The sequence below is a fragment of the Streptomyces sp. NPDC050121 genome, assembly GCF_044460385.1.
Classification (GTDB): domain Bacteria; phylum Actinomycetota; class Actinomycetes; order Streptomycetales; family Streptomycetaceae; genus Streptomyces; species Streptomyces soliscabiei.
Genome location: NZ_JBITJV010000045.1, coordinates 1 through 57,671, shown reverse-complemented (window position 1 = coordinate 57,671; position 57,671 = coordinate 1). Strand labels below are relative to the sequence as shown.

The window sequence follows — 57,671 nt, the reverse complement described above, 5'->3', positions numbered from 1 at the left end:
GCCCGACATCGCCTGCGCCGCGGGCCTCGACCACCATTCAGTCGGAGTCGTCGCCGTCGCCCCGGCCGGAATCTTCCGGCGCCGGGTGCTGCGACCAGTGCGCCCGGGCAGCTGCTACGAGGCGCCAGAAGGCGTCGACAGCCTCGACGACATCGAGGTCGTCCCGGTATCGCCGCTGGAGCTGCAGTCCATCCTGCACAGCGATTCCCAGGGTGGCGATCACCTCCGGGCTGACCAGGGCGTGCTCGGAAGTCTCGGGACCGGGATCGAGCGTCTGCGTCTGCGCCAAGCGGTAATGCTCGACGAAGTAGGTGTGCGCCGGGTGGTCGCGATCGATCGCCTCAGCGGAGAGGATGATGAACAGGGACGTCAGCCCCTCGTGCTCCGCGGAATGGCGCGCGACCTCCCGCGACCGGGTCGCGACATCGGTGGCATCGAGCTCCGACAGGTAGTCGGCGACCGACGAGTCGCGCAGACCGAGTACTTCTACAAGGAGTTCTTCCTTGTCGGCGAAGTGGTGAAGGACCCCTGTCTGCGTGAGGCGCATGCGCCTGGCGAGCTCGCGCATCGACGAGTGCGCGTATCCAGATTCAGCAAAGAGCTCGGCTGCAGCGGCGATGATCTCTCGGCGGCGCTGAAGCCCCTTGCGATAGGGCCCCCGAGGCCCGGTGCGTTCCGCCATGTCCTCAACATACAGCGAGGTGGTGTCGCGCTTGGCCTGGGTGCGGGCGTGACGATGAAACCTGAGCGAATACTTGTCACGTGAACTGTGTTACGTGATACTGGCCGCCACCGCGACATCCGAGACGACACCTCAGCTGGGGACGCAGCGGCTTGTGCGACCTTCGGGCGACAGGGTTCGGGCATGACGCAGGAGCGCGCAGCGGCCCAGGGCGGCCGCCTTGTCGCCGCGGAATCTAGGCACACCGCCTGAGACAAAAGGACTACAGATGCGATCCACCCAAAGAGCCATCGCTGTGCTTGCAGCGGCCTCGCTGACCGTCCTCGCTGCCGGTTGCGGATCCAGCGACAAGGGCGACGCTGACGGCAAGATCACCCTCAAGGTGTCGACGTTCAGCGAGTGGGGGTACGGCGACCTGCTGAAGGAGTACCAGAAGCTTCACCCCGAGATCACGATCAAGCACAACCGCTTCGCCACGAGCGATGCGGCCAAGGAACAGTTCCAGACCGCCCTCGGCGCGGGCTCGGGGCTCGCCGATGTGGTCGGTGTCGACAACAGCTGGCTCCCGCAGGTCTTGCAGCACCCGGACAACTTCGTGGACCTCTCCTCTTCGAAGGTCACGGGCCGCTGGAAGGACTGGACCACCAAGCTCGCATCCACCAACAACGGCAAGCTGCTCGGCTACGCGACGGACATAGGCCCGCAGTCCATCGCGTACCGCAGCGACCTGTTCAAGGCGGCCGGCCTGCCATCGGATCGCGAAGCGGTGGCCAAGCTGTTCGGGGGTGACAAGGCGACATGGGACGACTTCTTCGCCGTCGGCGAGAAGTTCAAGGCCGCCAAGACGGGCCCGGCGTTCTATGACGCATCAGCCTCGGTCGCGACCAGTTGGGGCGACCAGTACAAGGTGCTCTGGGAGGATCCCAAGACCGGCGACATCGTCGCAGGCCATAACAAGGATCTTCGGAACATCTACGACACGGTGACGTCGCACGAGAACCTCTCGGCTCACCTGGCGCGGTGGAGCGAGGACTGGGTGAGCGCGTTCCAGAAGGACAAGTTCGCGGTCATGCTCGCACCGTCGTGGATGCTGGGCGTGATCAAGGGCAACGCGGCCGGGGTCAAGGGATGGGATATCGCCGACGTCTTCCCCGGCGGCGGTGTCAACAGCGGCGGGTCGTACCTCACCGTGCCGACGCAGTCGGAGCACCCCAAGGAAGCGCAGGCGCTCGCGGAGTGGCTCACCGCCCCTGAGCAGCAGCTGAAGGCGTTCAAGGCGACGGGTAACTTCCCCAGCCAGGTCGAGGCCCAGAGCAGCGACCAGTTGCAGAAGGTGACCGATCCCTTCTTCAGCGATGCGCCCGTGGGGAAGATCCTCACCAACCGCGCGTCGGCGATCACCACGATTCCGTACAAGGGTGACAACTACTTCGCGATCACGGCGGCGTTCAACAACGCGATCAACCGTGTCTCGGTCGACAAGACCGACTCTCCGAAGAAGTCGTGGGACACGTTCGTCGACGAGCTGGACGCGCTGAAGTGACCGGTTCGTCCGCGCACTCGGGGAGGCCCGCCACGGCGGGCGTCCCCGAGTCACCACCGAAGGAAAGGCGCATGGTCCATTCGGCAGCGAGCGCGTCAACCCGCACAGGCGCCTCCCCTCCACGACTGCCCTCCTCCTGGCGTCAGCGTCTCGGCCGCTGGGACATGAAGGCGTCGCCGTACGCCTACATCTCACCGTTCTTCATCCTGTTCGGGCTCGTCGGCCTGTTCCCGCTCCTGTACACCGCGTACGTCTCGCTGCACGACTGGGACCTCATCGGCGGCCAGGGCGACTTCGTCGGGCTCGACAACTTCACCTTCGTCCTCGATCAGCCGGTCTTCTGGGACTCACTGGGCAACACTGTCAGTATCTTCCTGCTGTCGACGGTCCCTCAGATCGCGATCGCGATCGCACTCGCCAGTCTCCTGCATGCGAACATCCGCGCGCGGACCTTCTGGCGGATGGGGGTGTTGCTGCCGTACGTCATCGCCCCGGTCGCCGTGTCGCTGATCTTCTCGCGCATGTTCGCGGATCAGTCCGGCCTGGTCAACGCACTGCTTGAGCAACTGGGAATGGACCCGATCGGCTGGCACCGGGACAGCATGCCGGCGCACGTCGTCATCGCCAACATGGTCAACTTCCGGTGGACCGGCTTCAACACGCTCGTGCTGCTGGCCGCCATGCAGGCGATCTCCCGTGACCTGTACGAAGCGGCAATCCTCGACGGCGCGGGCCGGTTGCGGCAGTTCTTCTCCGTCACAGTGCCGTCCGTACGTCCGACGATCATCTTCGTCGTGATCACGTCCACGATCGGCGGCCTGCAGATCTTCGACGAGCCGCGGCTGTACGACACGCAGGGGCTCGGCGGGAGCTCGGGGCAGTGGAAGACGATCACTCTGTACCTGTACGAGCTCGGCTGGAATCAGCAAAGGCTGGGCCGTGCCGCAGCCGTCGCTTGGCTGCTCTTTCTGCTGATCGTCGTGTTCGCGCTGGTCAGCAACTGGCTGTCGCGCCGCATCGCCTCCGGCGACGATCCAGTCGCCGTCCCCCGAAAGGCGCGCCGCGCCGCCCGGCGAGACATGAGCGGGGCAGCAGCTGTCACGCCCGTCTCCTCCGCATCATCCGGTGACACTCCCGGGAGCAGCACGTGACCAGGCCCTCTATCCCGTACATCGAGCAGACATCCGGCCGCGGTGCCGCCCGGGCGGCACGCCGCCGTCGCGGGCGGGATCACGGTGCTGCGCGCCGCCCCGGATTGATGACCTACGTCGTCCTCACCGTGGTCGCGCTCATTTCGATCTTCCCGCTCTACTACACGCTCCTGCTTGCGTCGTCGACATCGGCGGAGGTCGCGCAGAACCCGATCCCCTCGCCGATCCCGGGCGGGCATCTGGGCGACAACCTCGTACGCGTCTTCGAGTCCGACATCGATCTGCCGCGCGCGGTCTGGAATTCCGTCTTCGTCTCGGTGACGACGGCGCTCGCGGTCGTGTTCCTGTCCACGCTGGCGGGCTTCGCCTTCGCGAAGCTTCGGTTCAAAGGGCGGGCAGGTCTTCTCGCGTTCGTCGTGGCCACCATGGCGGTCCCGACGCAGCTGGGCGTGGTGCCGCTGTTCATCGTCATGCGCGAGCTGGGACTGACGGGGAGCCTGTGGGCAGTGATCATCCCTGGTGTCGCATCCGCCTTCGGGGTTTTCTGGATGACGCAGTACCTTCAGGCGGCGCTGCCCTATGAGCTCATCGAAGCCGCACGTATCGACGGGGCATCGACGTTCCGGATCTTCCGATCCATTGTGCTGCCGGCCGCCAGGCCCGCGTTGGCGATGCTCGGACTGTTCACTTTCATCGGGGCGTGGACCAACTTCTTCTGGCCGTCGATCGTGCTCGGAACGACCAACCCGACGCTGCCCGTTGCGCTGCAGCTGCTGCAATCCGGGTTCTTCAAGGACATCCCCCTGATCATGACCGGTGTGCTCGTGTCGGTGGTGCCGCTGCTGGCGCTGTTCGTCCTTCTCGGCAAGCAGCTCGTCGCCGGCGTCATGCAGGGAGCCATCAAGGGGTGACGCTGGCGGCCGCAGCGCCCGACCGGATCGGAGTGCGCCATGGTGCGCTGCCGCTGAGTCCGAGCCCCCACCTTGCCGAGGCCGCCCCGAGGCCCCGGAGACGAAATTGAGAGGACCGACCGACCCCCCATGCACGACACGACCGCACCGGACCGCATCGAATTCCGCGACCTCAACGGCAACGGCCGCATGGACCCGTACGAGGACCCGCGGCTCAGCGCCGAGGACCGCACGGAGGACCTGTTGTCCCGGCTCTCGCTCGAAGAGAAGGTCGGTCTCCTCTTCCACACGGTCATCGAGATCGGCCCGCAGGGCACTGTCCTCGAAGAGCCCGGCGCGATCAGCAAGTCGCCCACCAGCGAGGTGATCCTCGACAGGGCGATGAACCACTTCAACGTGCACCGCATCGAAGACGCCCGGACAGCCGCACGATGGAACAACGCGATCCAGCGGCTGGCCGAGAAGACGCCGCACGGCATCCCGGTGACGATATCCACCGACCCGCGACACGGGTTCCTGGAGAACGTCGGGGCGTCGTTCACGGCGGGCCCGTTCTCGCAGTGGCCCGACGGGCTCGGGCTCGCGGCGCTGCGCGACCCGGATGTGGTGCGCGAGTTCGCGCGACGGGCACGCGACGAGTACCGCGCGGTGGGAATCCGCATGGCGCTGCATCCCCAGGTCGACCTTGCCAGCGAGCCCAGGTGGGCACGTCAGCTCCAGACCTTCGGCGCTGACACCGATCTTGTGGTGGCGTACACGCGCGCGTACCTCGAAGGCTTCCAGGGCGACATTCTGGACTCGACGAGCGTCGCCTGCGTCACCAAGCACTTCCCCGGTGCCGGCGCGCAGCTGGACGGCGAGGACGCGCACTTCCCGTACGGCCGCGAGCAGGTCTACCCGGGCGGGGCGTTCGATGAGCACCTGCGTCCGTTCACCGCCGCCATCGAACACGGCACCGCCGCGATCATGCCGTACTACGGGATGCCCGTCGGGCTCGAGATCGACGGCGTACCGATCGAGGAAGTCGGGTTCGGGTACAACAAGCAGATCCTCACCGGACTGCTGCGCGACAAGCTCGGCTACGACGGGCTGATCATCACGGACTGGGAACTGGTGAACGACAACCCCGTCGGGGACCAGGTACTGCCTGCCCGCGCGTGGGGCGTCGAGGAGCTCGACGCCCGCAGGCGCCTGGTCAAGATCCTCGACGCAGGCGCGGACCAGTTCGGCGGCGAGCAGTGCACGGACCTGCTGCTCGAGCTCGTGCGGGACGGCGTCGTCGCGGAGAGCAGAATCGACGAGTCGGCGCGCCGCGTCCTCCTGGTCAAGTTCCGGCTCGGCCTTTTCGATGACCCCTTCGTCGACGAGGAGACTGCCGCGGCCATCGTGGGTAACGCTGAGACCCGTCGCGCCGGCTTGGAGGCGCAGTCCCGATCGGTCACCGTTCTCAAGAACTCCGTCGTCCACGGCTCGCCGCTGCTCCCCCTCTCTCGAGACGCGAGAGTGTACGCAGAAGGCATCGAACCGGAGGCCCTCGCACGGGCCGTCACTCCGGCGGCCATGCCACAGGAGGCGGACCTCGCCATCGTGCGCATCGACGCGCCCTTCGAGCCACGGGACGACCTGTTCCTGGAGTCGTACTTCCACCAGGGGTCTCTCGAACTGCCGCCCGGCCTCGTGCACCGACTGCGCATGATCGCCCAGCAGACCCCGCTTATCGTGGATGTCGCCCTGGACCGCCCCGCCATTCTCGCGCCGCTGATCGACGCCCTCGCCGGTCTCACGGTGACCTTCGGCGTCTCGGACGACGCCTTGCTCGCCGCCCTCACCGGGCGCATCGCCCCCCAGGGCAGGCTTCCCGTCGAGCTGCCACGATCGATGCAGGCCGTGCGAGAGTCCGCGCCTGACGCGCCGGCGAACACCCCCGACCCGCTGTTTCCCCTGGGATCCGGGCTGGAGATCTGATGTCCACTCGCGCGTGTGTATACAGAAGGAGCACATCATGACCGACGCACGGTCCCGGGCCCTCGAGTTGCTCGGTCGGATGACCATGCATGAGAAGGTCGCCCAGCTGACATCGCTCATACCGACGGTGCTCTTCGACGCGAAGGGCATCCGCCCGGAGGTCGCCGCGGCCAAGCTTGCGAACGGCATCGGCTACATCGAACCGCACATGGGCGGGTTCCCGGTGAACGCGGCTGAACTTGCCCGGCTGAACAACGCGGTGCAGCGCCATCTCGTGCAGGAGACCCGTCTGGGCATTCCGGCGATCATGCATATCGAGGCGCTCAACGGCGTGAACGCGCCCACCTTCACCTCGTTTCCCACCGCTATCGCTCTCGCCGCCACCTGGGACGCGGCCGGAGTCGGCGAGATGGCCGCCCTGACCCGCCGGCAAATGCGATCCGTGGGCCTGCACCACGCCCTGTCCCCGCTGCTCGACGTCGCCCGCGACGCGCGATGGGGCCGCGTACACGAGACCTACGGCGAGGATCCGTACCTGGTCAGTGCGCTCGGCGTGTCCTTCGTGCGCCACCTGCAGGGCGAGTCGTTCCAGGACGGCGTCATCGCCACCGGCAAGCACTTCCTCGGGTACGCCATGAGCGAGGCCGGTCTCAACATGGCGACCGTGCCGGTGGGAGCGCGCGAACTGCGGGAGGTGTACGCGCGGCCCTTCGCCGCCGCGATCCAGCTCGCCGGTCTCGGATCGATGATGAACTCGCTCGCCGACTGGGACGGAGTGCCCGCGGCCGCCGACCCTCGCGTCTTCCGCGAGATGCTGCGCGACGAGCTCGGCTTCGACGGCACCGTGGTGTCGGACTGGTCCTCGATCGAAAACCTCGTGACGCATCATCGCGCCGCGCGCGACGCACGCGAAGCCGGCGTACTGGGTCTACGGGCCGGCATCGACGTGGAGCTGCCCGAGCCGTTCGGCTACGGCGACAGCCTCGTCGAGGCCGTCCGCGCCGGCGAGATCCCCGAAACGACCGTCGACGAGTCGGTGGTGCGCGTACTGACGCACAAGTTCCAGCTGGGCCTGTTCGAGAACCCGTACGTGGAGAGCGACCCGGTCGAGATCATGTCCGTGGCTCAGGAAGGACGTGACCTCTCCCTGCGACTCGCGCGCGAGTCGGTCACCCTGCTCAAGAACGCCGGCGGAGTGCTTCCGCTGAGCGGCTCTCCCCGTATCGCCCTCATCGGGCCGCACGCCGACCGGATCGGCGCGGCCTTCGCGCCGTACACCTTCCCCTCCTTCATCGCGCTCACCCGTGCAATGCAGAACGGCGCGACGAGCTCCATGGTCGGTGTCGACGACATGGACTCCTTCGGCCCCGACGACGCCTACGTGCACCAGGAGATCGGCGACCTTCTCGCGATGGACGAGGACGAGTTCGCCCAGACGCAATACGGAGCGGTCTCCCTCGCAGATGCGCTGCGCGCCGCGCTCCCTGATGCGGACATAGTCGTTGCCGCAGGATGCGGCATCACCGATGGCGCCGAGAGGATCGAGGCCGCCGTCGAGGCCGCGCGTGAAGCCGACGTCGTGGTCCTGGCACTCGGCGGCCTGGCTCGGTGGTTCTTCAGCGAACGGACGGAGGGCGAAGGCGCGGACACAGCCGATGTGGGGCTGCCGGACGTGCAGCGCCGGCTCGTACGCGAGGTCGCCGCGCTCGGCCGGGCGACCGTCGGCGTGATCTTCTCCGGCCGTCCCGTCGCCCTCGGTGACGTCGAGCCGCAACTCGACGCGATCCTCCTCGGATACTACGGCTCGCAGTTCGGCACACGCGCCGTCGCGGACATCCTGACCGGCGCAGCCGAGCCGCAAGGACGACTGCCCTACACGATCCCCCGCTCCAGCGGACAGGTTCCCATCCACGCCGCCCAGCGGTTCGGCAGCGGATACCGTCGCCGCGAAGGCGACCCGCACGGCGGATACGTGGACGAGACGGCGGCACCGCTCTACCCGTTCGGCCACGGCCTCACGTACACACACTTCGCCTACTCCGACCTCAAGCTCAGCAGCACAGCGATCACGCCCGACGGCACCGTCGACGTCACCGTCACCGTCGAGAACAGGGGCGACCGCCCGGGTGTGGAGCTCGTCCAGCTCTACGTCGAAGACGACGCCCCCGGCATCGCGCGACCGGCACTCCAACTCACAGGGTTCCATCAGCTCGAACTGCAGCCAGGCGAGGAGGCAACGGTGACGTTCGCACTGGAGCTTCCTCTCCTGGCCTACCTGTCCCTGGACGACAGGTGGGTCGTGGACTCCGGACCAATGTGGATCTCTGTCGGCTCGTCGTCGAGCGACCTCCCCCTGCGGAGCCGCTTGGACGTCGTCGGTGACACCGCCGACGTCACCGAACGGAGGGTCTACCTGACCCGCTCCACCAAGGCCTCACGCCGCACGACCGGGACGTGACGCGCAGGGCCGTCGCCCGAAGCACCGCCGCATAGCCGGCCTACAGCAGCCCGTGGGGAGCGGCCCTGACACCGTTCCCCACGGGCCCTTGCGCACAGCGTGCGGGGCTGCGGCCAACCATCATCAAGGACAGTTGATGAGGCGCCAGACAGGGTCCCCGGGCCTGCCCACGACAGAGGATCTGACAGACGTCACGAGGTCTCCGTCCGCCTTTCGGGCGCGGCGCGCAGCAGGTCTCGGCCGTGTGTCTCGGACCGGCCGATGTCGGTCGGCCACTGAGGCGCAGTCCGCTTGGGCCGGTCGGCCAGAACACAACAAGTCAGGGCGACCGATCAACCTCGGTGGCGCACTGCTCGTAAAGCTCGGCCCAGGACTGGCTACTGTCGGGCTCCAGCACCGGCCGCTGTCGTCGCTGCTCGGGCACTGGCTGGTGCGGGTCTGCTGCTCGGGTGCGACTTGTCCTGCGGATCAGCCGAAGAGGCCACAACCTGGGGCTGATGCGAGAGCCGCTTTCATAAGCCCCAGGTATGCCGTTGCATCAGCTCCAGGGATGACGCCCCTGGTGAGACCCTTGGGAAACCGGGCCTGGCGTGGGCGCTGCCGTCCCCTCACCGCCCAGACGACCTCGTGCCAACACAACCCACCCGGTCGCTGTATCGGCCATACGGCCGAGGCACAGCCAAGCCCAGCGATGCGATCCTCGTCCACGAGGCGAGCGAAGCGTGGTCCGCACGGCCCGCTGTCCTGTATCTCCTGCGCCACCGGCAGCCGGTCGGCACCCAGTGGTGTGGGCCTACCTAGCTGTTGTCGACACTGGCGGCCGCCCAACACCCCCCGCGGCCACTGTCTCACGTCGGCAAATCCCTGCTCCTCCCTCGCCCGCTACGGCCGAACACTCCTCACAGCCCGCTCGACTGACCCACAAGGGACCGATACTTGATCATCTTTGCTCCCGCGGGTGTCTTCTTCCTGGTGTTCGCCTGCAGCTTCCTGTACGACCGACGACTCGTACGCAACGGCGTCTACCTGTTCTTCTCACTCCTCTTCCTGGCCTTGGGGCTGCTGTACAAGCTGGCGTCAGTATCCGAGACCGCGACCCTGATATTGGTGTGGTCTCTCCACTTCCTCCTCGTCCTGCTGCCTTTCGTGCTCGCGGTCTTCCTGATCACGAACGGAATAACGATGCTCCGCCATGAGGGCAGGAGCCTGGCCAATCTGCTGTCGCTAGCGGCCGGCTTCGGCATCCTCATGTTTGTCATGCTGAAGGCGCTGGCCGACCGCACCCGATGGACGCTGCTGGACACCCCGATGGATGCGGTGGAGTTCGTCTTCGGTTACGTGTCACTGCTCTTCGTGTGCTTTCTGCTCTACTCGTTCGTCTACGGCAGGATCCGGCACCGCCGCGCTGTCGATTTCATCGTGGTTCTCGGCTCCGGGTTGATCGGAGGCTCGCGGGTCCCACCACTGCTCGCCAGCCGACTGGACCGGGGACGCGTCGCATTTGACGCCGAACGGGCCAAGAGTCCGGAGACGATGCTTCTGATGTCCGGTGGCCAGGGGCCGGACGAGGACCTTCCCGAAGCGCGTGCGATGGCCGACTACCTCATCGCGGCCGGCGTCCCGGCCGACCGGATCCTCATTGAGGACAAGTCCCGCACCACCCAGGAGAACCTGCGATACAGCAAAGCGCTGATGCAGGACCGCAAGTCCGACTACCGGGCCCTGGTGGTGACCAACAACTTCCATGTCATGCGTGCCGCGCAGATCGCGCGGAAGGAGAAAGTCACGGCACAGGTCATCGGCTCGCCGACGGCCCCCTACTTCTGGCCGAGCGCGACGATCCGCGAATTCGTGGCCATCTTCCTGTCCCACCGGTTCCTGAATTTCTGCATCTGCGCGCTACTGGCCGTCATCGGCTTGCTGGGCCCTTACTGATCCCACTTCTTTTGTGTGCCGTCGCTGGCATAAGGCCGCGACGCTGAGAGGAATCCGCTCGTGAGTACAAGGGTGGAGCCGGCCGTCTGGGCCGCCCTGTTGATGTCCGTGGCCGCGTTCGTACTGTTCGTGCCCTATATCGCCGTACGGTACCGGCGACGCGGCGAACTGGGCCTGGGCAACATGGCATTGGCGTTCGCCGGGCCTCTCTACGGCCTTGCTCTGTTCTTTTACGTGTTCGCCCCCTTCCCGCCCGTGGGGTCCGATTTCTGTGACGCCATCGGCGTTCGCCGACCGCAGATGATTCCCTTCAATTTTCTGCACGACATGGGGAAGTCGGCCACCGGCAGCGGCCCTATGGCCATGCTGCACAACCCAGCCCTGACGCAAGTGCTGCTGAACGTGGCGCTCTTCATACCGTTGGGCATGTTCGTCCGGTACATGTTCAGGCGCAGAGTGCCCGTCACCGCGGCCATCGGCCTGGGTGTGTCCCTGCTGATCGAGACGACACAACTGACCGGAGACTGGTTCATCTACCCGTGCCCGTACCGGCTGTTCGACGTGGATGACCTGATCGCGAACGGTCTGGGAGGTCTGATCGGCGCGCTGGCCGCCCCGTTGCTCAGTGCCGTGCCCGGTCAGCGGATGCACGCCGAACCGGGAGCACCGCGCACGATCACCTGGCGCAGGCGGCTGCTGGCCTCCGTGTGCGACCTGATGAGCTTCGGGTTCCTCTATCTGCAGACGGTCGCCGCCTGCGCGGCGATGGCGTGGGTATGGCACGGGGGCCTGTCCGCCGGGGGTACTTCTGCGTACTCGCATTTCCTCTTCGACGGGACCGTCGAACGTGTCGGATTCTGGGTGCCGTGGCTGATGCTCACAGTCGGAATCCCTCTGGCTGGCAGCGGGGCCAGTCTCGGGCAGCGCATCGTCAAGTTGCAGGCAGCCACCGCTGACGGCCGCCGGCCGGGCATGAAGGCGAGACTGGTACGCGGCCTGACGGGCGTCGGCGGTTTCCTGCTCCTCAACCACTTCGACTCGTTGACCGGTCCTGTCATCGTCCTGGCTGTGGTCTCGCTCATCGCGCTGTTCAAAACCTCTCAGCACCGCGGCTTCTCCTACCTCTGCGCGAGACTGACGATGACGGATTCCCGCAGGCCGAGCGGGCAAGCGGCATCGACCGACCTGGTGCATTGACTCGACCTTCCGAGTGAGGTACGTCGTCCAATGGCATCAATCGCTCGCGGCCTGCGCGCCTTGTCGGCGACCCGCCTGGCAGGCATCCACGCGAGGAGTCGAGTGCCACCCTGCCGGGATTCCCTCTGCTCACGGGCCTACATCTTCAGACGTATTCAACGCTCGCTGCTCGGCGACCGCCCGGCCTTCGACGAGCTGACCTTGTGCGGTACCGCGCGGTGCAAGCAACACCGCTTGCAAGGAGCACCACAGTTGCCCAAGCTAGGTCGCCGCGCGCGGCACCCTCTGGACATCGATGGAGGGGGAGGTGGTTAGCCGTCGGCTCCCGGCCCTCCCAGACGCCGTCCTGGTAGACGGCCATGTGATCGTGGAGGCTGACGGAGAGGCAGAGGGCCGCGTTGAGGGTGTGGTCCGGGTGGTGGCTGAAGATCGCGTCGGTGATTTACAAGGGCTCGACGCCGCACTCTATGAGGGGGTCGAGGATGAGCCTTCGGTTGGAGACCATGTCGGCCCAACGACGGCCATGGTGTCGCCCTCGCCGCGGCCGCCCCGCTCACGGTGATGGCCGGCGTTCCAACCATGCCGTTACCAGGTTGCAGGGACCGCTGACGATGGGGTCCCTGCATGTGTCGTCGGCCTAGCTGGCCGGCCGAGGCGCGGCTGACCAGTCCTTTTACAGTTATCGATGTGAACCTCCTGCTGGCGACAGACGCCCTCAACACGACGCGGACCCGACGGTTGGGCTGCCTGCGTGGGGTGGGCATCACCGCGCTGGTCCTGCTGGCCGTCGCGGACATGCTCATCGCCGTCGCCAACGGCACCCTCTGGCCGGTGCTCCTGCTCCTGTCGCTCGGCCTCGCGGCCGTCCTCTGGCCCTCCGCCCTACGGCCCGCGTGGCTCACTCCCAAACTGCGGGCCGCCGTACCAGCGGGCGCTTCCCTGGTCTTGACCGTCGTGGCCACGCTGACCGAGCACATGCGGACACTCGGCCCCGGTGAGGTGGCGGTGCTGCTCTGCCTGTTGTTGATCGGCGTCCGTGCCTGCCCACCACGGTGGGCGTTACTGTGCGCCGTCCTCGCAGGCGGGGCGATCGTCGCGGCGCCGCTGCGCTTCCACGATGCCATCGCCAAGGAAGACGCGCTGCTGTTCATGCTGCCGTTGGCCCTGATGACCGGGATCACCGCCGGCGTTGGCGGATATCTGCGCACCCTGGACCTCAGGCGCGGCGTCGCGGTCGCAGAAACCCGCCGCTCAGAACGCCTCGCCATGGCGGCCGACCTGCACGACTTCGTCGCCCACCACGTCACCGGCATCCTGGTCCAGACACAGATGGCCCGCATGATGGCCACCACCGAACACGACCGCCTGGACCCCGTCCTGGCCGGTATCGAGCATGCCGCGGCGGAAGCGCTCAACTCCATGCGGCTGACCGTCGGCATTCTGCGCGAAGGACCACAGGGGACGCCCCGCCTGGACGCGGACGCGAACCGCCCGATGGACGACCTGACAGCCCTCGCGGACCTGGTCGACCGATTCGGCGGTCCAACCGGTCCGACGGTGGAACTGCGCCGCGACAACTCGGTGCCCCGCGACCTCCCCCATCCCGTGCAGGCTGCCGCCTACCGCGTCGTCCAGGAAGCCCTCACGAACGTACGCCGCCACGCCGCCGACGCGACCGAAGTCGCCGTCGCCCTTGCTCTTCGCGACGGCAACCTGCACGTGACGGTTCGCGACGACGGCCGCGGAGGCACGCCGATGCCGTACGCCGCCCGCGGTGGAGGCTTCGGCATCGTCGGCCTCACCGAACGCGTCACCGCCCTCGGCGGCACACTGCACAGCGGCCCGCGCAAGGATCACGGCTGGGAAGTCCTGGCACTCCTCCCCGCCAGGGGACGCACGGAGTGATCCGAGGGCATGCCTTAGGAGCATCGACCGGGGCCTGCCGCACCGTTCGTCGAGACGCCGGACCACTCCCCCGCTGGACCGCAACCTCAGGCACCGGGCTCCCTCGACGACGGGACAGACTCCCGTATGGCCCGGCGGGAGAGCGCCCGCCGGGCCATACGCCCGTACATCGAGGAAGGTCACGGCCGCTCGGACCAAAGCCGGTGTCTGTGTACATGCCGAAACGGCCTTCCCCGGGCAACCGCCCTCGCCGGCTTAGTTCGCCGACCCGCGCGGGACCGCAAGCACGGTATGCCTGCGGTCCCGAGGCGCCCCGCTCCGCCTATTCGGTCTTGATGGCGGTGAGCAGGTTCAGCCTTGCCGCGCTGCGGGCGGGCCACATGGCGGCCAGCAGGCCGACCAGCGCCGCCAGTAGCAGGAAGAGCCCGAATCGGCCCCACGGCAGCACCAGCGCGTATGCGGGGATGTCCGTCTTCATGCTCTCGCCGACGGCCCAGCCCAGAAAGGCACCGAGCCCGAGTCCGATCACCGCGCCGAAGAGGGAGATGACCACGGCCTCCAGCTGGATCATCCGTGTCACGCCCTGCCGGTCGAGCCCGACGGCTCGCAGCATTCCCACCTCCCGCTGCCGCTCAAAGACGGACATCGCGAGAGTGTTCACAACCCCCAGCACTGCGATGACCAAGGAGATCGCGAGCAGCCCGTACATGACGTTCAGCAGGGTGTCGAGGTACCCACTGAACTCGTCGCGGATGTCCTGCCGGTCGCCGATCTTGACCCCCGGGTCGCCGGCGAGGACGGCGGCGAGTGTGTCCTTGTTCGTGCTGCCATCCGCCTTGACGTAGATCTTTGTGATGGACGTCTTGTCCGCGTGCAGTCCGGTCACGTCCGTGGAAGCGACGACCGGCATGACGATGGTGTTGCTCTCGAAGACGGCCCCGACGGTCAGTTTGCCGCGCTTGGAGTCTTCGTACTCCACGGGCAGGGTGTCCCCCGCCTTCCAGCCGTGGGATCGCGCGACGTCATCGGCGACGGCGATCTGCCCCTTCGCGAGCGTGTCCAGCGAGCCGGAGACAACCGGGAGGTGGAGAGCCTTGTTGAAGTCCGCGGGAGTGACGCTGGTGACATCCTGCTGGCTCTGGTCGATCTGCATCCATGCCTGTTGCTCCTGCGACACGGCCCTGACGCCTGGGGTCTTCCGCAAGGCGGCGACCGCCGAGTCGTCCAAGCCCGCGCCGCTGTCCGTGACCATGTAGTCGGCCTTGACGACGTCCGTGGTCACCTTGTCCACAGCCTGACCAAGCGTGGCAGCGAGCACCGTCAGAGCGCTGACCAGCGTGAGCCCGATGGCCAGCGCCGATGCGGTGGCACCGGTACGGCGCGGGCTGCGTACCGCGTTCCGGCCCGCGAGCTTGCCGGAGACCCCGAAGCCGGCCCGCAGCAACGGCTGTACGCCCGCGATCACGGGCCGGGACAGCAACGGGATCAGCACGAGGACACCCATCACCGCGAGGAACGCACCGGCCCCGACGATCACCGCGCCCTCGGAGTCACCGACCCCGGCGCCCGCGACGACGACCGTTCCGCCGAGCAGCGCGATGATGGCGCCAAGCACGTTCCGTAGCACCAGGGACCTGGTGGTGGCCGGCAGGTGCGCGCTGCCGATCGCCGCGACCGGCGGGATCTTCGCGGCGCGACGCGCGGGCAGCCAGGCGGCCACCATGGTGACCAGAACACCGACGACGACCGCGACCAAGAGGGTCGTCGACGTGATGATCAGCGCCCCGTCCGGGTTCTTCGCTCCGAAGACACCGACCGTGGAACGTGCTACGGCAGCGATGGCGGCGCCGAGCCCGAGCCCGGCGGCGGAGGCGACCGTGCCGACCACCATCGCCTCGATCAGTACGGACCGGGTGACCTGCCGACGGGAGGCGCCGACCGCGCGCAGCAGAGCGAGCTCGCGGGTGCGCTGGGCGGCCAGCATGGTGAAGGTGTTGGCGATCAGGAAGACACTGACGAAGAGCGCGACGCCGGCGAACGCGAGCAGGATCGCGCTGAGCGTCGACGCGTCACCTGCACCCCCCTTGGCCCTCTCCTCGGCAAGTTGCCGACCCGTCTTGACCTCCGCGTCGTCCGGAAGCAGCTTCCTGACGGAGGCGGCAAGCTCGGCGCTCGACGTGCCCGTGGCCGCGGTGACGGTGACGTACTCATAGAAGCCGGGCTGGAGGAAGAGCCGCTGAGCGACCGGCGTGTCGAAGAGCACCAGGCTGTCGCCCAGGGCCACCCAGGTGTCCTCGGTGGTGAAGATGCCGGAGAGCCTGTACGTCTTCGCCGGACCCTTGAGAGCGACGCGCACGGCGTCGCCGACATCGTAGCCGCCCTTCTCCGCGGTGTTCTTGTCGAGCGCGACCTGGCCGGGCTCGGCGGGTCCGCTGCCCTTGGCGAACACGTAAAGGGGGTCCTTGCCGTCCATCACCGGCGCGAAGTTGGCGCCCATGCCGGACGAGCCACTGCCGATGAGCCCGCCGTCCTTGTCTGCGACGCCGGCGATCCCGTTGACCCGCCCGGCAGCTGCAGCGACCCCATCAATTCGGGCGATCTCACCCAGCGCCTTCGCACTGATGCCGGGGACCTTGCCGGAGGGGTCGTAGGACCTGGCCTCGACGTCCACGTGGGCGTAACTCTTGGCCGTCTGCTCGCGGTAACCGTCGCTGAGGGTGTCGTTGAAGATCAGGGTGCCGGAGACGAATGCGACGCCGAGCATGACGGCGAGCACGGTCATCAGCAGTCTGGCCTTGTGCGCGAGGACATTGCGCAGGGCTGTGCGGAACATGATGGTGTGATCCTGGTGGGGTGAGGGGGGACGGAGCCGATCAGGGGCGGGTGTCGGTTCGACTCGGTTCGGCCGAGCCCGACTCAGCTCGTACGGAACTTGGGGGTGTCGAAGGACTTCATGAGGTCGAGGACCCCGTCCGCGGTGGGCTCGTACATCTCGTCGACGATCCGCCCGTCCGCGAGGAAGACGACCCGATCCGCATAGGAGGCGGCGACCGGGTCATGGGTGACCATGACGACGGTCTGACCCAACGTCCGTACGGAGTCACGCAGGAACCCCAGGACCTCCGCACCCGCACGCGAGTCCAGGTTCCCGGTCGGCTCGTCCCCGAAGACGATGTCCGGCTTGGACGCGAGCGCCCGGGCGACGGCCACACGCTGTTGCTGGCCGCCCGAGAGCTGGGCGGGGCGGTGAGTGAGCCGGCCCGACAGGCCGACCATCTGGATGACGCTGTCCAGCCACTCCTTGTCCGGCGCCCGGCCCGCGATGTCCATCGGGAGCGTGATGTTCTCGAGCGCGGTGAGGGTCGGCAGCAGATTGAACGCCTGGAAGATGAAACCGACCTTGTCCCGGCGGAGTCTGGTGAGCTGCCTGTCCGTCAAGGCTCCCAGCTCGGTGCCGCCGACGCGGACGGAGCCGGAGGAGAAGCTGTCCAGCCCTGCCACGCAGTGCATCAGCGTGGACTTGCCGGATCCGGAGGGCCCCATGATCGCGGTGAACTGGGACTGCCCGAAGCCGACACTGACCCGGTCGAGGGCGATCACCTGGGTATCGCCCTGCCCGTAGACCTTGGACAGGTCAGTGGCGTGGGCGGCCAGGGTGGGAGTGCGGGAAGCGGGCGGCAAGGTGGTCACGAGGTCGTGCTCCGATCGAGGCGCGGACAGCCCGGTGCGCGCGTACGGCGCGCACCGGGCTGGGGAGTCCTTCAATCGTCCGGTCCGCACCTCTCCCTCCGGATCGGCCGAACTACTGACCACCTCAAGCTGATGTCGGAACGGGCCTGGTCGTCCTCAGGTATGGCGCTGCGTCAGCTCCGAGGATGACTCACAGGAGAAGCCGCCTGAAGGTGGAGGACCAAGAGCCTCAAACCGTCAAACTCGTCCCGTCGCCGTCTCAGCCATTCGGCCGATGCAGAGCCAAGCCAGAACGATCCGTCGGCCCGCGCGATCAGCAGCGTCACCGAACGGACCCCACCCCGCCTCGGCAGGGCATAGATACCTTTTCTGTTGGCGTGATTTTGCGGCGGTCTGATGGATCAACGAGCTTCTTCAGCGTTGCTGCTCCAGGGTGAGGACCGCAGCTAGCTAGAGGCCGCCGCCCTGGTAGGCGAGGTCTGCCAGGATGGGGATGCCCTGGCGCTCGCAGATGCGGATGATCCATCGGGTGTCGGCAGAGCTCAGGTCGTGAGTGGGGTCGGCCAGTGCGGGTGAGATCCACAGCAGCCAGCCGCCCGGATCGGTGACCACCTGCACGTTCACGCAGTGCTGGCGGTGCTTGTGGGAATAGTCGGCCCGTCCGTCGCCGCCCCGGTCGCACTTGGCGACGGTGCCGTCCAGCAGGACGAAGTCCGCCTCGGTCTCGCGCAGCCCCTTCAGCAGACCCGGCGAACGTTCGGCGAGCAGGTGGATGACCGTGCTCGTGTAGGCATGGGCGGTGGACTTGCTGATCCCGAACCTGGCAGCGATCTTCGCCAGGATGGTGTGTTCGCGCAGGCGCAGTCGCACCGGTGCGGCGTGCCTGTGCCGCGTAGCGCGTGTCGGTGCTCTCGACTATGCGGTGGGCGGCTGCGGCTACGGGTGGTGCTGGGGAGCGGCTGGCTGTTCATGGCCTGGAGGCTTCACTCGCCCTGGTGGGCCGCGCCGGCCGCCTGGCCGGCGGCTGGCAGCAGCGCGCGGACGGACTTGCCCGGTGTGCTTCCTTGGTCTCTAACGGGGCGGGGTGCCGTCGGGGTGGTCGTGGATCCAGGACAGCCCGCCCAGGTCGAGGCGCTGACGGGTGCGGGTGACGGCCACGTAGGCCAGGCGGGCTTCGGCGTCATCGATGGGGTCAGGTGGTGGTGTGTTGTCTGCCTGGTCGCTGGCGTTGTTGTCGTGGGCGCGCGCGAAGTCGTCCGCGATGAGCACGCGGGGCCATTCGCGCCCTTTGGCCTTGTGGGCGGTTGAGACGGTGACCTGGGCGTGCGGTTCGGGGGTGAGGTGGGCGACTGCTGTGAGGATGGCGTCGGTGCCGTGGGTGTCGACGAGGTGGACGAGCGGCTGCACGTCGCGGCCGGCCGGATCGTGTGCGGCGTAGTCCTGCAAGTCTCCCCAGCAGGGGAAGAGGATCAGTTCGGGGTGATGGGTGCGGCGGCCTTCTTTCAGGTCGCGGGCCGCGAGAGCCAGGGCCTGGAGGCTGTCTCCTCCCCCTGCCAGGGCGACCCGTTTGCCCGCCGCCATGAGGGTCATGACCTGGGCCATGGCGCCGACGTTGGTGCGGCACAGCACGGCGTCCGGCTGGGTGACGGGGCCGAGTTCGGTGGGCACGGTGGGGGTGCCGGTGAGGCGGATGGGGGCGTCGGCGAGGCGCAGCCAGCGGTTTGCCTCCGCGGCAAGGTCGGGGCCGAAGCGGAAGGACTGGGACAGGGCCAGCTGGGTGCCGTCGAAGCCGGTCATGACGTCTTTGGCGCCCCGCCACTGGTAGATGGCCTGGGCGGAGTCGCCGACCATGACCAGCTGGGTGTGGTCGCGCTGGGCGAGGAAGATCTGTTCGACGACGGGGTTGGTGTCCTGTGCCTCGTCCAGGAGCAGGAAGTGGGCGTCGATGCGAGGCCGGGTGAGTGCCCACATTTTCAGGTAGTGGTCGTGGTCGAATCGGACCGAACCGTCGTCGGGGTGCTGCAGGTCGGCCCAGGCTTTTTGAGCGAACGGCACGATGTGGCTGACGAGTTCGGCGTGGAGGTCTGTGTCTTCCAGGCCACGTAGACGGGGCACGTGGTGGCGGGTGATGGCCTCGTCCGCAGTGTGGCAGAAGCGGGTGACGGTGCGCAGGGTGGCATTGGCGAGGGCTTTCTGTGTCACGTCGCGTTCGCCGATGCGGATGTTCTTGGTGAGGCCGAGTGCTTGGCCGGTCTGCCACGCCGGGCGGCGGGGAGCGTTCAGGCGGCGGCTGTATTGGTGGCCGACGGCGGCGTAGGCGAGGGCGTGGGCGGTCTTGCACTGGACGGTGGCAGGGAAGCGTGCGCGTGCGTCCTGGGCGATGGCCCGGTTGTAGGCGAAGTAGCGGCCGCGGCGGGTGGTGCTGTGGGCGAGCAGGGCCAGGGTGGTGGTCTTGCCGGTGCCGGCGCCCGCCTGCAGGGCGAGGTGGTCCCCGGCATGGAAGGCGTCGGCGGCTGCGGTTTGTTCGTCGGTGGGTTTCATGGGGCGGGGCTTTCGGGGAGTCGGGTGAGCGCCTGGCCGACGGCGGACAGCAAGTAGGCGGGGTTGGTGTGGGCGAGGAGCCGGCGTACGGCGCGGTCGAGGCGGTCGGTCTCCTGGTCGGCGTGTTGGGCCAGGTCGCGGCGGACGGCCAGTTCCAGGAAGCGCTCGGGTGTCTGGGCTGCGTGTTGGGCCTGGGTCTTGAGGGCGGCGTGGACGGCCGGGGGGAAGGCCACGTTGAGCAGCACGGTGTGGTCGGTGTCCGGGTAGTGCGTGGTGATCACGTCGATGGGCAGCCGTGCCTCGAGGCGGTGGCGCAGCCGGTGCAGGGCCCGGCTGGGGGTCTTGGCGGGCATGAGGGCCATGAGGCGGGTGGCGTCGTGGTTGGCCGCGAGCGGGAGGACGCGGGCGGCGCGGTGCAGGGCTGTCGGGGAGAGGGGGCGGGTGAGGGTGATCTCCAGGGCGTGGTGCGGCATGGTCATCCCTGCCGGCGCCGGCTGGCCGTGGGGTGGGGCAGGCGGGCGTGGATGTGGACGGTGTGCCGGAGCGGGTCGAAGATCTGCCAGGTGGTCACGGTGAGGTCGGCGGCTGCGGTGAGGGCGGCATGGGCGGGGCAGTGTTGGGTGCGCCAGCGTCGCTGTTCGGTGTGGGGCAGGGAGCCGAGGTCGTAGACGGCCATCAGGGTGGCGGTAAGGGGCAGTTGGCGACGGTGCGGGCCGGTGGGCAGCAGTCTCCAGGTTCCGGCCGGGCTGGCGGGGTTCAGGACGGGCTGGGGGCATCGCTGCCGGTGGCGGGTCTGGGCCACGCAGCGGATGTGCTGGAGTGGGCCGTCGGCGAGGTAGCGGCCCAGCAGCATGTTCACGACCGGCCGGGGGGTGGGGTGGTCGGTGGCGGCGGGCAGGGTGTCGGGGGCCAGTGTGGTGGGGGTGAGGTGGCCGGTGTCGATCAGGCGACGGGTGCGGACGGCGAGGTGGCGGCGCAGCGCGTCGAGGTGTGGGCTGGCCTGGCAGTGGGGGGTGCGGGCCGGGCAGAGGGCGGCGTGGGGGATGCGGCACCAGTCGCTGCCGTCGTCGTGGGGGTGGGCGATGCCGCTGCTCAGGTGCCAGCGAGAGGCCGCCGGGACGCTCTGGGTGGTGAGTTCGGCGGGGTGCAGGGCGATGGGCCGCTGGTCGGGCCGCGGGTAGATGTCGATGCGGTGGCCGCATCTGCGACAGATGCCGCTTTGGCCGTGCCGCAGCAGGCGGCTGGGGCTGTGCGGGGCCACATGGAGGGAGCGGCGCGGAGGGATGGTGTGGGGGCTGCCGTCCCAGTGGCGGCTGGTGGGGGTGTGGTTGGGGCACATGGCAGGCACCGTGCCAGGCGGCATTCACCGGCGGGGCCTGTGGTGGCTGTGGTGTCCCCCGGACGGCCCCACTTGCTCGAACAGGTGAACTGACATGCTGTCACGCGTTCTAGCACGGTTCGCCGTTCGGGTGATTTTACGGTGCCCTGGTCGGTGAGGGGCGCGGGGTCAGGCGTCCTGCGTGCCAGGCGGGGTGTGGTTGTCGCAGAGGGCGCCGAGGAGTTCCCCGATGGGGACGTCGAAGGCGTGCGCGAGGGCGTGCCAGGTGGTGATGTTGCCGGCGCCGCGGCCGTGTTCGAGGTCGATGACGGTGCGCCGGGCCAGGCCGGTGCGGGCGGCGAGTTCGTCGAAGGTCCAGCCGCGGTCGTTCCTCAGACGCGCCAGTGTGACGCGCAGGGCGGTGAGGTCGGGCTCGGGCTGCAAGATCGGCACCCGACTATCCGACGGTCCCGTCCCCCGCGATGTCAGTGCGAATTTCTGCACTTTCGGTTTGTGCGAGAGGGTGCCGTTTACGATTTGGGAATCTGCCCGTCCGTGTGTCCGTCCAGGTGCCCTTCGCCGGCACGCACCGACCACGGCGGCAGTGAACGACAGGAGGGCAACCCGCCGATGAGGCTTGCCGGTGGGCACGTCGCGGTGCGGCGTATCTGGACGGTGCAACTGCACTCCCGGACAGGTGCGCCACGTCTTGTCTGTACGCGCTGTACCCAACAAGCGGCGCCTGTGGGGACGGTGTCCGCGCGGTCCGCCGCCCTGTCGCATCTGGCCTGCCATGCCAGCACCGATGTGCTGCCGGGACACCTGCGGATCTGCCAGTGCCGGGAGCGCGGGTGCTCGTGGCATCCGCGTCACCGCGGCTGCGCCGGCCCCGTTCTGCTCGCTCTCACCCGCGACCGCAGCGGCCGCACCTGGCGGCTGGCCGACGCCTGCGCCGCCTGCGCGGCCGCCACCAGCCACACCGCCATCGTGCCGGACACGACCCTCCTCCCCCGCCGGCCGCGGCCTTCCAGCTGCCCGCCGGCCCCCACACCCTCGAGGAGGCCCCCTGCATCCGATGAGCGGCTGCGCGTACGGGAGATGCTCACCTACCTGGCCACCGCACTGCCCAGGTTCTCCTCCCCCGGCGCCCGCCTTCTCGCCCTGCAATGCGCCCTGCGCGCCGACGCCCACGGTCGCCTGCTAGTGCCGCACGGCCTCCTGCGGGCCATGCGGCTGCGCGGGCACACAGAACTGTGGCAGGAGCTGGCCCAGGCCCACTGGCTTCATCTGCCCGACCTCAGATCGGCGCCGGTTCAGGTGCACCTGCGGGATGCCACACTCCTGGACCACGCTCCCGGCCGCCGCACACGCTGCCACGCCGCCCACTGGGCCCTGCACCCCGCCCCGATGGCGGCGCCGGCCACCGCACCGCCGGCCGTGCGCCTGACCGCGCTCGTGCTGGCTGCTCACACCCCCGTCCGGGACCGCCACAGCGCCGACTTGGACGTCCTTGCCCGCCTGTGTGGACACTCTCCCCAGCAGACCACAGAACTTCTCGACCGGCTGGTCGCCGGCCGCACCCTGTCGGCCTGGCACCATCAGCGGGACACCGACGAAGTGCACTGGCAGCCGGCATCACATCACCACCCGCCCCTCGGCTCCGCCAGGACCTCTGCGCACTGAGGACTGAGGACTGAGTCTGCTCCGTCCCAGCAGACAACCGAGAACGGTGCAGGTGCCGTGCGTAGTATCACTGCGCAGACTGTGCGGCAGTAACTGCTACTGCACACGTTGGATTCGCAGACGCCGCGCACTCATCTGACCGCGGCGCCCAGAAAGGGTGTGAGCGCCATGTCCGAAACCACCGAACTGACCTCGCAGTACAGCGCGCAGGTGGCCGGCGACCTTGACCGCAACCTCAAGGAGCAAGACCGCCTCGACGGTGAAATCGAAGCGCTGCAGGCGCAGTTGGCCGCCCTGCGGCACGACCACACCGTCCTGGTGAACATCCAGCAGGCCCTCGGCATCCCCGCGACGACCGCCGCCCCTGAACCCGTCGCGACCGTGCCGAAGACCCGCAAGAAGGCAGCAGACGCAGCGGGCACGGCCAAGAAAGCGCCCGCGGCCGGGAAGCGGACCGGCAAGAGGGCCGCGAAGACGGCGGCCGCACCGTCAACATCGTCCACGCTCGTCGACCTCGTGCGCGAACACCTGGCGGGCCAGAGCGAACCCCGATCCGCTGCCGAGATCACCACCGCACTGGGACAGCAACACCCCCAGCGCACCGTCAAGACCACCGTCGTGCGCACCACGCTCGAAGGGCTCGTGGCCAAGAGCCAGGCCCAGCGCACCAAACAGGGTTCCTCCGTCTTCTACACGGCGCCCGACACGGCGCAGTCGGCACCCGCCGCCCAGAGCGAAAGCCAGCCCGAACCGGCCAACCCTTGAGCCGGGCCATCGATGCCACTCCCCTGCCGCCTGGCCCCTTTTATGCCGCAGTCTCCTGCACGGAATGCAAGGGAAGCCGACGAAGCAGCGATGCGCCGGGGGGCCTGCGAGGAGCGGCTCCCTTGTGTGCAGGCCGACATGATGATGCGCGCGAACGAGCCAGCGTCTGTGGCAACTTGGCAAGACCTTCGTGCCGCCCTCACCGATCCCGTCATCGGACTCGCCGGCGTCCTTGACCAACCCCGCCCACGAAGGGATGGCTCCTGCACTACGGCCGCGCCTGCCACCCGCCCCTGGGGGCGTACAGGCCCTGGAAGTCACGCCGAGGATCGGGCTGTGCCGCGCCGCAGCACCGCGGCCCGCAGTGCCGCCCTCGGGCAGGGGCGGCAGTCACGGCCCGGGGCTCTGCGCGGGCGGGGTCTGGAACCTGCCGAACTGGTAGGGCTGCAGGGCATGACCGATCCCGTACGCCCACGGGATGTCCTGGACCTCTCCCAGCACTGAATTGGTCACGTGGGCGAACAGGCGGGAGACGAGAACGCCCAGGGGCGACTCCGCCCGGTCGGGTGTGCCCTCGATGAGCATGAGCGGCTGTTGCAGGTCCTCGGGACCGAAGAAGGTGGCGACATTGGCTTCGCTGCTGCCCTGGGGGACCCATCCCCAGAGGTAGCAGACTTCGCCCAGGATGCACAGGCAGTGCACCATCTCCAGGCGGTTCAGGCGCCGGTTGACGGCCAGGAAGCGTTCGACGAGGTCGCTCAGCGGTGTGCCGGGGTCGCGCCGGGTGGCAACGATCGCGGAGAACAGGGGGTTGCCGATTCGGTTGCCGCCGCCTCCGAAACTCCGGTTCTCCACCATACGGCCCACCGGCATGAGCGGGCGATCAAGCCTGTGACAGGTGACGAGTTTTCCCAGCGCCTCGTCCAGGGAGCGCTGGGTGAGTGTCTGCTTCACCTCAATGACGGCGTAGGCGCCCTCGATCGGCATGACGTGCTGCCGGTCGTCCGCCGTGGCGCGCTGCTTGACGGTCGGGAACCAGGTGTCATTGAAGACGACAACGTCGCAGTCTCCTGCTGTGTTGCCCGAGCCGTCGGACAAGGTTCCGCAGGTCACCTGGTAGCGCCGGGGCAGGATCCTGCCGAGTTCTTCCCGGAAGATCGCTTCGATGGCCGGTCCCGACGAATAGTTGGCAGCCCTCATCCGGATCTCGGCCTCGGCGCGGACCTGGAGCATGGTCTCGACCCACCGGCAGCGCTCGGCGAAGGCACGTCGCATCACGTCGCTGGTCTGCTTGGGCTGCCAGGATTCCACCAGGGAATCCAGGTCGTCGTCTTCCACCGCTCACTCTCGCTTGCTCAAAGAGACAGCAGCGTAGCCGCCTCAAGCCAGGTCGGCCCTGCTGATGCTGTCGCCTGCATCCGGCGGCCGCCGGATGAGCCGGTGACACGGAAGCCGGGGGAACCAGCGGAGTCTGCGTCAGCGCTGGACAGTGTTTGTGCCGCGCCACTTCAGCGCTGCAACACCGGGGCGCAGTTGTGTCCGGCTGCAGCTGTCATCCGGCGTGGAGCTGGACATGCATCGCTGTGGTGATTTGCCCGCCCACTGGGCCCGTTGGACTGCTGGGGCGGTGGTTCGGGCTCACACGGCGCTGGTTTTGACGATGAGGTCGGCGAGTGGCTGCTGCTCGAGGTAGCGCAGGGCATTGTGCGGGTTGCTGAGGGCCGTTGCGGACGGGTTCGTCGCGGACGGCCGGAGCTACGGCCGCCAGTCCGCTCTGGGCAACAAGGTCACCGGCGGCGTGAAGGTTCCACCAGTCGATGCCGTCGGGCAGTTGAGTTGAAGGGAGCCGTCCTGTCCCAGTGAATGACGGATGGTGGGCCAGGCCAGGGGGGATCCGCAGGTGACGAGGGCGGTCAGGCCGTCGGGGCCGGGGCCGGTGTCGTCGCGGGTGAGCATGTCGAAGGCGATGACGCTGCCCAGGGAGTGCGCGATGACCAGTCGGGGCCCGGGGCGGTGCAGTTCGGTGCGGACCTCGGCGCGGATGCGCTCACCGATGTCGTGGTGCAGGTAGCGGTAGACCTGGCGGACGAAGGCCAGCAGGCGCCGCCCCATGTCACGGCCGATCTTGTGGTCGACGGCGACCACGGCCTGGGCGACGGGGCGGGGGATGTAGGGGATGCCCAGGCCGAGGGTTTCGGTCTCGAGCTGTTGGGGGTCGAGGTCGGGCGGGATGTACAGGGCGAGGGTGTCGAGGCCGGCGCCGGCTGACACGGCGAGGCCGGCGCTCTTGTCGTTGCGCACTGCGGTGATCCTTTTCATGGCCGCGGTCATCGGCGTCGGCGTGGGAGTGATCACCTTCTTCGCCAAGAAGTCGTGCCCCGAGGCTGTTCTTGCTGGTCTGTTCGCCACCGGAGCTTGCATGGTGGGCTGCACAACCTGGTCGGCTGACGCCCAGAGGGCGGTGGGAGGTTCTTGTGCCCGTCTTGTCCCGCGAGCCGCTGCCGAACCCCTGGGGTCGTCTCGTGAGCTGTGCAGGGCATACCGGTGGCGGGCGCTGGTGCTGGTTGCTGGGGCCCGGGCTGAAATGGGCAGGACAGTACAGGCACCGGCACGAGATCCTTGAGTGCATGACGTGGGCACCAGGCAGCAGGGCGGTTCGGGATCGGGAGTATGTGGCGCGGGTACGACGGCACCGACCCAGCGCCCTGCTGCCGCTGATCGCGCAGGCATCGGCGTCCCATTCACTGGAGTCGTCGTGGCTGACCAGCCCGTCCCGCACGTACACGCCCTGGGCGCTGGCCGATGCCGCACGGGTATCGCTGGCGTGCGGGAACGAGTACCGCAAGGACGCGAGCGATGCGGACCTGCGGCAGATCTTGGACATGTACGTGCGGCTGGAGGACCACTTTCTGCACGACACCGACGAGGACGCTCTGGGCCGGTGGCTGCTGCGCGCCTCCGGGGAGCAGATGACCTATCAGGAGCCGGTGTACCAGGACTTGGCGCGGACCGCGGCGATGCTCACGCAGACGGCAGGGACGCGCCAGGCGCAGTGTCTGCGTCCGGGCTGGGAGGAGGAGCTGCTGGGTACGAGCCTGTCGCACTACGCCGGCATCGCCCAGTTGCTGTGGGCATCCGCGATCAGCTGCGGCGGCCGGTTCGACCCGGACTCGCTGGAGGCGCCCGGTGCAGAGCGGATCTGCGCGGAGATCCCGGCCACGACCATCCTGTCGGTGACCGAGGAGCACTTCGTGACCGATGCGGCAGCCTTCCGGCAGGACAACGAGCGGGCCCGGATGACCACCGATCCACTGCTGCGCCGCTATGAGTTCAACCCCCTGCGTGCCAAGCCCCTGGTGAAGGGATACGGCCCGGGTCTCCTCGCACCGGTCGGCCAGCTGATCGCGTCCAAGGCGAGCCCGCTGGGCATCTACTACACCGGCGTCGCCCGCTTCGGCGACGCCTTCGCGCAGGACCTGGGTGATCTGTTCGAGGCCTACGTCGGCCGCCAGCTGGGCCTGCTGCCCGACGCGACGGTCCGGCCGGAGATCGTCTACGGCCGGAACAAGGCCCGCAGCGTCGACTGGATCGTCGTCACCGCCGAGCTCGTGCTGCTGGTGGAGGTGAAGTCCGTGCGGCCCACCTGGCACCTGCGCCTGGCCACGGACAAGCGGGTGAAGGAGGTGAACCGGATGCTCGGCCGGGCCTACGAGCAGATCGACCACACCGCCGGCCTGATCGCGAGCGGGCAGAAGGAATTCGCCGAGGTGCCCACCGACCGGCCCGTGCACGGGCTGGTCGTGACGATGGAGCCGTTCCACATCGTCAACGCCCCCATGCAGCGACCCCAGTTGCCGGACACGACAGTGCCCGTCACGGTGTCCAGCATCAGCGAGCTGGAGAACATGGTCACCATCACCGACGCCCCCGTCGGCCAGCTGCTGCTGGAGCGGGCCGCCGACCCCCAGCGCTCCACCTACGCCCTGCGTGAGGCCCTGCCGGGACACACCCACCACCGCAACACCGTGCTGGACGCCGGCTGGGACAGCTACCCCTGGCGCCATGCCACGGCCGAGCAGGCGCCGTCCGAACCCGCCGCTCCGGCCCTGTAAGGAGGCGGGGTGGGAGCGAACACGGCCAAGGACCACCACCTGGTGCCGAAATACTTGCTGCGGGCCTTCGCCGAGGACGGGCACGTCCTCGGCCGGTGGCGCGGCGGCGCGGAGCATCGCACCCCTGTGCGGCGGGCAGCGGTGGCACGGCACTTCAACACCGACCCCCTCACCGAGGGCGAGCAGGGGACAGCGCTGGAGACGTATCTGGACCGCCACGTCGACAACCCGTCCGCGCCGGTTCTGCGTGCCCTGCGTGAGGGGCAGTGGCCACTGGAGCAGGCAAGGGAGGCGCTGGTCGTGGACTCGCTGGCCTGGCAGGTGGTCCGCACCCAGGCGTTCCGGTCCTTCGATACCCAGGTCGGCCGGCATGTGTTCCCGGCTGCGTGGGCGGCGGAAGCGGTCGACTACTTCGCGGAACGGATAGGGCGGCCGCTGTCGGAGGCAGAACGGATGGAGGTGTTCTGGGCGGCCCTGCGCACGGCTCCCGATCCCTCGGTGGTGGATGACCCGCGTTCGCCACTGCGTGCTTCGATCCGGGCGTTCGAACGCACCCGGGATGTCCTCGCAGCCCCGGGCCGGCGGCTGATGCTGCTGCACTCGGCCGAACCGCTGCTGCTGCTCCCCGACAGCGGCGTCGCTCTGCGCCACAAGGACGGCACCTTCTCCTTCACTCCCCCGCTGCTCCCAGGAGCAGTTGAGGTGTTCGCACCGCTGTCACCGACCTGCCTACTGATCTCCACGCCCCGCGCTCACTACCGCCCCCACCAGGGCCTCACCCGCAAGATCGCCGCCAAGGCCAACGCCGGGGCGGCAGCCTGGTGCCAGGACGCCGTCTACCGGCTGCCTTCCATGCCCTGGCCCGCCCGCCTGCGGCTCGCCCACACCCCGCTGCAGGTCCGGCCACCGCACCTGTCGGCCGCCCCCGCACAGCAGCAGTCCGGCCGCCCACCGTCTCACCCCGAGATCCGGCACAGCGAGCTGCGCGCCATCCTGGAACAACTCAGCCACACACCCGCACACCAGCCTCCAGCACGGCAAGACAGCTAGTCCGTGGGACAGTTCAGGGACCAGACCCTCACACCCGAAGCCGGCCCTCGCCGGGCGAGTCAGTCGTTGCCCGCAAGCGGCAGCGCCCTCCCGGCGCCAGTGGAATCGTGCGGAGTGGCGCGGCCCCGACGGCCTGACGACCGTTTGCGGCAACAACGCCAACGGGTGGGTCCGTGCCGGCGGGATCGGGGGCGATGGCTGCCGGGATCGGCCGTCGCTCCTTGTCCCCGGCGGAGGGAGCGACCGCCCCTGGCCTCGTGGCCGAACACGAACTGATCCAGCTGCACGCCGAGTTCGCCCGCGTCCGCGTGCTTCCGCCGCCGGGCCTCATCGTGGCCGGTGCCGCCGGGCATCCGGCTGGGACATGCGCACGCCCGCTGGAGCCCAACCGCCCCACGCCAGCAGCCAGAGCAGTCCTCACCCTGGGGAGACAACGCTGAAATCGCTCAGTCACCGTAGTCCGGGGGCCAAGTTCAAGACGATGCGACACAGGAGCGCTCTGAGCGTGTCACGCTTCTTCTCAAGGGTGCGTCCTCGCCTCGCCCGGTCCGTGGGGCACCGAAGCAATGCGGCCACTGAGGTGACGCAATCCCCTCCTCGGATTCCGCCGGGCCATGGTCTTGCATCAGATCGGTGACACCGTTCCCGCTGGACGTCCGCGTGCGGCGCCCCGGAACTGCACCGTGCTCGGCCGACCGTCGGCCATCAACGCCTCCGACCGGTCGGGCAGTCGCGTCGGGGACAACGTCGTCCGCTCGACGTTCGCGGTGTCAGTCCGGTCATGGTCGTTCAGGGATCCTTCGTCGTCAGTTGTGCCTCCAGGATGCGGGGTCCCACTGACATCGGCCTGTCGGTAACGGCTGAATCGTGGACCGGGGGCACCAGATGAAAAGTGGACCTCACGCTGTCAGTTGATGTTGGTCATTCCCCGGTGTTGGCCGTGGGAACCCGTCCGAGGTCGCGGCCCCGCATGCGGTAGCTGTCGCCCTTCAGTGAGATCACTTCGGCGTGGTGGACGAGGCGGTCGATCATCGCGGCGGCGACGGTGTCGTCGCCGAAGACCTCGCCCCAGCGTCCGAAGGGCTTGTTGCTGGTCACGATCACAGAGGCGCGTTCGTAGCGGCCCGAGATGAACTGGAAGAACAAGTTCGCGGCCTCGGGTTCGAAGGGGATGTAGCCGACCTCGTCCACGATGATCAGCGGGATCCGTCCCAGTCGGGTCAACTCGTCGCTGAGTCTGCCCGCTTGGTGGGCTTCGGCGAGACGGGTCACCCACTGAGCGGCCGTGGCGAAGGCGACCCGGTGGCCGGCCTGGCAGGCCCGGATGCCGAGCCCGGTGGCGAGGTGGGTCTTGCCGGTGCCGGGCGGCCCCAGGAAGATCACGTTCTCCTTGCCGACGACGAAGTCCAGCGTTCCCAGATGGGCGATGACCTCGCGTTTCACGGACCGCTGGTGGTCGAAGTCGAAGTCCTCGAGCGACTTGCGGGAGGGGAAGCGGGCCGCACGGATGCGGCCCTCGGCGCCGTGGGAGTCGCGGGCGGCGACCTCCCGCTGCAGGCAGGCGGCCAGATACTCCTCGTGACTCCAGCCCTCGTCACGAGCTCGTTCGGCGAGCCGGGCGGCCGCGTCCCGCAACGCGGGCGCCTTCAACGCCTTGGTCAGATAGACGAGTTCGGAGGAGACGTCGCGGCCGTTCGCGGCCTGTTTGGTGGTCATCAGGCGACTCCCTCACCGGTGCTGAGGCCGCCGTCGATGACGCCGAAGATCCGGTCGTAGGTGTCCAGCGGCCGTTGCTCGACTTCGAGTTGGCTGGCCGGGACGGGCCGTTGCCGGGCCCGTTCGCGGTCGGCTTTCGCGGCGGCCGCGTGGGTGGGGTCGGTGAGGGACTGATGGCGGGCCCAGCAGCGGGCATGCCGGGCGACTTCGGTGCCCTCGCAGAACGCCAGGACCTGATCCAGGTCGGCCTTGACCTCGATGCGGCGGCCGATGGCCAGCGGATGGACGGAGTAGTCGTTGGTGTCGATACGGACGTAGTGGTCGCGCGGCAGGCGCAGGCTGGATTGCCACCAGCCCGGCGGATGGACCGGCGGCAGGGTCAGCATGCGGGCCTTGTCCGCCTCGATCCGTTCGGACGGGCGGGCCTGCAGGGTGCGGTGCAGGCGCCGGTTGGCCTTGGTCAGCCAGTCCGCGAGCTGGATGTTGAAGTCGGTCGGCGAGGCGAAGACGCGTCCGGGCAGGAAGCTGGTCTCCAGATAGCCGTTGGCCCGCTCGACCAGGCCCTTGGCCTCCGGGTCGCCGGGACGGCACTGGATGATGCGGATGCCCAGCAGTCCCGCGAACGCCGCGAAGTCCTCGGTCAGCTGGGGACTGCCGCCCCGCCAGGAGCCGACCGCGGCCTCGTTGTCCCAGACCAGAGCCCTCGGGACGGCTCCGAGCCCGGTCAAAAGCCGCCAGTGCCCGGCGATCAGGTCGGCTGCGGCCTTGCTCGGCAGCATCCGAGCCATGATCCATCGCGAGTAGCCGGCCACCATCACCAGCACCGGCGGACAGCCCGTCTGCCCGAACCCCAGCGGAATCGCCGAGGGCGGGAACCACAGGTCGCACTGCACCAGTTCGCCAGGCTCATAGACCGTCCGGGAGGCCGGATCTGCCGGCAGGTAGTCGAGCTTGAGCTCACGGACCCGATCCCGCAGCACGGTCATGCCGTGCTGCCAGCCGATCCGTTCGGCCACCACGGTCGCCGGCATGTCCGGCCACACCTCGAGCAGTTCGCGGATCTTCGGCTCGGCCGCATCCACGATCGACCCCTTCGGCGCCCGCTCGTACCTCGGCGGCCGGTCGCTGGCCACCGCCCGTCGCACCGTGGTCCGAGAGATCCCCAACTTCCGTGCGATCGCCCGGATCGGCATCTGCTCGGCCCGGTGCAACCGGCGGATCTCCGCCCAGTCCTCCACGCTGATCACCCATCCTCCCGGCCTGACTCAACGAGTCAGGCCGCCAAGGAGGGCCACAATTCATCCGGTGGAAGTGGTCTCACATTGAGCCGTTGCCGACATCGGCCGACCGGATTTCATGCTGCCGGGTGGCGGGGCAGGCCCGCCACCTCACCACGACGGGAGCAAGTCACCGTCGGCGTCGGGGCCGTAGAGGGCCGCACCATCGTCGGGCGGTGCTCCTTGGCGCGGTGCGCCTGGCCTGCGAATCGCATCCGTGGAACCCCGTGGTCCACCCCATGCGAGATGCCCCGGCGGACGGCTCCTGCCGCCGGGGCGTGATCTACTTGTCGCCCCCCGCGCCGGACTTGCGAGCGAGCAGCACGGCCACCGCCCGGGCGTGGTTGGCCATGGCGCGCAGGTGGTCGGTGATGGTCTTCGCCGGGTCCTTGGCGGACGGGCCGCAGGGGGCGATCGGATTGGACGCGAGAGCGACGAGCCAGAGGAACCCGAGCAGGGCGGGAACGATCTGGGCGAGGTCCGCGAGATGCGTCAACACGGTGGAGTCTTCCTCCCGTTGTCGTGATGTGGGTGCGCCGGGCGCCTCGGCACGGCTCAAGAATCACGACAGGGAAAACAAGATCGCAAACTGCGTTCCGGCAGGTCGCGGAGCCCTCTAAGGGGGTGGGGGGGGGGGGGGGGGGGGGGGGGGGGGGGGGGGGGGGGGGGGGGGGGGGGGGGGGGGGGGGGGGGGGGGCGGGCGCCCGCCCCGCCCCCCCCCGCCCCCCCCCCCCCCCCCCCCCCCCCCCCCCCCCCCCCCCCCCCCCCCCCCCCCCCCCCCCCCCCCCCCCCCCCCCCCCCACCCCCTAGGACCCCACCCGCCACGCCGGTACGTGATACACCTCACATTGCGAGTTGAGGGAGCGTCAATAGATGTGCAGGTCAGGGCAGTTGGCCAGGACTTGGGCACACTGGTCCGCGCTGGGCCTGCCGGGCGGTTTCGGCCGCTCCGCTTCGGACTCCGACCGTACGCGCGGTGAACTCGGCCTGGATGACGCGAGGGCAAACTGCCACCTTCCGTGCTTCCGTGCACGGCAAACAGGGGTTCCCGGAGGTGCTCGAATGCGGCACGGAGCGGAAGGGAGAGGCGCCGCCTGCGCACTCACCGCGCGGTCAAGTGCTCACCTCGGCGATGGTGTCCGCGATCAGGACCGGCAGATGGGTGAGGGCGCGCTCCAGGAGCCGCTCGATCGGGACCGCGTGCTCGCTGTTGTCGACGCTGATGTTGGTCACCCAGCTCGCGGGTTCGTAGCGGGCAAGCATCGACAGGGCGTACAGCACAGCCCACCAGGCCATCAGCGGATGCAGCTCCCGCTTCAGCGAGGAGAGGACGGGCAGGAAGAACCGCAAGCCCACATAACCACGGGTCATGGCCCGCAGGTGCTTGCGGCGTTCTGCTGCGGTTGCCGACCCCTGGGGCATCGCCCAGTTGACCACCAGTTCGCCGCCGCCGTGGTCATAGCGCGTGTAGTCGGGTGGTGCCGCCGGCCCGAGGCTGAGAGTGCGGATGGTCACGTAGCTGTCGTGCTGGGCGACGGCAGGGTATGCGGTGAGGAAGTCGGCCAGTGCCTCTCGGGTGCCGGCGTCGATGACTCGGTCGGGGATGTCGCACACGGGAACACTCAGCAGCGAGTGGTCCTCGTCGTGGATGCTGCTCGCGGCGGCGAAGAGCGGGGTGGTCCGCTCCCGGTTCGTGAGCGGATAAGTGAGATTCACTGGCAGCAGATCCCACAGGGCCTCAAGGCGCACCGGGTCCTTCTCCCACACCGGTGAGTCGAGTACCTGGCTGACCCGGACGAAGCTGCCATGGGTGCCTGGTGCGTCGGTGCGGAGCTCGATGTCGGGAAAGGGCTTGTCGAACCCGGATGCCTTGATCCCGTGGGTGACGAGACGCCAGTCCTCGCCCCCGAGAGTCACCGCGGCGGCCGCGATGGCGCGCCCGGCCTGGCTGAGGCCGTAGAAGACCTGCAGGGGACGTGTCGCAGGTCCAACGGCCTTGGCCGCCCGGAACATCTGCTCGGCCTGTTCCAGGGCCGCTGCATATGTCTTGCGGCGGGATCCCGATCCGGCACGGCCGGGTGGATTCCAGCGGCTGGCCCGCAGCCGCTCCCACGCCCCATCGGCGTCCACATCGAGGTACATGGCCCGGGACGCTACCGGCCGCCGGGCAGCAACACGGGCGATTTTCCCCCTCGCGTACGCAGGCGCGGCCCGAGCGGACCCTGCCCCATGCCGGGATGACAGATGTCTAGCCGGCCAGAGGCTCAGCAGAAAGTCGAGACAGCACAGATCACTTCAGGATCGGTAGCGCGGCCAGGCTCGGCTGCGGCGGCCGCTTGCCGGCGCGCGGGGGTACGCCAGTAGGCGGCAGCGCACTCCCGGGCGCCAGCCTGATCGTGTGGAGTGGCACGGACTCGCGGCCTGACAACCGATTGCGCATCAACATCAACGCCTGACAGGCAAGAGCTACGGGCGGTTCCAGCAGTCGACGCCCGGTCCGGTGACGGACTCGAGGTTGAGCGGGTGACACGAGGGCGCCTGGGCCAGGTGGTGAGTCAGGGAGTCCTTGCGGTTGGCCAGATCGCGGATGACGCTCAGGGCCTCGCTTTCTGCCGCGCCCTGGGAGTACTGGATCTTGTGCCAGTTGCCCAGGAACTCCAGCAACATGTCGACGACTCCTCGTGCGGCGTGTGCGGTCATGGCGTCCGCTGGGGCCGTGAACTGCCCTCGGTGGATGGCGCTGTTCCGTGTGGCGTAGAGCCACTCAAGCAGTGCGTGAAGAACGTCTTGCTGGTCTTGGAGCCAGTCGGAAAGGAGCTTGGGGTCAGCCAGGCGAGCACGCCACAGTGCCAGGGTGTCTTGGGCGTACCCGCCGGCCAGCCGGGCCAGAGCGTCGATCGCCGCTTGTGCATCGAGTACGTCTTGTCCCGTCTTCGCCCGTGCGGGCAGCAGGACGTCGAGCCAGCCGTTGACATCGAGTTTCCAGCTTGTGAGGCGGAGGGGATGGCCGTTGTCTCCGTCTTTCAGCAGGACGCGGCGCACCACAGCAGCGTGCGAGGTCACGGTCTGTTCCAGCGACCGCACCGCCTGCTCCTGAGGGGCCAGCTGCTGTCGTGCCTGACGGGCCTGCTCGGCCAGCTGTGTGTGGGCTGCGCGTGCTGCGGGTTGGTCCTGCGTCTGTGTGCGTCCCACTGCCCGTTCCAGCTTGGCCAGGTCACTTGTGTCGTTGGCCAGCCGCATCTGCGCGGAGCGCAGGTGGTTGAGCGCCGAGTTCGTGACCGTCTGGTAGAGGGCGATGAGTAGCTGGCGGATGGAGTGCAGGGCGCAGGCCTTTGCGACGAGGTCGAGTTGTGTGGAGCCAACGTCCAACGAATCGATGGCGCTCCAGGCGAGAGCGGAGCTGGCCATTGGAGCGTCGAGTCGGGCAGCCAGGTGTGCGCTGCGCAGGGCAGGTCGTAGGGAGACGGGCCAGTGGGTGGTGAGTGGGCGGGCGATGGACGCCGAGGTACTCGTGAGGTCGTGCTGCTCTCGGCGTCCGGTGTCGTCGACGGTGATGTTGCGGGGGCCAAGGGTCAGGTCGACTAGCCGCTGACCGGCGGCGTACTGGTCGAGCGCTTCGCTGATCTGACGCCGCGCCCTGACGACAGCGGTCGCCGCATCGGCGGCGGCCACAGGCAGGTCGACCATGACTGCTGGCCCTTTGATGGCTGCAGCCCAGGCCGTCAGTTCTTGGGCCCCCACGGTGACGGGGCGGGAGGTGTGGAGCGGGCTTTGCCGTGCTCCCGGGAGGAGCTGGTCCAGGTGCTCGAGTTGGCTGGCACCTTGGACAAGGCTTGCGACGCGGTAGGTGCGCGAGGGCGGCCACAGCACTGCGGTGATCGAAGCGGCGCCCTGAACAGCTCTGGATCCCTTGCGGATCAGATCAACGTGTAGGGAGCGAGGATCTCGTCCGTCCAGGACTATGAGCGCGGCGACCTCTCCACGGGCTCGTGCCAGCACGTCGGGCGAAAGGGCTGGACCGTCCCACACGGAGGTCACCCAGGTACGGATGTGGGCTGCCGTAGGGGCGATGTGAGCCTGGACGCGCAGAGCGTATGCGGCGGCCGTGGCCTTGCTGGTCGCGCCGGTGAGAAGGCCGGGGATCGAGGCAAGCAGCGTGTGGGCCTGCGTCGCCTGGTGCCCACCGCCCAGGGCCTGGTGCGCAGGGAGCCCCGCTGCCACGGTGGAGGCGGCCGTGGTCAGACACCGCCTGAGGAGTCCGAGTTGCGGCTGTCCGCTTGTGGCATGACCGGCAAGGGCCTGGTGCGCTCGTGTCAGGGCAACAACGGTGCTGTTAGCGGTGGAGACATGGTCGCTGAGGTAGGCGCCTGGTTCGAGGCAGAGCAAGAGCCCTTCAAGGAAGCTCCTTTGCTGACGCGTCAGCTGCCTGCGGTCAAAGTTGCTCCTGATCTCCTTGTCCCACACCGAGTAGCGCACGTGCGTACCTTAGTGCGATCGGCAGTGCGGGTTTGGCCTGAAGCGGTGAGTCCCACCAGCACCTCGCACGCCGCTCGCCACCCCAGGACGACCCCGCCGACCACCTACAGCGCTACGCGAACCGCGTCAACCACCACGAAGCGCTGGTGCGCGGGCCTTTCCCTGAACTCGGCCCCTCCAGCCCCTCATCGCGGACTTGCTGTCCCAGGCAGACGCCTCGTGTCTCGGCTCAAGTCCCGTAGAGGGCCGTTACTCTGGCGGCGCGCACGGCCAAGACCCCGCACGGCCAGCGACAGTGCCACGCTCCCCCACAGGTCTCGCACCTCTGACCAGCACAAACCCCGCACCTGCTATAGCAGTCGGCACGAGAATGACCTGGTCTTTCGTCACCCATGTCAGCAACAGGTGAGCACCATCCGTCAGCACCAACTACCAGGTCACTGAGGTTGCGCCACTGACATTCAGATGACGATGCCCAGCTGACACTTCCCCGCAGACTGTCACCAGGAGGGCGGTGGTGCCGGGGGCGGGGGGCAGGGAGAGGTAGGTGATCTCGTTTTCGAGGACGATGACTGTATGGGTGCCTGGTGGTGCTGCGGTGAGTTCGCTGGTTCGGACGGTGAGTTCGCTGTAGGGGCCCGGTGGGTCGTCGAGGTGGCGCAAGCGTACGTAGGCGGGCTTGCTGAGCAGGCCGTAGCGAGCGGCGAGGTCGTTCCTCGGGGCTTCGTGGTGGATGCGGTCGGCGGGGAGGCAGTGGTCAAGAAGTTCACCGAGGATGCCTTGGTGGGCCTCGATGAATTTGGTGTCGACGTCGGGGACGTCAATCTGCCGTAGATATACCGGGGCTGCGATGTGGTTGCGGAACCACGCGACGGTGTCGATGAGGCGCTGCCAGTGGGGGGCGGCTTTGAGGACCTTCATGGGATGGGCGGCCATCCACTCGGTGAGGGCCGGGTCCGTGGTGGCTGTGACGGCGTGGAGGGAGTGGAACAGGTCGGCTTCGGCGGTCGTCTGCAGCAGGGTGACGAGCTGGTGCAGGGTGTCCACCCAGATCCGGATGGGGATCGTGTTCGTCGGCGTGTTGTGGTGTCCGCCAATGGTTTTGGTCTGGATCCGCATGTGGGGGTGGTGGTGCGCTGCCCAGGACTGTGCCCATTCAAGGGCTTTGCTGTAGTGGCGGTTGACGTCGGTGGAGGTGGGGCCTTTGAGGGGGACGGAGATGGGCTCGAAGGGATGGCCTTGTGCGGCTGCGGCCAGGTAGCGGCCGCTGTTCCATTTTCGGCGCAGGCTTTCGATGACGTCTTCGGGGCTGGTCCAGTGGCGTGTGGTCATGGCTGAGACCCGGGTCGGGGAGCCGGCATCTGGGCTGCCTTCATGCGGGCAGCTCGGAACTCTTCGATGGTGAGTGTGTTCAGGCGGGATCGGACTGTGTCGGGGCGGTCCACGTAGCCGACTCGTGTGACGTGCGGCTCGATGACGTGCAGTTTCTGTAGCGGGGTGACCACGAGCAGCTGCAGGCCCAAGCGCTGGAACAGATCGAGTGCGAAGTGTGCGGAGGGGTCGTCGCCCCGTCCGAAGGCTTCGTCGATCACGACGAAGCGGAAGGTCTTGCTGTTGCCCGAGTCGATGCGGAACTGGTAGGCGAGGATGGTGTAGGCGAGTTTTTCTTTCTGGCCGCCTGACTTGCCGCCGGAGTCGGAGTGGACCTCATGTTCGGTGTCGTCCGCGCGGTTGACTTCGCTGGCGTTGAAGATGAACCAGCGGCGGACATCGGTGACGCGGGCGGTCCAGTCGGCGTCGTGGCGGGTGTGCTCAGGGCGTCCTTTGAAGCGGTCGAGGAGTTGTTTGACCTGGAGGAATTTCTCCTCGGTGTAGGCGTCGTCGGGATCGGTGGCCAGGGCGTCGCTGGTGCAGGTGCGCAGGTCCCGGCGGAAGTCTCGGATCTCGACGCTTGGGGTGGGCGCGGCGTTGAGGCGGATGTAGCGGCCGGGATTGTAGTTGATGGCGGCTAGCGAGGCGTTGATGACCTCGATGCGCTCGCGGATCTGCTGCTCCTGGGCGCTGAGGTGGGCTTGGAAGGAGGCGATGTCACGGATGACGTTGGTGCGCAGGTACTGCAGGAACTGGGTCTCGAAGCGGGGGAGGTCGTCGTCGGTGAGACGGTTGTGCAGTTGCCGATAGCCGTCCGCTGCTTCGATGCTGCTGTCGAGGTCGGTGGTGAACTGACGGTAGGTGTCCCGGAAGGTCGCCATCTTCGAGGCTGTCTGTGAGGCTGCGCGCCGGTATGCCTCTGTGCGGTTTTCGCGGGTGTGCAAAAGCTGCTGCGCGGCAAGGGTCTCTGCGGCGTCCAACTGCTCCAGAAGGTGTTGCACGCTGTCGGTGGGGCCGGGCAGGAACGCCGTGAGCGCGTCACGGTGTTCTGTTACGCCGGTGAGATCGGCACGCCGGAGGAATACGGTGGTCTTCTCCAACTGGGCAGCTACGCGCTTATGTTCGTTGCGGAGACTGCCGAGGTGTTCCTGGCCGGTGTCGAAGTCCTTGGTGCCGTCCATGATTCCGTCTTCGGCCTCCTGCAGCTCCGTGGTGAGCTGGTCCAGGCCGGCTTCGGTCTCCAGGGTCTGCTTGCGCTGTTGCAGTTCTTCGAGTTCGAGGACGGCGGCCTGCCAGTCGATCTCGTGGTAGTTCTCTACGTTCGCGAGAAGGGCGAGAGCATCGCGTATGCCGGACCTGGAACTCTCTTGCTGCTTGAGCGCGCGGGTGCGTTCGGTGATCTCGGCGCTCTCCTGAGTGAGGCGCTGTGCTTCCTCGAGGAGGGCTGTCAACTTGGCCTGGTTCGTCCAGCCGAGGACCCAGGAACGGCGGTCGTCGACACTGGAGGTGTCGTCCTTCTCGTGCCGGCCGCCTCCGTTCTTGATCAGGCCCTGCTTGGTGACAGCCTGACGGGTGGAGCGGGTGAAAGTGTCCAGGTCGTCCGCGCAGTGGTAGTCGGCCCGGGAGCGCAGCTGGGTGGCGAGCCAGTCGTGCGCCCAGCTGTCCTGGTTGAGTTCTAGTTTGCCCGTCAGGAAGCTGGGATCCGTGGGCAGTTCTGCGGACCGGATATGTGCGGGCACGCGGTAGTACACGATTCGCAGTCCCAGGTGGCGGCCGTTCACCCAGCGCGAGACGTTCGCGTAGTGGGCTTCGGGGACCAGAAGAGACAGGGCGAAGCCCCGCAGGACGCGTTCGGCGGCTCCGGACCACTCGGTTTCGCTGTCCCGGACCTGGATGAGTTCACCGGCGAAGGGGAGTTCTTCCGCGGCCACGCCGGCAGCGGAAGCCAGGTCCCGGCGCAGGTCCAGCAGACGGGCCGGGATGCTGGAGCGCTGGCTGTGCAGGCTGGTGATCTCCCGGCGGATCGCTTCGGTCGCCGTGGTGTTGGCGTGGCGGGCTACGGCGAGTTCATCGAGTTCCTGGCGGGCTTGCTGTTCGTGCTGGGTGGCCTGTTCGCGGGCGCGGCTGATCTCAGTGGTGCGTTCGTGGAACGATGCCGGGTCGTTGACCGGTGGCAGGACCGCCCGCTCGAGCCAGCTTTGGTACTCGCCCGACCGTTTGCGGCGGCGGTCCCGCTCGCGGCCGAGCTCGTCGATCCTGGCCCTCAGTTCCACCAGCCGTTCGCCTCCGGCGCCGTCGATGCGGCGCCGGAGTCCCTCCGCGGCCAATCGCAGTCCGTCCAGGTGCTGGGCGCGCTTGTGCTGTTCTTCGGTGAGCTGCCGGATGCGGGTATGGAGGTCTGAGCCGAGCTGAGTCAGCGCGTCTTCGCGGCGCTGGGCGAAGAAGAGGGGGACGGCGTCGCGGCGCCGTGTCAGGAGCGTGATCTGTGCCTGGATGGCGTCGCAGCGGTCGCACGCCTCCACGATGGGCGTCAGGTGCTCGATCATCTGACGGGCCCGCACGACCTCGGCGTGGCTGGCGGTGAGCGCGTCGAAGTGCGCGACGATCTTGTCGACTGCCGCCTGGGCGTCGAAGGGTTCGAGCATGCGTTCGCGGACGAAGTCGTCGAGCCTTCCGACTGCCTTCATCGACACGGTCTGGTGGAACAGGTCGAGGGCCTGCTCGCTGGGGATGCCGAGGCTGCGGCGCAGAGCCTTCCCGTACGGAGGGTAGTTGGTGTAGAGGGTGGCGCCGGTCTGTTTCAGGCGGCGGCGCAGGTCGGTGATGCTGGTGCCGAAGTGTGTGAAGTCGGCTTCGATGGAAAGGGGTCGGTCGGCGGTCAGGAAGAAGCGGTCCGGCTGGCTGGTGTTGGCGTCGGGTACCCAGAAGACCTGGGCGAGGGTGACGTGCGTGCCGAGGGCGTAGTTGGTGAACACGCCGAGGATGACGCTGTGGCTGGTGGCGTCCCGCAGTGCCACCGGGCGGGTGCTGTCGGTGGCTTCGACTCGCTCGTTCTTGTGGTAGCCCAGGACGTAGGAGCGCAGGTCGCGCTCTTTGGCCTCGGCTCCGGCGGCCTTGTTGTAGGCGATCTTGTGGGCGGGGAGCAGCAGGGTGGTCATGGCGTCGACCAGGGTGGATTTTCCCGATCCGGCGGCGCCGGTCAGCAGGGCGCTGGCGCCGTCGGTGTTGAAGGACCAGACGGTGCGGTGGAAGGTGCCCCAGTTCAGCACTTCGATCCGCGTGAGTCTGAAGCCGGGGCCGACGGCGGGAGCGTCGTCGGCGGGGGTGTGCTGCTGGGGAAGCGGCACCGCGGCGGTGGTCAGGCTCATGCGTCGTCCTTCGGGGCGTCGAGGGTGTCGCGGTAGGTGGCGAGGAGGTCGTGGTAGTCGCCGAGCACTTGGGCATCGACCAGGGCTTTGAGATGGCGTCGTACCTCGTACCAGCTGGCTTGCTTGGTGGCTCTGAGTACCTTGAGGTCGCAGAGCTTCTTGATGTGGGTGTCGATCTGGTCGACGAGTTGGGCTTCGTTGCTGCGCGGAGGCAGAAAGCCGCGGACCATGTCCACCAGGTCGTCGCGGGACAACAGCAGGCGGGTGTCGGAGGAGGTGGCGTCGCTGTCCGCGAGCCGGCCGCGCAGGAGCACCAGCATCAGGCTGACGGCGAAGGACAGCCGGTGGCGCGTGACGAGCCGGGGCACGCTGACGCCGTCGTCCCGCGTGTCCGGATCGCGTTGCCGTGCGTATGCGTATCCTTCGGCGGGATCGATGACGAGGTGCAGGCCCAGGACGGCCAGGTAGTCGCCGATGGCGGCCTGGTGGGCGAGGATCTGGTCCCAGACGGCGGGGGCGTCGCTCTGGTAGAGCACGCCTGCTTTCAGCAGGTTCACCACGGGCACGGTCAGTGTGTCGCTCACGGCTGCTCCTCCTCGGCGGCGGTTTCGCCGTCGTCGTTGCGTACGAAGGTCACCCGCGGGACGGTTGCCGCGGTGCGGCCGGGCGAGCCGACCCTGTCGTAGACGAGCTCCCAGGTGCGGTCCGGATCGATCACGACGTCCAGGCCTGGCTGGGCCAGTTGGAAGTAGGTCAGCAGCTCGGCCAGTCCCTGGGTGAGGGGATGTTGCTCGAGGACGCGGGCCAAGGTCGTCTGTCCGCTGGGGCTCGCGTGGACGGCTGTCATCACCTGCATGGCGAGGATCTCCGGATCCACGTACACGCCGCCGATGAGTTCCGAGATGTCCAGCTCCGACGCGTCGTCGAGCGCTTCCTCGACAGTGCTGTCCAGTTCCACCCGTTCGACGGGCATGTACAGCCGCCGTTCCATGGGCAGCGCCAACTCCACCTGGGGAAGGTCCAGTTCCAGGCCTGGCAGATCGTTACGCCCGTCGAGTTCCGCGATGCGGCGCTGGATGGAGCGCACCAAGTCCTGGACGCGGCGGTTCTCGTCCTGGCCGCGGTCGGCAAGGAAGCGGCGCAGTTGTTCGGTGAGCTGGCGCACCGTGTTCTGGGTGTTCTCGGCAGCCTCCAGCCATGCGAACGGGATCTTCAACAGGTTGCGGTTGGTTTTGCCGTCGAGCTGGGGCAACAGGTTCACCTGCCCGAGCAGGTCACGGAGTTCGTCTTGCCGCTGCGGGGACAACAGGTAGTCGAAGAACGCCTGGAAGCTCCTACCCTGGTCGGATTCGGCGATTGCCTCCCGGTCCATGAGGAACGTCGCCAGCAGATCGCCTTTGCCCCCTTCTGCCGTAGCGACGTCGTGGCGAAGGCGCCGGTCCAGTTCCCGCAGGTTCGCCTCAACCTCGCGGAAGTCCCGCAGGAGTTCGACCGCGGTGGTCTCGACCTGCTGGTAGCGGTCGAGCAGGGCCAGCGGGGACAGCATGTCGACCTCGCCGGCGCGAAGCTGCGCGATCTGGGTGTCGATCGCGTCGCGTTCGCGGCTCAGCTCGTCGATCCGTGCCTGCGGATCGGTTTCGGTCCCGAACGCCATCTGCCGCAGCAGGGCGACGATCGTGTTGAGCCGGGACTCAGTTCCGATGAAGGAACGGGCGGGAAGCCCCCGGACCCAGGCAACCGCCTTCTCCAGGGCGCTGGTCGCGTCGAAGTGCGCCTCGTCCTCACCGGGCGGGTAGTACTTGCGCAGCCATCCGTTGGCGGTCCACTCCGTCAGATAGGCCGCGGCCGGCCGCGGGAACGAACCGGCTCCCCGCTCATTGAGGTCATACAGCTGGTCGTCCAGACGGGAGACGAGGACCGCTTCGGGGACGCCTCGGGCATTCTCATCGACGAACACCGCACCGCAGAATGCCAGCACCAGCGGGGCATGGTCAGCCCGTAACAGCCGCCATGCCGGGTGATCGTGAAGCCCTGCGACATCCTCAAAGTCCACGCGCTCTCCCCCAGTTCACACGTACACGTGACTCCGTATCCGTCTCAGCCGAGACGGATGAGGCCTCACCTTAGAAGGCAGCACTGACAAACACGGCTAAACGAACAAATTATCGAATATCGAGGATCCGGCTCATCCTGCTGTCCGTGCTTGCCTCACGCCCGCTCACAGGCCGAGCTCGGCAAGGGCCGCCCGCCGCTGGGGGCTGAGAGCGGAACGACGGCGTCGCACGTTGCTCAGCCACTGGCCCAGGCGCACGTGGTCGCCATCGAAGGCCTCGATGTGCCGTTGGGGCACATCGAGGTGGCCTTCTCGCTCGAGGAAGGACCGTGCGGCGGCCAGCCCGCGCCGGAAGGCGCGTTCCCGCGCGGGCAGTCGACCGCCCGCTGGGGAGCAGGGCGCAGGCTCCGGGTCACGTCCCAGTTGGGCGAGGAGAGTGAGCTGCCCGGGGTGCAGGTCATCGGCGCGGGCCCGCTGAGCCGTGAGCCACTCCCCCGCGTCCGCCGTCCCGGCTTCGTCCCGCCCTGTGCGCGCGGCGTGGTAGGCCCGTTGCCAGGCAAGGGGCCAGGGCGGGTTCCACCACGGGTCCAAAGCTGTGAGGGCAGCCGCACGTTCTGCGGTGAGGCGGCCGGCGCGGCTGCGCTGGGTCGCCAGCCACCGCCCGAGGGGATAGCCGTCGTGGACCTCGTCGACGGGGGCGGCGAGGTGGCCGTGGCGGGCGGCGTAGGCAGCGGCGTGGGCGAGGCCGCGGTCGAAGGCCTGCTGGCGGGGATCCCAGATGATGCTGAGGCGTTCGAGGGCTTGGGTGCGTGCCGGGTCGAGGGCGCCGGTGGTGTGCAGGTGGCGTTGCCAAGCCAGCCAACGGCCCAGTGCGTAGCCAGTGGGGTCCTGATAGGCCTGGGGGATGTCCAGGTGGTGGTGGGCGCGGTGGTATCGGCGGGCCGCGGTCAGGCCGCGGCGCCACTCGGCGCTCTTGGGGGCAAGGACCCGCAGAGAGAGGGCGAGGGCGACTTCTTCGGCCTGGGTGGGGCGGTCGAAGTGGAGCCAGGCATCGGGGTCGTGCGGGGGCATGGTGGGGCGGTAGGTGCGCGGGTCGGCAAGCCGCGCTTCGAGGCGGTCGTCGTGGGCACGCAAGGCCTGGACGGTACGCCACAGCGGGGTGTAGGCGTCGGCGCCGAGAAGGTCGTCGGGGTCTTCGCCGGGAGTGAGGTAGACGGGGACGACGAGGGTGGCCTTCTTGCCGGCGCCAGGTTCTTGGCGCAGGGCGCGGCCGACGGCCTGGACCGTGTCGACGGGGCTGTTCTTGGGGTCGGCGAAGACGACGGCGTCGATAGCAGGTACATCGATGCCCTCGCCCAGTACACGGGCGTTGGAGAGCACGGCCGGTGTGTGGGGATCGGTGTGGGCGGCGAACTCGAGGAGCAGACGACGGCGGACCTGCGGGGCGTGGCTGCCGCTGATCCAGTCCGCCCACAGCCCCGCCGGGCTCAGGCCCGCGGGGAGGGCGGCGGCCGTGTCGGCCAGCGTGGCGGCGAAGGCGCGGGCGTCGGCGACGCGGTGGTGGAAGGTCAGGATGCGGCGCAGCCGGTGGTCGTGGATGGCGCGCAGGACGGCGACCTGGCGTCCGGCCAGGCGCAGTCCGTCGACGCCGGCGCCGGGTCCGGTGGCCAGCCAGTCGCGCAGGTCGGTGTCGTCGACGACCGGGACCAGGATCTGGTAGTCGGCGAGCAGGCCGAGGTCGATGGCGTCGGAGAGGGTCAGTCGGTAGGCGACGGGGCCGAAGACAGCCGGGTCGTCCATGGAGGCCACCGCTTCTCCCCCATCGGTGCCGGGATCGTCGTCCCAGATGCGGGGGGTAGCGGTCAGGTACAGGCGGCGGGCGGCGGGGACCTGGTCGTCGTGGTGGATTGCGGCCCAGGCCTTGCCCAGGTGCCCGGCGGTGCGGTGGGCCTCGTCGACGACCACCAGGTCCCACGGAGGCAGACGGTGGTCGCGGTGGGCGGAGACGACGGCGGGCAGGGAGGCGTAGGTGGCATACGCCGTGACCGGCCCGGGAGAGCAGGTGGTGGCGAGGGCCGCCAGTTCGCCGGGGTCGGTGGTCATGGGAACATCGGCGCCGAGCGGCTGGTGGTCGAGGGCCTGGCGGGCTGAGCACACCGCGATGGCGGTGCCTTTACGCCCGGCTGCGCGCCAGGAGCGGATCGTCTGCGACAGCAGGTCCAGCGTCGGCAGCAGCACCAACACCCTGCCCCGTGGGGCGATGTGGGCCGTGGTGCGGGCGGCGATGAGGGTCTTGCCGGTACCGCACGCGGCGATCACACTCGCGCGCGGATTCTGGTTCAGGGTCCGGGTGGCTGCGGCGACTGCGTCCCTCTGGTGAGGGCGCAGCGTCAGCTCGGTGGGTGCCATGGGCAGGATGCGGCTTCCGGTGCGGGGTGGTCAGGCGGCGGGGACGCGGTGCTGGGAGAGGTGGTCGAGGACGTGCTGGTGGGCTTCCCAGCCGTCGGGGAACTTGGCGGGGACGCCGAGGGCGACGGGCTCATTGGAGGGGTAGCGGTCGAGGAGGTCGGCGATGCCAGCGCGGGCGACCATGATGCAGGCGTGACGGTGGCGTGAGGCCAGCACGCACAGGCGGCCGGCTTCGAGGTGGAAGGCGGAGGCGTCGCGGCGGCCGGAGAGGGGGTGCAGCACGATGGTGACGGCGAACTCGCGGCCCTGCAGGCGGTTGGCGGTGTCGGCACGCACTCCTCGGGCGTGAGGGTTGCGGTTGAGGAGTTGCTGGATGTGACGGGCCTGTTCCCGGTGAGCGGTGCCGATGGCGATGTCGGCGGGCCTAAGGCGCCGGCCCATGGGGTATTTCTCGCAGATGGCCTCGATTCCGCGTTCCAGGACGCGGGAGGCCAGGGCGACGGTGGCGTGGGCGGCCTCGGCGTCGATGCGGGCGGTGTGGCGGGGCGGGAGTTCGTGCAGGGCCCAGCCGGTGCGTGCGGCTTCCTCGACAGTTGGGTCGAAGGGGTTGGGCAAGGCGTTGATGGTGAAGGCGAGGGCGCGGGTGGCTGGGGCCGTAGCGGGCTGGAAGGGAGTGAAGGGGTAGAAGGCCCGGGAGACGATGCCGGCTGCTGAAGCGGGAAGCCGCCAGGAGACGGGCAGGGTGTGGGTGCTGGTGTCGTTGTGGTTCGTCAGGACGGTGACGGCGTTGTTGAGGGGGTCGTGGGGCAGCCCGGTCCACCGGGGGGTGCTGACGATGGAGAACGGGTCGAGCTGTCCGGGGTCGCCGACGAGGAGAGCCCGGTCGAAGAGCTTGGCGATCAGCAGGAGGGCGTCGGAGCGCATCTGGTAGGCCTCGTCGATGATGGCCCACTTCCAGCGGTGCCCGTCTACGTACGCCCATTTCATGGCGGTTGCGATGATCACGTCGCAGGCGAGGACGTCTTTGATGTCTTTGCTGACGATGGTGTCCGTCAGGGCCAGGACTTCTTCGGGTGCCTCGTAGTTGTGCCCGGCGAGGCGCCCCAGGCGCAGCCGGGGCGCTTCTGGATCGGCGAGGCTGACCAGGAGGTCGTCGACCTGGTGGTTGGTCTGGGCGATGATGATGCACTGTTCGCCGGCGCCGGCAAGGGCACGGGCTGCGCGCACGACCAGGGTCGATTTCCCTGCGCCGGGGGGCGAGTCGACGACGAGGGGCCGCGTGGTGGTGCCGGTCAGTGCGCTCAGGACGGCGGTGACCGCTTGGTCGGCCAGTTCCACGGGCGGGATCGGGTCGGTCACGGCTGGGTCTCCTCAGTCTCCTCCAGAACGGCGGCTGGGTGGTTGTGCTGGGGGCCGCCGTGGGTCCAGGGAGTGTCCTCCCGGCTGGGGAACGGGGGCCGGCTGAAGAACTCGGGGGCGAAGGTCAGCTCGAGCGCGTCACCGACGGCGGGGACGGAGTTGGTCCTGGGCTTGTTCACGGTGCCGGTGAGTGTCATCACCTCGAGCAGGAGGTCTGTGCCCTGGCCGTGAGGAGTGATGGCACGCACGGCCATGTGCACGCGCGGGTTGTGGGGTCCGGCGAGCAGATGGCCTATGTCCAGGCGTACCGGGTCGGTGGTGTGCAGGGTCAGGCGGGGGCGCAGTTTGGGGCTTCGAGCGCCGGGGACGGTGTGGTGGGCGTCGACCTCGGTGACGGTGCCGGCGACGGCTTCTCCGGTGGTGCGCCGCTCGGCCATGAAGTAGGGGTCCTCCAAAGCGCGGTGGGCGTCGAAGGCTCCTTGGGCCAGTTCCATGCGGGCGAGCCGGCGGGCGGCGGAGACGGGATCGTCCTTGATGGGCTGGGGGCGTCCGTCGGCCGCAAGGTAGGTGGTGTAGGCGGTGAAGCGGTCGCGGTCGGCGGCCCAGCGGCGCTGCGCGTCGTGCGTCTGGGGCAGGTTGTGCAGCAGGCCGAGGGCATGCCAGGCGTCGTCCCAGGTGGGCTTGAGGTAGTTGTGCAGGAGGGTGTGCAGCCGGTCGGTGAGCCTCATCATCGCGGCGGTGTTGCCTTCTTTGGCGGCGTTGTCGTAGGCCGTCAGCAGGGGGTCGAGCTCGAGGCTGTCGAAGGAGGGGTCGGTGGCCGGGCCGGCGGGCCGGTGCAGTTGGCCGTCGGGGCCGGGGACTTGGGGGTTTTCGGCATCGAGGGCGGCGCGCAGGCCTGTGGTGCCGGGGGGCGGGTCGATCCAGGCCAGGAGGGCGGCAAGATGCTCGTCCTCCAGGCGGCTCTGGCCTGTGATCCAGCGGGTGGTCAGCAGATCGGTCAGGGCTAGCAGGAGGGCGGAGCCGGGGTGTTCGGCGTGGTCGGCGAAGAAGGTGAGCCACTGGCCGAGGCGGCCGACGCTGCGGGCGGGGTCGCTGCCTTCGGGCGGGTCGGTGAAGCGCAGGGAGCGGCCCAGCCGCCCGATGTAGGGAAGGGATCTGCGGTTGGCGACGAGGAGTTGGGGGGCGTGGGTGTGACGCTCGCGGCCAGGCTTCTTGCCTTTCGCGGGCAGGTGTTCGGTGTTCTTGAAGCCTTCGATGTAGGTGAGGATCTGGCCGGCCAGTTCTTCCAGGAACGCGGTGGGTCGCCCGTGGGGCGGTGCGACCAGAAGCTGGGGGCGGCCCGGTTCGTTGCCGAACATGACGGCCAGCAAGGTCGCTTCGGTACCGGAGCGGTTGAGCGGCAGGAAGATCAGTGGCTGCTCGGCAAGGTGGAAGTGGCCGACCATGCTGGCGTCCTGCACTGTTTCGGTCTCGGCTGCCTCAAGGCGCAGCAGGGTGGACAGTCGGCTCATGCGGACTCCCGCAGTTGGGTGCGGACGGCGTGGGCGTGCCGGAGGGCAGCGGCCAGGTCGGCCTGGTCGGCGGCGGGGGTGCGGGTGCCGTCGGCGAGGCGCAGGGCGGTGCCGATGTGGTCGATACCGCCGAGGTCGTCGCTGATGTCGTTGCCCAGGACGTCGATCGATCCGTCATCGCGGGCTTCGCCTCGGCAGACGTAGGCCAGGTCGCAGAAGTGACGGCAGGCAGGGGTGTAACGGGTGGTGGTGGCTTGCAGGGCGGCGGTGAGTTCTTTGGGGTCGCGGGTGGGCCGCTTGTCCTGATCGAGGACGAGGTCGAACGTGATGCGGGCCGGCAGCGCGTCGAGGAGCGGCTCGACGCGGGTGAGCCGGTTGAGTTGCCGGGTAAGGGCGGCGATCTTCTTGCGGGCATCGACCACGCTGGCGGTGGGGCGGCGGGTGAAGTTGCGGGGCGTGACGAGGATGACGTCGTGGGAGACTCTGTCGCCGTCGATGCCTTCTTTTGCAAGGAGTTCGCGCAAGGCGAGGACGTAGGCGGCGGCCTGGGTGACGGCGGCGGCCACTTTCGTTCCGCTCGCCTGCTGGTCCACGACGGCGAAGGACTTGATCTCGATGATGTGGAAGACGCCGTCGATCTGGAAGGCAACGACGTCGGGCTCGAGGTAGACCGGGTGGCCGCCGACGGTCAGCTGCAGGATGGGGTGGTCCAGCAGTGTGCGGGCGGGGTTCGGGGAACGGAGCGCTTCCAGAACAGCATTGCGGGTGTGGATGTAGCGCACCTGGGGGGAGGCGTCCTGGGTGCCGACCACCGCGAGGTCGGTGTGGGCGGCTTCGGGCAGCGGCAGATTCAGGACGTCACGCAGCAGGCGCAGCAGTTCGGCGCAGCCGTCGGCCTTGACCTGCTGTTCGAAGGTGGCTCCGCTCCTGAGAGCGAGGGAGGACTTGGCGAGCGGGCGGGGTTTGCCCAGATGGACGGCGATGGCGTCCTTGTCGATACCGGCGGCGTCGAGCAGGGCCCGGCGGTTGCAGCCGGGGTTGGCGGTCAGGGCCGCGAGGGTGCGGGCGTCGTGCCCTTTGGCGGGGGCGGGGCCGCGCAGCGCGGCGAGCCGGTCGTTGAGCTGACTCACAGATCTTCCTTGCGGGGACAGGGCGCAGGCGGTCAGGGGACGGAGCGCAGGCCGCGGGCGGACTGGAAGGATCCTCCGAACAGCAGTGCCGCAGCGTCGAGTTGGCTGCGGGCCCGGGCGGCGGCCTGGGTGCGGGTGGTGGTGTCGCTGGCGGTGTGGAGGGTGAGTTCGTCCTCGGCGGCGCGGCGCAGCAGGGCCAGGTCGAGGGGTGCTCCGGCCGGGCCGGAGTGCGTTATGGGGGGCTGGGCTCCGGGGATGTTCTGGGCGTAGCGCACGAGGAGTTGACGGACGGGCAGCGGCAGGGTGGCCGTGTCGAGGCGTTCGGCGGCGTCCGCGATGTTCATGGCGCTGGTGAGGAAGTGGACGCGGGCGCTGAGCGGGCCGACGATGCGCTGTTCCAAGGACCAGGTGCTGACGGTGAGCAGGCCGCGCGCGGGTGAGAGCAGGTCGGAGGTGAGCGCCGGGCACAGGTAGTAGGGGCGGGCGCCGGGGGCACTGCGGTAGGAGCGTTCTTCGTCACGGCGCAGGCTGGTCAGCCGGGAGGGGGCCAGTCCGCCGGCGAAGAAGGCTTCATGGACGGTGCTGATGAGCTTGGGGGCGGCGGGCACGGCGAGCAGGGTCAGGACCTGGTGGACCTGTTCGCGTGCGGGCAGCAGGGTTTGCGGCTCTGCGGGAGTCTTCTGCGCCGGAGTTCCGTTCTCGCCGCCGTCAAAAGCGTTGCTCTCCTCGCCTTCTTCGGCCTGTGCGAAGAGGGCGTCCCAGGCGCGCTGGGTACGCCGCAGATCGTCACGGAGCTGTTTGACCTGGTCACTGTCACGGGCCAGTTGGGCACGCCGCATGGCCTGCTGCAGCTGATGCATGCGTTGTTCGAGTGCGTCCAGATGCTCGTGCATGACCACCACTCTACCGCATTCCAAGGTTTTCCAGTTTTCTCCTGTGATTACTGCTGTAGAGTCGTCGGCACTTCGCCAACTGCCGCTGCGCAGTGGGCATCGGGCAGTCCTGCCATCACCGAGGAGAGCCGTTCATGAAAGCCCTGCACACATCCGACTGGCATCTGGGCCGTACCCTGGGGCGCCGCTCCCGGGACGAGGAGTTCGACGCCGTCCTCGCCGAGATCATCGCCATAGCGGAGTCCGTGCAGCCGGATCTGATCGTGCACAGCGGCGACCTGTTCGACACCTACCGGCCTGCCCACAAGGACATCCTGCGCGCGATGCGCTGCCTCGACAGCCTCGCGCGCATCGCGCCCACCGTGGTGCTGGGCGGCAACCACGACTCCCCCGAGCTCTTCGACCTGCTGGCCTACGTGTGCACGCTGCGGCCCGACGCCGACCAGGGCCGCCTGCACTTCGTGCACAGCCGGGGCGACACGGAACCGGGCACCGTGCTCGACTTCGACAGCCGCGACAGACACGAGCGCATCCGCCTGGCGGCCCTGCCCTACGTGCACCCCAACCGCTACCTGCATCTTTTCCCCGGCTTCGGGACCACCGAGGGCGCCTACGCAGCTGGCCTGCGCGAACTGCAGGACGCTCTGCTCGCCCGGCTGCTCGACGGTTACGACCCCGGCCGCGACGTGCTGCTGTTCACCGCCCACCAGTACGTGGCCAGCGCCGTGCCCTCCTACAGCGAGCGGATGTGGGAGGCACGCGAGCCGTATGCCACCGCCGCGGACGCCCTGCCGCAGGTCGCCTACTGCGCCCTGGGGCACATCCACAAACCCCAGCCCGTCGGCAGCGGGCGTCTGCCCGCCCGCTATGCCGGCAGTCCACTGCAGATGGACTTCGGTGAGAGCGAGGAGACCAAGAGCGTCACCGTCGTCGACGCGGCCCCAGGCCGGCGCACGCTCATCACCCCGCACACGCTGCACTCCGGACGGCGCCTGGCCCGCTTCGACGGCACCCTGGAGGAACTCGGCGCCGCTGCCGCCCAGTACACCGGCGTCTACCTCAAGGCAGTCATCCGCACCGACGAGCCCGTCCCCCGGCTCGGAGAGCGGATCGCCGACCTGGTACCAGACGCCGTACTGGTGGACTTCGAGGAAGAGTGCGCGGCCACCCGTGCCACCGTCCTGTCGGGCGCCGACGCGGCCGACGACGGGCAACTCGACGTCACCGCAGCATTCAGCGCTTACCTCGCCGATCCCGGCACCCCCGGGCAGCACGCCGACGAGGTCGTGGCCGCCTTCGCAGAGCTGCTGAACACACCGGACTCCGGTCTTCCCCTCTCCCCCGCCGAGCATCTGCTCGCCGAAGCCATCGCCACCCCCTGGACCAGCGCCGCACACGGCGGTACGGAGACCACCTCATGAAGATCGTCCGTCTGACTTTCTCAGGGGTCCGCAGCTACCCCGGCACCTGCGAGATCGACTTCACCGGCAAAACCCTCGTGGGCATCCTCGGTGACACCGGCGCAGGCAAGACCAGCATCCTGGAAGCCATCGCCGTCGCCCTGTACGGCAGATGCTCCTTCACCGACCAGGCTGCCCAGCTGCGCTCCGACGACTGCCAGGCCATGAGCGTGGACCTCGTGTTCCGCGTGGACGGCCGGGAATGGCGGGCGCACCGCGTCTTCCACGCCACCCGCGGAACCCAGGCACGGCTGACGGACCCGAACGGCAAGCACACCGACGGCACACGCGCCGTCGACGCAGCCGTCCGCGAACTCCTGGGAATCGACTACATCACCTTCAAGTCCTCCGTCCTGGTGCCGCAAGGACGCTTCGGCGATCTGCTCAACGCGGGTGACGCCGACCGTACCCGCATCCTGAAGTCACTCTTCGGTGTCGACGAGCTGCAGCGAGTACGCCAGCTCGCCGACGAAGCCGTCAGCCGGATCAAGGAACTCATCAGCCAGGCACGGCAGGAAGACGCCCGGCTGCCTGACGACCCGGGTTCTCAGGCCCAGGCGGACCGCCATCGGCACGAACAAGCCTGCCGGGGCGCCACAGACCTCGACGACCGGCTGGCCGAACTGCGCCGGCTGCAGACCAAGGCCACACAGGCATCGCAGCACGCCCGCCTCAGCGCGAAGGCCGCCGCCGAACTCACCGAGCGGCGCGTGACCGACTACGACCGCATCACGGCCGCTGTCCGACAAACCCAGGAAGAACTGCAGCAACTGCGGGAAGCCAACGCCGCGGCCGAGACCGCCGTCCAGGACGGCCTCACGGCTGTCACTGCCGAGCAGGAGAAGGCCGTCGAAGCAGGACTGACTCCCGACGTCCTGGCAGCAGCAGCCCAGGTTCTCAAGGACATGCCCGGCCGGCTCAACACCCTCGCGCAGGAACAGGCAGAACACGCCCAGCTCCTAGCCGAGCTCACGACCGAGGAAGAGGCCCTGGCCCGGCAAGCCGACGAGCTGAAGAACGCCGAGACCCACGTCGCCGAACTGAGTGCACAGGCGCAGGACGCGGACGAGGATGCCACTGCTGCCGACCAGGTACTGCAAGCGCTGACGACCGCCGTACGACACTCCGGCGAAGCAGCTGGCGTACTGGCCGGCCAGCGCGCCAGCCGCACCACCACCAGGAACAAGCTCAATGCCCTCCTGCAGGATCCTCCCAGCAGTGACCCGGAGAAGGCACGGGCCGCAGCGGTCGGGGCGCAGGGCGTGTTGGACAACATCCGGCGTCAGGAGGCGGCACACACCGCCGGCGAGGGACTGGGCCCCGGGGACGGCTGCTCCGTCTGTGCCCGACCGCTGCCCGAGGACTATCAGCCGCCGCAGCCGCAGGACCGCGAAGCCCTCGACCAAGCCGCGGCCGTAGTGAAGAGTGCCTCCGCCGCCCTGAGCAGCGCCGAGCAGGAACACTCCCGCTACACACACGAGGTCGAGGGGCTTCAGCGGACCCTGCAGGAACACGAGCGGCAGGTCAAGGAAGCCGCCACCCAGCTCGAAGCGGCGCTTCCTGCGGTGCGTGAGCAAGCCCTGCAACTCGCCTCGCGCACCAACCATCCTCAACCGGCAGCGTTCGCCAAGGAGTTGGAGACCGTGGCCGCGGCAGCCCTGGCCCGCTTGGCCGAAGGTGCACCGCCAACTGCCGCCGAACGGGAGACCTTGACCGGTGACCTCCTACAGGCCGCCCGCGGCCGCGTCGTTCAGCTGCAGGAAGCGGCCAACACCGGCAGGGGTGCACTGGCACGGGCAGAAGCCCAACTGGGCGCGGACCGCAGGGAACTGGAGAAAGCCACACGGGGCTCAGGCAAGGCCCGCGAGCAGGCCGGAAAACGGAGCGAGCACCTCAAGAACGAGCAGCACAGTCTGTTGGCAAGCCTGTCCGCCTTGCCTGAACCCGTACAGACCGAGCTGCCCGGGCCTCCGCAGCTGCCCACCGCCGACCAGCTGGCGTCCGCAGCCGAGGCAGTGCGTCTCGACCAGGGCCGCCAGCAGGAACTGGCCGGACGGCAGACCCAACTGCGCACACGTGCACAGGAATTGCTTGTCGAGCAGAGCGAACTGTCCCGACGCCAGCAGCGGGAGGTCACTGACCCTCTGCATCAACTCGAAGTACGGCTGCAGCGCTGGGCGGACAGCGCCAGCAGCGCAGCAGCCCTGGTCGAGGAGTCCGCGCGCCCCGCACTGCCTCCCCCGGCCATGGCCAGCGACCCTGCTGCTGCAAAGGAGTACGCCGCGGCCCTGGAAAGCGCCGGCACACGGCTGCTGGCGGCACTGGACGAACACGACACAGCAGCCCGCGCCGCCATGGCGGAGCTGACCACGCGGCTTTCTGCGCATGCCCAGGAGGTGGCGGTCGCCTACCCCAACACCACGATGCTGCAGATGCCCGAGGAGACGGATGCTCTGGACCCCACCCTCCTGGACGGCCTGAGCATGCAAGCCGGCACCCTGCGAGGCGAAGCCGAACGCGCCCTCAGCGACGCGGAGAAAGCCGAGTCCCAGATCCCCCACAAGGAACGGCTGGCAGATGCACTGGCCGCAGGCGAGCGCCAACTGGCTGCGTGGCAGGCCGTGAGCACCCACATGACGAACGGGAAGTTCCTCGGCCACCTCACCGACCTGCGCACCCGTGCCCTGCTCGCGCACGGTAGTGAACTGCTGCAGCAGCTCTCCGGGGGACGGCTGGGCTTCGCCGACGACTTCGACATCGTCAGCCTCACCAGCCACGCCCGTCGCAGTTCGCGTACCCTCTCCGGCGGGGAAACCTTCCAAGCATCGCTCGCCCTCTCCCTCTCGCTGGTGGAGATGCACGGGCGAAGCGGCACCCGCATGGAAAGCCTCTTCCTCGACGAAGGCTTCGGCACCCTGGACAGCGCTTCCCTCGACAGCGCCCTGCAGGTCCTGCGCGCACACGTCGGCACCGACACACTGCTGGCCGTCATCAGCCACCTACGCCCGGTCGCCGAGACGGTGCACGACGTGCTGTGGGTCGAAAAGGACCACTGCGGCTCCCACGCACGTTGGCTGGATGCGCCCGAACGCGACCGCCTCGTCCGCGACGACCTGCACAACCTCGCAGAACTGGCGTGATCTCACGGGCCTGGCCTTGCTCCCGTTCAGGATGCCCAGAAGCGCGGCCCCGCCGCACCTAAGACATCATCTCATTTGGCTGGGTAGGCTGCCGGTGGTGACGAGGATCGTTGAGCGGCTGGTGCCGGATGAGTTGTGGGAGCTGTTCCAGCGGGTGGTTCCGGAGGCGCCGTCGCGGCCTCAAGGCGGGGGTCGGCGTCGGCACGGTGACCGCGAAGTGCTGGCCGCGATCGTCTTCGTGGCGACCTCGGGCTGCACGTGGCAGCAGTTGCCGACCGCGTCGTTCGGCCCGTCGGGCGCGACGGCTCACCGGCGTTTCACCGAGTGGACGAAGGCCCGAGTATGGGCCAAACTCCACCGCCTGGTCCTCGATGAGCTCGGCTCCCGCGGCGAGCTGGACTGGTCCCGGTGCGCGATCGACTCGGTCAACATGCGGGCCCTGAAAAGGGGGAGCTGACAGGCCCGAATCCTGTAGACCGGGGCAAGCACGGGTCAAAGATCCACATGATCACGGAGCGGACCGGATTACCCCTGTCCGTCGGCATCTCGGGCGCCAACACGCACGACAGCCAGGCACTGATCCCCCTGGTGAAGGGCATACCGCCGATCCGCTCCCGGCGTGGACGCCGGCGACGCAGGCCCCACAAACTTCACGCCGACAAGGGCTACGACTACAACCACCTGCGGCGATGGTTGTCCAGCCGAGGCATCCGGCACCGCATCGCCCGCAGAGGCATCGAGACCTCACAGCGGCTGGGCCGCCACCGTTGGACCATCGAACGCACCATGTCCTGGCTCGCCGGATGCCGACGACTGCACCGCCGCTACGAACGCACAGCCGACCACTTCCTGACCTTCACCAGCATCGCCTGCACCCTCATCTGCTACCGCAGACTCACCAAATGAGATGACTTCTAATACTGCAACGGTGTCTACCGTGACTGCTGACCAGCTCGGTCGTTGGTGTGGTTATGGGTGGGGACCTTGCTGATGTGCGTGTGTGGGCGAGTGAGTTGGATGCGGTGCACGGGCGGTTTGTTCACCGGTTCAGCCGGTCGGAGCCGCGTCAGTCGGCGCTGGCCTATATGCGGGGCCTGATCGCTCCGTTGCAGCGCAAGAACGGCTGGACGGTCGCGGAGGAGGCCGGCCATGCCGGCCCGGACCGTATCCAGAGGATGTTGAACCGGATCGAGTGGAACGCCGACGAGGTCCTCGACGATGTGCGCCGCTACGTGGTCGACAACCTCGGTGACCGGGAGGCGGTGCTCATCGTCGACGACACGGGCTTCCTGAAGAAGGGCACCCGCTCGGCAGGAGTGCAGCGGCAGTATTCCGGCACCGCGGGCCGCACGGAGAACTCCCAGATCGGCGTCTTCCTCGCCTACGCCACCGGCCGCGGACGCACCCTGATCGACCGGCGGCTCTACCTGCCCACGTCCTGGACGGATGACCGGGAACGCTGCCGCCGGGCCGGCATCGGCGACGAGGTCGCTTTCGAGACGAAGGTGGTCATGGCCAAGGCGATGGTCCGAAAGGCCATCGCGGACCGGATCCCGTTTCGGTGGGTGACAGCGGATGCCGCCTACGGCTTCAGCAAGGGCTGGCGGTTCGAGCTGGAGCAGGCCGATGTCTTCCACGTCATGGCCACGACCCGGCACGACACCGTCGTCACCCGCTGGTCCATCGATCACCCCGTCCATGACCTGTTTCCCGGCCTGCCACGGCAGAAGTGGAAGCGTCGTTCCTGCGGTGAGGGGGCACATGGCCAGCGGATCTTCGACTGGGCCCGCGTCGAGGTGAGGCCCTGGCACCGCGAAGACCGCCGGCACTGGGTCATCGCCCGCCGCAGCGTCAGCCGGCCCGAGGAGATCTCCTACTACATCGCCTACTGTCCCGCCGACACCACCCTGGATCAGCTGATCCGGATCGCGGGCAGCCGCTGGGCGGTGGAGGAATGCTTCCAGACGGCGAAGCAGGAGTGCGGCCTGGACGACTACCAGGTCCGCCGCTATCCCGGCTGGCACCGCCACATGACCCTCGCCATGGCTGCCCACGCCTGCCTCACCGTCCTGCGGGCCCGACAGCTGGACACGGACAAAGCAGAAACGGATCCTCCCAGCTCATCCAGCTAAGCCTCGCCGAGATCAGACGCCTGATCACCCGCCTCACCGACCGCCGCCCCACCCCCATCGACCACATCCTGCATTGGTCGACATGGCGCCGACGACGCCAACACCAAGCCCGCCTCAGTCACTACAAACGACGCGGCCACAGCCCCTGAAAACTGCCCAGCACTCAGAACAGACACCGTTGCAGTACTAAGAGGCGGCAACCGAAACGACATCCATCAGCTGCTACCGCTGCCGGGGGACAGGGTTCTCGCCGTGGCCGGAGTGCTCGGCCGGCCACGGCGATGTCGGACATGCTGTGCGCGGACCGCGGCCAGAGCCTCTCAGGAGTCGGCTGCGACCAGGAAAATGTCGCCGATGTCGAGCCATTGGCCTCCCTGTCGGCAACGGCTGAATTTGGGACCAGTTCGAACGGTTCAATCGTGAGCCACTGTGCGGCCTCCGGTGGTTCGTCAGTCGTTGTCGGTGGCGGT

Annotated in this window: 39 protein-coding genes and 1 pseudogene; 16 read left to right on the top strand and 24 right to left on the bottom strand. The window is 68.5% G+C overall.

The features are described from left to right. Nucleotides 1–37: 37 nt before the first annotated feature. Nucleotides 38–682, bottom strand: coding sequence for a TetR/AcrR family transcriptional regulator (locus ACIBTS_RS41855; RefSeq protein WP_399326148.1), 645 nt, complete (start codon nucleotides 680–682; stop codon nucleotides 38–40). A gap of 268 nt (nucleotides 683–950) precedes the next feature. On the opposite strand from ACIBTS_RS41855, the gene ACIBTS_RS41850 reads away from it, so the two are divergent. From ACIBTS_RS41850 to ACIBTS_RS41815, 8 genes are all read left to right on the top strand, one after another. Next, a complete protein-coding gene (locus ACIBTS_RS41850; RefSeq protein ID WP_107448275.1) occupies nucleotides 951–2,225 on the top strand; it encodes an ABC transporter substrate-binding protein in 1,275 nt (424 codons plus the stop codon). 71 nt (nucleotides 2,226–2,296) lie between these two features. Beyond that, nucleotides 2,297–3,376 (top strand): carbohydrate ABC transporter permease, encoded by a 1,080-nt coding sequence (locus ACIBTS_RS41845; RefSeq protein ID WP_254076281.1) that lies wholly within the window; start codon nucleotides 2,297–2,299, stop codon nucleotides 3,374–3,376. After that, nucleotides 3,373–4,287, top strand: coding sequence for a carbohydrate ABC transporter permease (locus tag ACIBTS_RS41840; protein WP_173985824.1), 915 nt, complete (start codon nucleotides 3,373–3,375; stop codon nucleotides 4,285–4,287). The genes ACIBTS_RS41845 and ACIBTS_RS41840 overlap by 4 nt, the downstream gene beginning before the upstream one ends. 129 nt (nucleotides 4,288–4,416) lie before the next feature. Continuing rightward, nucleotides 4,417–6,252 (top strand): glycoside hydrolase family 3 protein, encoded by a 1,836-nt coding sequence (locus tag ACIBTS_RS41835; protein ID WP_107448270.1) that lies wholly within the window; start codon nucleotides 4,417–4,419, stop codon nucleotides 6,250–6,252. Nucleotides 6,253–6,289: 37 nt separating this feature from the next. After that, nucleotides 6,290–8,710, top strand: a complete 2,421-nt coding sequence (locus ACIBTS_RS41830) for a glycoside hydrolase family 3 N-terminal domain-containing protein (protein ID WP_399326144.1) — start codon at nucleotides 6,290–6,292, stop codon at nucleotides 8,708–8,710. 972 nt (nucleotides 8,711–9,682) lie between these two features. Next, entirely contained in the window at nucleotides 9,683–10,645 is a 963-nt protein-coding gene (locus ACIBTS_RS41825; RefSeq protein WP_254076280.1) for a YdcF family protein, read from the top strand. A gap of 102 nt (nucleotides 10,646–10,747) precedes the next feature. Further along, a complete protein-coding gene (locus tag ACIBTS_RS41820) occupies nucleotides 10,748–11,842 on the top strand; it encodes a VanZ family protein (protein WP_107449465.1) in 1,095 nt (364 codons plus the stop codon). Between the two features lie 687 nt (nucleotides 11,843–12,529). Next, nucleotides 12,530–13,747, top strand: a complete 1,218-nt coding sequence (locus tag ACIBTS_RS41815) for a sensor histidine kinase (RefSeq protein WP_399326142.1) — start codon at nucleotides 12,530–12,532, stop codon at nucleotides 13,745–13,747. A 322-nt stretch (nucleotides 13,748–14,069) separates the two neighbouring features. Here ACIBTS_RS41815 and ACIBTS_RS41810 read toward each other — a convergent pair whose 3' ends face one another. From ACIBTS_RS41810 to ACIBTS_RS41780, 7 genes and pseudogenes are all read right to left on the bottom strand, one after another. Continuing rightward, a complete protein-coding gene (locus ACIBTS_RS41810) occupies nucleotides 14,070–16,580 on the bottom strand; it encodes an ABC transporter permease (RefSeq protein WP_399326140.1) in 2,511 nt (836 codons plus the stop codon). Nucleotides 16,581–16,663: 83 nt separating this feature from the next. Beyond that, nucleotides 16,664–17,437 (bottom strand): ABC transporter ATP-binding protein, encoded by a 774-nt coding sequence (locus tag ACIBTS_RS41805; protein WP_399326138.1) that lies wholly within the window; start codon nucleotides 17,435–17,437, stop codon nucleotides 16,664–16,666. Nucleotides 17,438–17,893: 456 nt separating this feature from the next. Beyond that, nucleotides 17,894–18,295 (bottom strand): annotated as a pseudogene (locus ACIBTS_RS41800) (transposase family protein); the annotation flags it as partial. Between the two features lie 213 nt (nucleotides 18,296–18,508). Next, the gene (locus tag ACIBTS_RS41795) at nucleotides 18,509–19,978 is read right to left on the bottom strand and encodes a UvrD-helicase domain-containing protein (protein WP_107448259.1); all 1,470 of its coding nucleotides are present in this window, start codon (nucleotides 19,976–19,978) and stop codon (nucleotides 18,509–18,511) included. Further along, a complete protein-coding gene (locus tag ACIBTS_RS41790; protein WP_107448258.1) occupies nucleotides 19,975–20,457 on the bottom strand; it encodes a hypothetical protein in 483 nt (160 codons plus the stop codon). The genes ACIBTS_RS41795 and ACIBTS_RS41790 overlap by 4 nt, the downstream gene beginning before the upstream one ends. After that, a complete protein-coding gene (locus ACIBTS_RS41785) occupies nucleotides 20,454–21,317 on the bottom strand; it encodes a DUF6083 domain-containing protein (protein ID WP_399326135.1) in 864 nt (287 codons plus the stop codon). The genes ACIBTS_RS41790 and ACIBTS_RS41785 overlap by 4 nt, the downstream gene beginning before the upstream one ends. A gap of 168 nt (nucleotides 21,318–21,485) precedes the next feature. Then, entirely contained in the window at nucleotides 21,486–21,749 is a 264-nt protein-coding gene (locus ACIBTS_RS41780; protein WP_107448255.1) for a helix-turn-helix transcriptional regulator, read from the bottom strand. A gap of 300 nt (nucleotides 21,750–22,049) precedes the next feature. Between ACIBTS_RS41780 and ACIBTS_RS41775 the strand changes: the two genes are divergently transcribed. Next, the gene (locus tag ACIBTS_RS41775; RefSeq protein WP_399326133.1) at nucleotides 22,050–22,979 is read left to right on the top strand and encodes a hypothetical protein; all 930 of its coding nucleotides are present in this window, start codon (nucleotides 22,050–22,052) and stop codon (nucleotides 22,977–22,979) included. Nucleotides 22,980–23,147: 168 nt separating this feature from the next. Then, nucleotides 23,148–23,744, top strand: coding sequence for a hypothetical protein (locus tag ACIBTS_RS41770; protein ID WP_107448253.1), 597 nt, complete (start codon nucleotides 23,148–23,150; stop codon nucleotides 23,742–23,744). Between the two features lie 390 nt (nucleotides 23,745–24,134). Here the strand turns inward: ACIBTS_RS41770 and ACIBTS_RS41765 are convergent, their stop codons facing one another. Further along, nucleotides 24,135–25,082 carry a DUF6602 domain-containing protein gene (locus ACIBTS_RS41765; RefSeq protein ID WP_107448252.1) on the bottom strand — a complete coding sequence of 316 codons (948 nt, stop codon included), beginning with the start codon at nucleotides 25,080–25,082 and terminating at the stop codon, nucleotides 24,135–24,137. A 417-nt stretch (nucleotides 25,083–25,499) separates the two neighbouring features. Beyond that, nucleotides 25,500–26,063, bottom strand: a complete 564-nt coding sequence (locus ACIBTS_RS41760; protein ID WP_399326130.1) for a hypothetical protein — start codon at nucleotides 26,061–26,063, stop codon at nucleotides 25,500–25,502. Between the two features lie 308 nt (nucleotides 26,064–26,371). Here ACIBTS_RS41760 and ACIBTS_RS41755 point away from each other — a divergent pair, with 308 nt between their 5' ends. Then, on the top strand, nucleotides 26,372–27,856 hold the full coding sequence (locus ACIBTS_RS41755) for a hypothetical protein (protein WP_173985823.1): 1,485 nt from the start codon (nucleotides 26,372–26,374) through the stop codon (nucleotides 27,854–27,856). Nucleotides 27,857–27,865: 9 nt separating this feature from the next. Then, complete coding sequence (locus ACIBTS_RS41750; RefSeq protein WP_399326128.1) at nucleotides 27,866–28,906, top strand: DUF4238 domain-containing protein; 1,041 nt, start codon at nucleotides 27,866–27,868, stop codon at nucleotides 28,904–28,906. A 921-nt stretch (nucleotides 28,907–29,827) separates the two neighbouring features. Here ACIBTS_RS41750 and istB read toward each other — a convergent pair. From istB to ACIBTS_RS41680, 14 genes are all read right to left on the bottom strand, one after another. Next, nucleotides 29,828–30,622 (bottom strand): IS21-like element helper ATPase IstB, encoded by a 795-nt coding sequence (gene istB, locus ACIBTS_RS41745; RefSeq protein WP_399326126.1) that lies wholly within the window; start codon nucleotides 30,620–30,622, stop codon nucleotides 29,828–29,830. After that, nucleotides 30,622–31,869, bottom strand: a complete 1,248-nt coding sequence (gene istA / locus ACIBTS_RS41740; protein ID WP_399326124.1) for an IS21 family transposase — start codon at nucleotides 31,867–31,869, stop codon at nucleotides 30,622–30,624. The genes istB and istA overlap by 1 nt, the downstream gene beginning before the upstream one ends. Nucleotides 31,870–32,182: 313 nt before the next feature. Next, nucleotides 32,183–32,398 (bottom strand): hypothetical protein, encoded by a 216-nt coding sequence (locus tag ACIBTS_RS41735; protein WP_159083441.1) that lies wholly within the window; start codon nucleotides 32,396–32,398, stop codon nucleotides 32,183–32,185. A gap of 614 nt (nucleotides 32,399–33,012) precedes the next feature. Further along, a complete protein-coding gene (locus ACIBTS_RS41730; protein WP_107448247.1) occupies nucleotides 33,013–34,041 on the bottom strand; it encodes a YaaC family protein in 1,029 nt (342 codons plus the stop codon). 324 nt (nucleotides 34,042–34,365) lie between these two features. After that, the gene (locus ACIBTS_RS41725; protein ID WP_399326122.1) at nucleotides 34,366–35,586 is read right to left on the bottom strand and encodes a hypothetical protein; all 1,221 of its coding nucleotides are present in this window, start codon (nucleotides 35,584–35,586) and stop codon (nucleotides 34,366–34,368) included. 1,218 nt (nucleotides 35,587–36,804) lie between these two features. Then, on the bottom strand, nucleotides 36,805–37,707 hold the full coding sequence (locus ACIBTS_RS41720) for a DUF3322 domain-containing protein (RefSeq protein WP_399326120.1): 903 nt from the start codon (nucleotides 37,705–37,707) through the stop codon (nucleotides 36,805–36,807). After that, the gene (locus ACIBTS_RS41715) at nucleotides 37,704–41,114 is read right to left on the bottom strand and encodes an ATP-binding protein (protein ID WP_399326118.1); all 3,411 of its coding nucleotides are present in this window, start codon (nucleotides 41,112–41,114) and stop codon (nucleotides 37,704–37,706) included. The genes ACIBTS_RS41720 and ACIBTS_RS41715 overlap by 4 nt, the downstream gene beginning before the upstream one ends. Beyond that, complete coding sequence (locus ACIBTS_RS41710; protein ID WP_399326116.1) at nucleotides 41,111–41,698, bottom strand: DUF4194 domain-containing protein; 588 nt, start codon at nucleotides 41,696–41,698, stop codon at nucleotides 41,111–41,113. The genes ACIBTS_RS41715 and ACIBTS_RS41710 overlap by 4 nt, the downstream gene beginning before the upstream one ends. After that, a complete protein-coding gene (locus ACIBTS_RS41705) occupies nucleotides 41,695–43,167 on the bottom strand; it encodes a DUF3375 domain-containing protein (RefSeq protein WP_399326115.1) in 1,473 nt (490 codons plus the stop codon). The genes ACIBTS_RS41710 and ACIBTS_RS41705 overlap by 4 nt, the downstream gene beginning before the upstream one ends. Nucleotides 43,168–43,332: 165 nt before the next feature. Next, on the bottom strand, nucleotides 43,333–45,576 hold the full coding sequence (locus ACIBTS_RS41700; protein ID WP_399326113.1) for a Helicase associated domain protein: 2,244 nt from the start codon (nucleotides 45,574–45,576) through the stop codon (nucleotides 43,333–43,335). A 30-nt stretch (nucleotides 45,577–45,606) separates the two neighbouring features. Continuing rightward, the gene (locus tag ACIBTS_RS41695) at nucleotides 45,607–46,935 is read right to left on the bottom strand and encodes an AAA domain-containing protein (protein ID WP_399326111.1); all 1,329 of its coding nucleotides are present in this window, start codon (nucleotides 46,933–46,935) and stop codon (nucleotides 45,607–45,609) included. After that, nucleotides 46,932–48,446, bottom strand: coding sequence for a hypothetical protein (locus tag ACIBTS_RS41690; protein WP_399326109.1), 1,515 nt, complete (start codon nucleotides 48,444–48,446; stop codon nucleotides 46,932–46,934). The genes ACIBTS_RS41695 and ACIBTS_RS41690 overlap by 4 nt, the downstream gene beginning before the upstream one ends. Continuing rightward, nucleotides 48,443–49,576 carry a hypothetical protein gene (locus ACIBTS_RS41685; RefSeq protein WP_399326107.1) on the bottom strand — a complete coding sequence of 378 codons (1,134 nt, stop codon included), beginning with the start codon at nucleotides 49,574–49,576 and terminating at the stop codon, nucleotides 48,443–48,445. The genes ACIBTS_RS41690 and ACIBTS_RS41685 overlap by 4 nt, the downstream gene beginning before the upstream one ends. Before the next feature lie 32 nt (nucleotides 49,577–49,608). Beyond that, a complete protein-coding gene (locus ACIBTS_RS41680; RefSeq protein ID WP_399326105.1) occupies nucleotides 49,609–50,469 on the bottom strand; it encodes a hypothetical protein in 861 nt (286 codons plus the stop codon). 134 nt (nucleotides 50,470–50,603) lie between these two features. On the opposite strand from ACIBTS_RS41680, the gene ACIBTS_RS41675 reads away from it, so the two are divergent. From ACIBTS_RS41675 to ACIBTS_RS41660, 4 genes are all read left to right on the top strand, one after another. Continuing rightward, nucleotides 50,604–51,890 (top strand): exonuclease SbcCD subunit D, encoded by a 1,287-nt coding sequence (locus ACIBTS_RS41675; RefSeq protein ID WP_399326103.1) that lies wholly within the window; start codon nucleotides 50,604–50,606, stop codon nucleotides 51,888–51,890. Then, nucleotides 51,887–55,069 carry an AAA family ATPase gene (locus tag ACIBTS_RS41670; RefSeq protein ID WP_399326101.1) on the top strand — a complete coding sequence of 1,061 codons (3,183 nt, stop codon included), beginning with the start codon at nucleotides 51,887–51,889 and terminating at the stop codon, nucleotides 55,067–55,069. The genes ACIBTS_RS41675 and ACIBTS_RS41670 overlap by 4 nt, the downstream gene beginning before the upstream one ends. A gap of 106 nt (nucleotides 55,070–55,175) precedes the next feature. Continuing rightward, a protein-coding gene (locus tag ACIBTS_RS41665) for an IS5 family transposase (RefSeq protein WP_399326163.1) occupies nucleotides 55,176–55,975 on the top strand; the annotation gives its coding sequence in 2 pieces (ribosomal slippage) (nucleotides 55,176–55,511 and nucleotides 55,514–55,975; 798 coding nt in all). Nucleotides 55,976–56,040: 65 nt separating this feature from the next. Beyond that, entirely contained in the window at nucleotides 56,041–57,201 is a 1,161-nt protein-coding gene (locus tag ACIBTS_RS41660; RefSeq protein ID WP_399326099.1) for an IS701 family transposase, read from the top strand. The last annotated feature ends 470 nt before the right edge of the window (nucleotides 57,202–57,671 follow it).

Excerpts from the sequence above, each read along its gene's own strand:
- ACIBTS_RS41855 (WP_399326148.1), bottom strand. The coding sequence starts at position 682 with ATGGCGGAACGCACCGGGCCTCGGGGGCCCTATCGCAAGGGGCTTCAG.
- ACIBTS_RS41850 (WP_107448275.1), top strand. The coding sequence starts at position 951 with ATGCGATCCACCCAAAGAGCCATCGCTGTGCTTGCAGCGGCCTCGCTG.
- ACIBTS_RS41845 (WP_254076281.1), top strand. The coding sequence starts at position 2,297 with ATGGTCCATTCGGCAGCGAGCGCGTCAACCCGCACAGGCGCCTCCCCT.
- ACIBTS_RS41835 (WP_107448270.1), top strand. The coding sequence starts at position 4,417 with ATGCACGACACGACCGCACCGGACCGCATCGAATTCCGCGACCTCAAC.
- ACIBTS_RS41830 (WP_399326144.1), top strand. The coding sequence starts at position 6,290 with ATGACCGACGCACGGTCCCGGGCCCTCGAGTTGCTCGGTCGGATGACC.
- ACIBTS_RS41820 (WP_107449465.1), top strand. The coding sequence starts at position 10,748 with ATGTCCGTGGCCGCGTTCGTACTGTTCGTGCCCTATATCGCCGTACGG.
- ACIBTS_RS41810 (WP_399326140.1), bottom strand. The coding sequence starts at position 16,580 with ATGTTCCGCACAGCCCTGCGCAATGTCCTCGCGCACAAGGCCAGACTG.
- ACIBTS_RS41795 (WP_107448259.1), bottom strand. The coding sequence starts at position 19,978 with ATGAAACCCACCGACGAACAAACCGCAGCCGCCGACGCCTTCCATGCC.
- ACIBTS_RS41790 (WP_107448258.1), bottom strand. The coding sequence starts at position 20,457 with ATGACCATGCCGCACCACGCCCTGGAGATCACCCTCACCCGCCCCCTC.
- ACIBTS_RS41785 (WP_399326135.1), bottom strand. The coding sequence starts at position 21,317 with ATGTGCCCCAACCACACCCCCACCAGCCGCCACTGGGACGGCAGCCCC.
- ACIBTS_RS41770 (WP_107448253.1), top strand. The coding sequence starts at position 23,148 with ATGTCCGAAACCACCGAACTGACCTCGCAGTACAGCGCGCAGGTGGCC.
- ACIBTS_RS41760 (WP_399326130.1), bottom strand. The coding sequence starts at position 26,063 with ATGAAAAGGATCACCGCAGTGCGCAACGACAAGAGCGCCGGCCTCGCC.
- ACIBTS_RS41755 (WP_173985823.1), top strand. The coding sequence starts at position 26,372 with ATGACGTGGGCACCAGGCAGCAGGGCGGTTCGGGATCGGGAGTATGTG.
- istB (WP_399326126.1), bottom strand. The coding sequence starts at position 30,622 with ATGACCACCAAACAGGCCGCGAACGGCCGCGACGTCTCCTCCGAACTC.
- ACIBTS_RS41730 (WP_107448247.1), bottom strand. The coding sequence starts at position 34,041 with ATGTACCTCGATGTGGACGCCGATGGGGCGTGGGAGCGGCTGCGGGCC.
- ACIBTS_RS41725 (WP_399326122.1), bottom strand. The coding sequence starts at position 35,586 with ATGGTCGACCTGCCTGTGGCCGCCGCCGATGCGGCGACCGCTGTCGTC.
- ACIBTS_RS41720 (WP_399326120.1), bottom strand. The coding sequence starts at position 37,707 with ATGACCACACGCCACTGGACCAGCCCCGAAGACGTCATCGAAAGCCTG.
- ACIBTS_RS41715 (WP_399326118.1), bottom strand. The coding sequence starts at position 41,114 with ATGAGCCTGACCACCGCCGCGGTGCCGCTTCCCCAGCAGCACACCCCC.
- ACIBTS_RS41700 (WP_399326113.1), bottom strand. The coding sequence starts at position 45,576 with ATGGCACCCACCGAGCTGACGCTGCGCCCTCACCAGAGGGACGCAGTC.
- ACIBTS_RS41690 (WP_399326109.1), bottom strand. The coding sequence starts at position 48,446 with ATGAGCCGACTGTCCACCCTGCTGCGCCTTGAGGCAGCCGAGACCGAA.
- ACIBTS_RS41680 (WP_399326105.1), bottom strand. The coding sequence starts at position 50,469 with ATGCACGAGCATCTGGACGCACTCGAACAACGCATGCATCAGCTGCAG.
- ACIBTS_RS41675 (WP_399326103.1), top strand. The coding sequence starts at position 50,604 with ATGAAAGCCCTGCACACATCCGACTGGCATCTGGGCCGTACCCTGGGG.
- ACIBTS_RS41670 (WP_399326101.1), top strand. The coding sequence starts at position 51,887 with ATGAAGATCGTCCGTCTGACTTTCTCAGGGGTCCGCAGCTACCCCGGC.
- ACIBTS_RS41660 (WP_399326099.1), top strand. The coding sequence starts at position 56,041 with ATGGGTGGGGACCTTGCTGATGTGCGTGTGTGGGCGAGTGAGTTGGAT.